At 62.3% G+C, this 56,775-nt stretch carries 51 protein-coding genes, 1 pseudogene and 1 riboswitch (1 of these 53 only partly in view); of the genes and pseudogenes, 34 read left to right on the top strand and 18 right to left on the bottom strand.

Annotated features, from left to right (window positions below; translation table 11 throughout):
• A protein-coding gene (locus BMW49_RS12300) for a class I SAM-dependent methyltransferase (RefSeq protein ID WP_069520066.1) crosses the window boundary here: on the top strand, window positions 1-3 show its final stretch. Its footprint begins 687 nt before the window's first position; the window shows 3 of its 690 coding nt (coding positions 688-690); its start codon lies off the left edge, out of view; it ends in the stop codon at window positions 1-3.
• Between the two features lie 2 nt (window positions 4-5).
• The gene (locus BMW49_RS12295) at window positions 6-692 is read left to right on the top strand and encodes a lipopolysaccharide kinase InaA family protein (RefSeq protein WP_083251793.1); all 687 of its coding nucleotides are present in this window, start codon (window positions 6-8) and stop codon (window positions 690-692) included.
• 4 nt (window positions 693-696) lie between these two features.
• Here the strand turns inward: BMW49_RS12295 and BMW49_RS12290 are convergent, their stop codons facing one another.
• The 4 genes from BMW49_RS12290 to BMW49_RS12275 form a co-directional block, all read right to left on the bottom strand.
• Window positions 697-3,435 carry a winged helix-turn-helix domain-containing protein gene (locus BMW49_RS12290; protein ID WP_069520068.1) on the bottom strand — a complete coding sequence of 913 codons (2,739 nt, stop codon included), beginning with the start codon at window positions 3,433-3,435 and terminating at the stop codon, window positions 697-699.
• A 652-nt stretch (window positions 3,436-4,087) separates the two neighbouring features.
• Window positions 4,088-5,455, bottom strand: a complete 1,368-nt coding sequence (locus BMW49_RS12285) for a DUF1329 domain-containing protein (RefSeq protein ID WP_069520069.1) — start codon at window positions 5,453-5,455, stop codon at window positions 4,088-4,090.
• Between the two features lie 31 nt (window positions 5,456-5,486).
• Window positions 5,487-7,433: a DUF1302 domain-containing protein gene (locus tag BMW49_RS12280; RefSeq protein ID WP_069520070.1), complete on the bottom strand. Its 1,947-nt coding sequence runs from the start codon at window positions 7,431-7,433 to the stop codon at window positions 5,487-5,489.
• Window positions 7,434-7,662: 229 nt separating this feature from the next.
• On the bottom strand, window positions 7,663-9,345 hold the full coding sequence (locus BMW49_RS12275; RefSeq protein WP_069520071.1) for a fatty acid--CoA ligase: 1,683 nt from the start codon (window positions 9,343-9,345) through the stop codon (window positions 7,663-7,665).
• A gap of 182 nt (window positions 9,346-9,527) precedes the next feature.
• Between BMW49_RS12275 and BMW49_RS12270 the strand changes: the two genes are divergently transcribed.
• The 5 genes from BMW49_RS12270 to BMW49_RS12250 all read left to right on the top strand — a co-directional run bounded on the left by BMW49_RS12270 (window position 9,528) and on the right by BMW49_RS12250 (window position 15,172).
• Entirely contained in the window at window positions 9,528-10,703 is a 1,176-nt protein-coding gene (locus BMW49_RS12270; protein WP_069520072.1) for an acetyl-CoA C-acyltransferase, read from the top strand.
• A 637-nt stretch (window positions 10,704-11,340) separates the two neighbouring features.
• Complete coding sequence (locus tag BMW49_RS12265) at window positions 11,341-12,084, top strand: hypothetical protein (RefSeq protein WP_069520073.1); 744 nt, start codon at window positions 11,341-11,343, stop codon at window positions 12,082-12,084.
• Window positions 12,081-12,506 (top strand): nuclear transport factor 2 family protein, encoded by a 426-nt coding sequence (locus BMW49_RS12260; RefSeq protein WP_069520074.1) that lies wholly within the window; start codon window positions 12,081-12,083, stop codon window positions 12,504-12,506. Before BMW49_RS12265 ends, BMW49_RS12260 begins: the two co-directional genes overlap by 4 nt.
• Window positions 12,507-12,567: 61 nt before the next feature.
• Complete coding sequence (locus BMW49_RS12255; protein ID WP_069520075.1) at window positions 12,568-13,227, top strand: iron-containing redox enzyme family protein; 660 nt, start codon at window positions 12,568-12,570, stop codon at window positions 13,225-13,227.
• Between the two features lie 106 nt (window positions 13,228-13,333).
• A complete protein-coding gene (locus BMW49_RS12250) occupies window positions 13,334-15,172 on the top strand; it encodes a long-chain-acyl-CoA synthetase (RefSeq protein WP_069520076.1) in 1,839 nt (612 codons plus the stop codon).
• Between the two features lie 39 nt (window positions 15,173-15,211).
• Here BMW49_RS12250 and BMW49_RS12245 read toward each other — a convergent pair whose 3' ends face one another.
• Window positions 15,212-15,841, bottom strand: coding sequence for a LysE family translocator (locus BMW49_RS12245; protein ID WP_069520077.1), 630 nt, complete (start codon window positions 15,839-15,841; stop codon window positions 15,212-15,214).
• Between the two features lie 108 nt (window positions 15,842-15,949).
• On the opposite strand from BMW49_RS12245, the gene BMW49_RS12240 reads away from it, so the two are divergent.
• The 4 genes from BMW49_RS12240 to BMW49_RS12225 all read left to right on the top strand — a co-directional run bounded on the left by BMW49_RS12240 (window position 15,950) and on the right by BMW49_RS12225 (window position 19,333).
• Window positions 15,950-16,915: a 2-hydroxyacid dehydrogenase gene (locus tag BMW49_RS12240; RefSeq protein ID WP_069520078.1), complete on the top strand. Its 966-nt coding sequence runs from the start codon at window positions 15,950-15,952 to the stop codon at window positions 16,913-16,915.
• 27 nt (window positions 16,916-16,942) lie between these two features.
• Window positions 16,943-17,941 (top strand): class I SAM-dependent methyltransferase, encoded by a 999-nt coding sequence (locus BMW49_RS12235; protein ID WP_069520079.1) that lies wholly within the window; start codon window positions 16,943-16,945, stop codon window positions 17,939-17,941.
• 43 nt (window positions 17,942-17,984) lie between these two features.
• Window positions 17,985-18,113, top strand: a riboswitch (yybP-ykoY riboswitch).
• A gap of 86 nt (window positions 18,114-18,199) precedes the next feature.
• Entirely contained in the window at window positions 18,200-18,784 is a 585-nt protein-coding gene (locus tag BMW49_RS12230) for a TMEM165/GDT1 family protein (protein ID WP_069520080.1), read from the top strand.
• Window positions 18,785-18,889: 105 nt separating this feature from the next.
• Window positions 18,890-19,333 (top strand): ketosteroid isomerase-related protein, encoded by a 444-nt coding sequence (locus BMW49_RS12225; protein WP_069520081.1) that lies wholly within the window; start codon window positions 18,890-18,892, stop codon window positions 19,331-19,333.
• A gap of 9 nt (window positions 19,334-19,342) precedes the next feature.
• Here the strand turns inward: BMW49_RS12225 and BMW49_RS12220 are convergent, their stop codons facing one another.
• Window positions 19,343-20,164 carry a M48 family metallopeptidase gene (locus BMW49_RS12220; RefSeq protein ID WP_069520082.1) on the bottom strand — a complete coding sequence of 274 codons (822 nt, stop codon included), beginning with the start codon at window positions 20,162-20,164 and terminating at the stop codon, window positions 19,343-19,345.
• Between the two features lie 188 nt (window positions 20,165-20,352).
• On the opposite strand from BMW49_RS12220, the pseudogene BMW49_RS25615 reads away from it, so the two are divergent.
• A pseudogene (locus BMW49_RS25615) lies at window positions 20,353-21,648 on the top strand (methyl-accepting chemotaxis protein); the annotation flags it as partial.
• 12 nt (window positions 21,649-21,660) lie between these two features.
• Entirely contained in the window at window positions 21,661-22,503 is an 843-nt protein-coding gene (locus BMW49_RS25610; protein WP_425272763.1) for a methyl-accepting chemotaxis protein, read from the top strand.
• Between the two features lie 18 nt (window positions 22,504-22,521).
• Here BMW49_RS25610 and BMW49_RS12210 read toward each other — a convergent pair whose 3' ends face one another.
• Genes BMW49_RS12210 through BMW49_RS12200 form a run of 3 tightly spaced genes read right to left on the bottom strand, consistent with a single transcriptional unit; the run spans window position 22,522 to window position 23,608 of the window.
• Entirely contained in the window at window positions 22,522-23,139 is a 618-nt protein-coding gene (locus tag BMW49_RS12210; RefSeq protein ID WP_069520084.1) for an SOS response-associated peptidase, read from the bottom strand.
• A 26-nt stretch (window positions 23,140-23,165) separates the two neighbouring features.
• Window positions 23,166-23,426 (bottom strand): putative signal transducing protein, encoded by a 261-nt coding sequence (locus BMW49_RS12205; protein WP_069520085.1) that lies wholly within the window; start codon window positions 23,424-23,426, stop codon window positions 23,166-23,168.
• On the bottom strand, window positions 23,426-23,608 hold the full coding sequence (locus tag BMW49_RS12200; protein WP_069520086.1) for a CPXCG motif-containing cysteine-rich protein: 183 nt from the start codon (window positions 23,606-23,608) through the stop codon (window positions 23,426-23,428). The genes BMW49_RS12205 and BMW49_RS12200 overlap by 1 nt, the downstream gene beginning before the upstream one ends.
• Before the next feature lie 131 nt (window positions 23,609-23,739).
• Between BMW49_RS12200 and BMW49_RS12195 the strand changes: the two genes are divergently transcribed.
• Window positions 23,740-24,903, top strand: a complete 1,164-nt coding sequence (locus tag BMW49_RS12195) for a 1-acyl-sn-glycerol-3-phosphate acyltransferase (protein WP_170829064.1) — start codon at window positions 23,740-23,742, stop codon at window positions 24,901-24,903.
• Between the two features lie 496 nt (window positions 24,904-25,399).
• Here BMW49_RS12195 and BMW49_RS12190 read toward each other — a convergent pair whose 3' ends face one another.
• A complete protein-coding gene (locus BMW49_RS12190; protein ID WP_069520088.1) occupies window positions 25,400-25,711 on the bottom strand; it encodes a hypothetical protein in 312 nt (103 codons plus the stop codon).
• A gap of 341 nt (window positions 25,712-26,052) precedes the next feature.
• Between BMW49_RS12190 and BMW49_RS12185 the strand changes: the two genes are divergently transcribed.
• A complete protein-coding gene (locus BMW49_RS12185) occupies window positions 26,053-26,259 on the top strand; it encodes a hypothetical protein (protein WP_069520089.1) in 207 nt (68 codons plus the stop codon).
• Window positions 26,260-26,362: 103 nt separating this feature from the next.
• On the opposite strand, the gene BMW49_RS12180 is transcribed toward BMW49_RS12185, so the two are convergent.
• On the bottom strand, window positions 26,363-26,947 hold the full coding sequence (locus BMW49_RS12180) for a YajG family lipoprotein (protein WP_069520090.1): 585 nt from the start codon (window positions 26,945-26,947) through the stop codon (window positions 26,363-26,365).
• 860 nt (window positions 26,948-27,807) lie between these two features.
• On the opposite strand from BMW49_RS12180, the gene mqo reads away from it, so the two are divergent.
• Complete coding sequence (mqo, locus tag BMW49_RS12170; protein ID WP_069520091.1) at window positions 27,808-29,298, top strand: malate dehydrogenase (quinone); 1,491 nt, start codon at window positions 27,808-27,810, stop codon at window positions 29,296-29,298.
• Between the two features lie 74 nt (window positions 29,299-29,372).
• Here mqo and BMW49_RS12165 read toward each other — a convergent pair whose 3' ends face one another.
• The 3 genes from BMW49_RS12165 to BMW49_RS12155 form a co-directional block, all read right to left on the bottom strand.
• Entirely contained in the window at window positions 29,373-29,729 is a 357-nt protein-coding gene (locus BMW49_RS12165) for a PilZ domain-containing protein (protein WP_069520092.1), read from the bottom strand.
• Between the two features lie 59 nt (window positions 29,730-29,788).
• Window positions 29,789-30,211, bottom strand: a complete 423-nt coding sequence (locus BMW49_RS12160) for a DUF4124 domain-containing protein (protein ID WP_069520093.1) — start codon at window positions 30,209-30,211, stop codon at window positions 29,789-29,791.
• A 212-nt stretch (window positions 30,212-30,423) separates the two neighbouring features.
• The gene (locus tag BMW49_RS12155) at window positions 30,424-30,798 is read right to left on the bottom strand and encodes a tetratricopeptide repeat protein (RefSeq protein ID WP_069520094.1); all 375 of its coding nucleotides are present in this window, start codon (window positions 30,796-30,798) and stop codon (window positions 30,424-30,426) included.
• 201 nt (window positions 30,799-30,999) lie between these two features.
• On the opposite strand from BMW49_RS12155, the gene pyk reads away from it, so the two are divergent.
• Window positions 31,000-32,451, top strand: a complete 1,452-nt coding sequence (pyk, locus tag BMW49_RS12150; RefSeq protein WP_069520095.1) for a pyruvate kinase — start codon at window positions 31,000-31,002, stop codon at window positions 32,449-32,451.
• A 117-nt stretch (window positions 32,452-32,568) separates the two neighbouring features.
• On the opposite strand, the gene BMW49_RS12145 is transcribed toward pyk, so the two are convergent.
• From BMW49_RS12145 to BMW49_RS12135, 3 genes are read right to left on the bottom strand one after another with little or no spacing between them, the layout of a single operon-like run.
• Complete coding sequence (locus BMW49_RS12145; protein WP_069520096.1) at window positions 32,569-33,339, bottom strand: enoyl-CoA hydratase; 771 nt, start codon at window positions 33,337-33,339, stop codon at window positions 32,569-32,571.
• Between the two features lie 30 nt (window positions 33,340-33,369).
• A complete protein-coding gene (locus BMW49_RS12140; RefSeq protein ID WP_069520097.1) occupies window positions 33,370-34,311 on the bottom strand; it encodes an iron-sulfur-binding ferredoxin reductase in 942 nt (313 codons plus the stop codon).
• Complete coding sequence (locus tag BMW49_RS12135; RefSeq protein ID WP_069520098.1) at window positions 34,304-35,431, bottom strand: GGDEF domain-containing protein; 1,128 nt, start codon at window positions 35,429-35,431, stop codon at window positions 34,304-34,306. Before BMW49_RS12135 ends, BMW49_RS12140 begins: the two co-directional genes overlap by 8 nt.
• A 545-nt stretch (window positions 35,432-35,976) precedes the next feature.
• On the opposite strand from BMW49_RS12135, the gene BMW49_RS12130 reads away from it, so the two are divergent.
• A complete protein-coding gene (locus tag BMW49_RS12130) occupies window positions 35,977-37,500 on the top strand; it encodes a fumarate hydratase (RefSeq protein ID WP_069520099.1) in 1,524 nt (507 codons plus the stop codon).
• A gap of 143 nt (window positions 37,501-37,643) precedes the next feature.
• Complete coding sequence (gspK, locus tag BMW49_RS12125; RefSeq protein WP_069520100.1) at window positions 37,644-38,642, top strand: type II secretion system minor pseudopilin GspK; 999 nt, start codon at window positions 37,644-37,646, stop codon at window positions 38,640-38,642.
• Window positions 38,643-38,769: 127 nt separating this feature from the next.
• Here the strand turns inward: gspK and BMW49_RS12120 are convergent, their stop codons facing one another.
• Window positions 38,770-40,815 carry a PhoX family protein gene (locus BMW49_RS12120; RefSeq protein ID WP_069520101.1) on the bottom strand — a complete coding sequence of 682 codons (2,046 nt, stop codon included), beginning with the start codon at window positions 40,813-40,815 and terminating at the stop codon, window positions 38,770-38,772.
• Window positions 40,816-41,049: 234 nt separating this feature from the next.
• Between BMW49_RS12120 and BMW49_RS12115 the strand changes: the two genes are divergently transcribed.
• The 15 genes from BMW49_RS12115 to BMW49_RS12045 all read left to right on the top strand — a co-directional run bounded on the left by BMW49_RS12115 (window position 41,050) and on the right by BMW49_RS12045 (window position 56,708).
• Entirely contained in the window at window positions 41,050-42,681 is a 1,632-nt protein-coding gene (locus BMW49_RS12115; protein ID WP_069520102.1) for a bifunctional UDP-sugar hydrolase/5'-nucleotidase, read from the top strand.
• The gene (locus tag BMW49_RS12110) at window positions 42,678-43,109 is read left to right on the top strand and encodes a hypothetical protein (RefSeq protein WP_069520103.1); all 432 of its coding nucleotides are present in this window, start codon (window positions 42,678-42,680) and stop codon (window positions 43,107-43,109) included. The genes BMW49_RS12115 and BMW49_RS12110 overlap by 4 nt, the downstream gene beginning before the upstream one ends.
• The gene (gspD, locus tag BMW49_RS12105; protein ID WP_083251795.1) at window positions 43,102-45,069 is read left to right on the top strand and encodes a type II secretion system secretin GspD; all 1,968 of its coding nucleotides are present in this window, start codon (window positions 43,102-43,104) and stop codon (window positions 45,067-45,069) included. The genes BMW49_RS12110 and gspD overlap by 8 nt, the downstream gene beginning before the upstream one ends.
• Complete coding sequence (locus BMW49_RS12100) at window positions 45,069-46,529, top strand: GspE/PulE family protein (protein WP_069520104.1); 1,461 nt, start codon at window positions 45,069-45,071, stop codon at window positions 46,527-46,529. The genes gspD and BMW49_RS12100 overlap by 1 nt, the downstream gene beginning before the upstream one ends.
• 7 nt (window positions 46,530-46,536) lie before the next feature.
• Window positions 46,537-47,736 (top strand): type II secretion system inner membrane protein GspF, encoded by a 1,200-nt coding sequence (gene gspF, locus BMW49_RS12095; RefSeq protein ID WP_069520105.1) that lies wholly within the window; start codon window positions 46,537-46,539, stop codon window positions 47,734-47,736.
• Window positions 47,737-47,748: 12 nt separating this feature from the next.
• On the top strand, window positions 47,749-48,189 hold the full coding sequence (gene gspG, locus BMW49_RS12090) for a type II secretion system major pseudopilin GspG (RefSeq protein WP_069520106.1): 441 nt from the start codon (window positions 47,749-47,751) through the stop codon (window positions 48,187-48,189).
• Window positions 48,189-48,626 (top strand): prepilin-type N-terminal cleavage/methylation domain-containing protein, encoded by a 438-nt coding sequence (locus tag BMW49_RS12085; RefSeq protein ID WP_069520107.1) that lies wholly within the window; start codon window positions 48,189-48,191, stop codon window positions 48,624-48,626. The genes gspG and BMW49_RS12085 overlap by 1 nt, the downstream gene beginning before the upstream one ends.
• Window positions 48,626-48,985 (top strand): type II secretion system protein, encoded by a 360-nt coding sequence (locus tag BMW49_RS12080; protein ID WP_371850885.1) that lies wholly within the window; start codon window positions 48,626-48,628, stop codon window positions 48,983-48,985. Before BMW49_RS12085 ends, BMW49_RS12080 begins: the two co-directional genes overlap by 1 nt.
• Window positions 48,982-49,569 (top strand): prepilin-type N-terminal cleavage/methylation domain-containing protein, encoded by a 588-nt coding sequence (locus tag BMW49_RS12075; RefSeq protein WP_069520109.1) that lies wholly within the window; start codon window positions 48,982-48,984, stop codon window positions 49,567-49,569. Before BMW49_RS12080 ends, BMW49_RS12075 begins: the two co-directional genes overlap by 4 nt.
• Window positions 49,566-50,672: a GspL/Epsl periplasmic domain-containing protein gene (locus tag BMW49_RS12070; RefSeq protein WP_069520110.1), complete on the top strand. Its 1,107-nt coding sequence runs from the start codon at window positions 49,566-49,568 to the stop codon at window positions 50,670-50,672. Before BMW49_RS12075 ends, BMW49_RS12070 begins: the two co-directional genes overlap by 4 nt.
• Window positions 50,669-51,106: a type II secretion system protein GspM gene (gene gspM, locus BMW49_RS12065; RefSeq protein WP_069520111.1), complete on the top strand. Its 438-nt coding sequence runs from the start codon at window positions 50,669-50,671 to the stop codon at window positions 51,104-51,106. Before BMW49_RS12070 ends, gspM begins: the two co-directional genes overlap by 4 nt.
• Complete coding sequence (locus tag BMW49_RS12060; protein WP_069520112.1) at window positions 51,103-51,774, top strand: hypothetical protein; 672 nt, start codon at window positions 51,103-51,105, stop codon at window positions 51,772-51,774. The genes gspM and BMW49_RS12060 overlap by 4 nt, the downstream gene beginning before the upstream one ends.
• A gap of 92 nt (window positions 51,775-51,866) precedes the next feature.
• Complete coding sequence (locus tag BMW49_RS12055) at window positions 51,867-52,880, top strand: DUF4917 family protein (RefSeq protein ID WP_069520113.1); 1,014 nt, start codon at window positions 51,867-51,869, stop codon at window positions 52,878-52,880.
• 254 nt (window positions 52,881-53,134) lie between these two features.
• Window positions 53,135-54,643: an ATPase domain-containing protein gene (locus BMW49_RS12050; RefSeq protein ID WP_090390943.1), complete on the top strand. Its 1,509-nt coding sequence runs from the start codon at window positions 53,135-53,137 to the stop codon at window positions 54,641-54,643.
• The gene (locus BMW49_RS12045) at window positions 54,633-56,708 is read left to right on the top strand and encodes a hybrid sensor histidine kinase/response regulator (protein WP_208600967.1); all 2,076 of its coding nucleotides are present in this window, start codon (window positions 54,633-54,635) and stop codon (window positions 56,706-56,708) included. The genes BMW49_RS12050 and BMW49_RS12045 overlap by 11 nt, the downstream gene beginning before the upstream one ends.
• The last annotated feature ends 67 nt before the right edge of the window (window positions 56,709-56,775 follow it).

Raw genomic sequence — 56,775 nt, 5'->3', positions numbered from 1 at the left:
TGAACATGGCCAGCCTGATTCAGCCAATCCTCCCCGCCCTGACCAGCGAGTTCGACCGCTGGTGGGCCTGTGCCGGCACCTGGGTCGAGCCCGCCAACCAGCGCCGTGGCGGCGAGAGCGGCGTGCAGCTCCTGGCGCCGCGTGACCCGACGCGCTCGGCGCTGTACTGCAAGCGCCAGACCGGCCATACCTATCGCAGCCTGATGCACCCCGTCGGCCGCCCTACCGCCCTGCGCGAGCGGGATGCCTACCTGGCCCTGAAGCGTCTCGGTATCAGCACCCCCAGGCTGGTCTATGCGGCGGCGCGGCACGCGGATGGCCACTGGCAAGCGCTGCTGGTCACCGAGGCCCTGGAAGGTTTTATCAGCCTTGAACAGTGGTACGCCCAAACCCAGCCCACCGCGCTCACCCAGGCCATGCTGCAGGCCCTCGGTGGGACATTGGCGCGCCTGCATGGGGCGCGCTGGCAGCATGGCTGTTGCTACGCCAAGCATCTATTTATCCGCGTGGTGGACGCTGAAAACCAGCATCTGGAAATCGCCCTGCTCGACCTGGAAAAAAGCCGCCGTCGCTGGCGCGTGCGCGATGCCTCACGCCACGACATGCGCCAACTCGGCCGCCATTGCGCGGGCATGCCGGCCAGCGATATGCAGGTGTTGCAGCAGGCCTATCAGCAAGCACTGCGGCCCTGAGTCCCTAACCCAGCAGTCCCAAGCCCTTGGCGCGGGCCACCGCCTGGGTACGGCGCTCAACCCCAAGCTTGCTGTTGATATGCCGCGCATGGGTCTTGACCGTGTGCAGGGAGATGAACAGCCGCTCGCTGATCTCCTGATTGGAGCAGCCCAGGGCGATCAGCCGCAACACGGCCAGTTCACGCGAGCTGAGTGCTTCGGCGGCGCTTTCCACAGCTGGCGCCTCCACATGCTCGGCGGTGGCAGGTAGCTCGTTGGTCAGTGCCTGACACAAGGGGCAGGCAGTGCGCGTGCGCAGTTGCTCGCGCGTCCAGTCCGGCTGGTGCGCCACCAGTTCGGCAAAGGGCAACAAGGCGCCCCCGGGCGTGGCCTGCAGGCACAGGTTGAAATGCTGCTGGGCCTCGCGCTCGCGCCCACTCAGGCGCAGCAACAGGGTCAGTTGCACCAGAGCAAGGGCGGCAAACAGTTGCGACCCCATGCTTTGCGCACGCAGGCAAAGTGCCCGCAGACGGCGCTCCGCTGCATCGGCCTGGCCAAGCCGGCGCTCCAGGGCTGCGCGTTGCAGTTCGATGTGCAGGGCCAGTTGCGGGTGAAACTCGGGGGCCGGCGCCGCCTGCTCACCGCCATAGGTTTCGGCCAAACGGCCCAGCCAGGCACCCGCCAGATCGAGCTGACCTTGGGCGAGCCACAGTTCGCACTTGGTCAAGGTGATCATCGCCAGGTAATAGACCGCTGGCACATCCCAGATATGCATCAGCCGCTCGGCCTCGCCCAGTAACGCGAACGCTTCAGGCAGTCGGCCGCTGCGCCCGTCCAGGCTGGCCAGCACGCAGTAGCCGACCAGCACACCGATATCCCGGCAAGCCCGCGCCTCGGTGATACCGGCTTGCAAGCGCTGACGAGCCTCCACAGGTTGCAGGCGCAGGGTATACAGATGCCCCAGGTAGATATTCAGGCGCGCCCGCGCCGCATAATGACGCTGCTCCGACAAGCTGCGCAGGCGCACCAGCCCCTGGTTCAGCTCATCCAGCCCACGCATGACTTCGCCACGGGCCTGCAATACGCGCGCACGGTCGTAATGGGTCAAGGCCTCGAACAAGGGGTTGCCGACCCGTTGCGCCAGTTCCAGGGACTCACGATTGAGGCCACGGGCACGCCACAGATCGCCGTCGACAATCGCCAGGTTGGCGAGCGTAGACAAACACAGCAGGCGCTGCCCGTAACGATCGCGGGGCAGCCCGGCCAAGGCTTCACCACAGTAAGTCTGCGCCAATTGGCGATGGCCACGGCCACGGGCAATCACGCCACTGATGGCTAGCCACTGGGCCAGCAAGCCTTGTTGCTGGGCCGCTGTAGGCGCCGGGAAGAACCGGCACAGCTGGTTGGCCAGCTCTTCTGCCGCATCAAGCTGACAAGCCAGCGCCAACGCCCAGCTGTACAACACCACCAGGCGCGGCGTGCTGCCCAGCAGGTTATCGGGCAAATCCATCTTCCAGCGCAGCAGCGTGACCACGTTCTGCTCGGCCAGCAGTTGCTCCTCGGACAGGTTTTGCACCAGGTTGGCCGCTACATCCGGCTGCCCGGCGCGCAACGCCTGCTCAATAGCCTCGTCCAAAAGACCTTGGGCACTGAACCAGCGGCAGGCACGCAAATGCAGACTGGCCGACGAACGCGGCAGATCCTGCGTCGGCCGTGCGCGCAGCAGATCAGAAAACAGGTGGTGGTAACGAAACCACTGCCCCTGCTCGTCCAGCGGCACCAGAAATACCTGGTGCGCCTGCAAATGCCGCAAAATCGCCGCACTGTCGCTGGTATCGCGCAGCGCATCACAGAGCTCTGCGCAGAAACGCTCCTGGCTTGCGGTCTCGTAGAGAAACATCTGGACGTCGGCCGGCTGGCGCTCTATGACCTCTTCCAGCAGGTAATCGCGGATCAGTCCTTCGGCCCCATGGGGCACTGGCGGCGGTTCATCGGCAGCACTTTCGGCTGCAGCCAGCAGCCACAGACGCAGGCCGGCGACCCAACCTTCGCTGCGCTGCAGCAACGTGGCGAATGCATCGCCCGCCAGCACTGTGCCCTGGCTGGCCATCAACGCAGTGGTCTCATCGGCAGTCAGGCGCAGGTCCTGTTCGTGCAACTCAAGCAACTGGCGCGACAGGCGCAGACGAGCCAGATGCCAGTCCGGGCGCTGGCGGCTTGTCACCAGCAAGAGCAAACCGGCCGGCAGGTGATTGAGCAGAAACTGCAAACAGCGATCGAGCACTGCCCCTTGCGCCAGGTGATAGTCATCCAGCACGACCAGTACAGGCCGCTGCGGGTCCAGGCGCAGGCTCAGCTCGTCGAGCAAGCCATCCAGCCATTGCTCGAAGGCAAATGGCTGGTGCCGCTGGCGCAACTTGAGCAGGCCCAGAGCTTCCTCACCCAAACCGGGGAACACCACCTGCAGCCCACTCAACAGCCGCTCGAGAAAGCGCCCAGGATCGCCATCACGATGACTCAGCCCCAACCAGAGGCTCTGCCATTGCAGCGGTAACTGTTCGCAGAATTCGATGGCCAGAGAACTCTTGCCGAAGCCTGCCGGCGCACTGATCAACAACAGGCGACCATCCAGGCCCGCCCGCAGACGCTCGCACAGACGGGGCCGCGGCACATACCCACTGGGCAGTGGCGGACGGAAAAACGGCGTCTGCGCACGACCGCCGGGGGAAGAGTGCATGTGCATCAGGTGGGGCAGATCAGTCATCGACCGGGTTCTTGGACGGCGTGCCCTACTGGACACGAATGCCCAGCAGCCTAGGGTCTGTTACCACTTCAGCGCAAGCCGCGTTGCTGCGAGAAATCTCGCCAGGCTAGGCCGCGCCCGCTCCCGGCGGGCTTGCGGCATTCACCCCATCCATGGGGATTGCGGAGGACGCCGGTAATGGCTGTTCCCTTGCCAAGTCCTCCAACAACGCATGGCGAGATTTCTCGCGCAACCCGTAGGGCCGGGCCTGTTTTGTCGCGATGCTGCGTTTCTCGCCGTCTCATTTGGCCCGCCAAACTTCGCGGCTCGCGCCTTGCCTCGCGGCAAAACGGGCTCCGGCGCGGTCGTGCTGAAATGGCAACAGACCCTAGCCCCTTGGCCGGTGCTTTTGAAGCCCTGAAAAGCTGACAGGTAATTCAGGTTGCATCGACCCACCTAACGTAGGCGGGATGACGCTTCATCCGTGGGAGGGGCTTTAGCCGCGACAACAGCTCTTTCGGTGGGCGAGCAGAGCGTGCTGCGCAGACTGCCTCCCAGGTCACGCCTTCGGCTAGGGTCTGCGACACGTTCCACGGATACAAGGTGCTAAATAGCACCCACGAAAAAGCCGGCACAGAGGCCGGCTTCGTCGAACAACAGTTACGCTAAGCGGTTAACGAACACCCGCCTGACGCAGGGCAGCGGGGGTGTAGTCGCTTTCCTTGGCCGGGTAATCGAACTCGTAGGCGCTCTTTTCTTCGTTCTTCATGCCCAGAGCCAGGTAGCGGCCAGAGAGCAGGTCATACAGGGTTTCCACGCTGTACCACGGTACTTGCTTGTCGTAGTAGTACTGCGCATGAGCCTCGGCAACACGCCACAGGGTGCCACGGCCATCGTAATGGTCGATGGTTGCAGCTTGCCAGGTGTCTTCGTCGATATAGAAGTCACGCTTAGCGTAGATGTGACGCTCGCCCTGTTTCAGGGTGGCGGTCACATGCCACACACGGTGCAACTCGTAGCGGGTCAGGTCCTGGTTGATGTGGCCGGCCTTGATGATGTCGCTGTACTTGAGCTTCGGCGAGTCCAGGCGGTAGCTGTTGTAAGGAATGTAGATTTCCTTCTTGCCATTCAGGACCCAGTCGTAGCGATCCGGTGCACCGTTGTACATGTCGAAGTTGTCCGAGGTACGCAGGCCATCGGCTGCGGTACCTGGGCCGTCATACGACACCTGCGGTGCACGGCGCACGCGACGCTGACCGGCGTTGTACAGCCACGCCAGACGCGGCTCTTTCACCTGGTTGAGGGTCTCGTGCACCAGCAGTACGTTACCTGCCAGACGCGACGGAGCCGTTACCCGCTGCTTGAAGTAGAAGAGTACGTTGCTCGGCTTGCTGGTGTCGGCATCCTTGAGTGCACCACGGAAGGTGAACTCGTCCTGGAAATAAACCAGGCTGTAGGAACCGTTCGCCTGCGGAGTGGCCTGGGTGACCAGACGCTTGACGCTGCCACCACGGTAGCGGGTGATGTGGTTCCAGATCGCTTCCAGACCGTCCTTGGGAATTGGGAACGGGTTGGCCTCGGCGAAGTTCTCCAGACCGTTACCGCCCTCGACCAGCTTGGTATTCACCGCGTTGGCCTTGGTGCCGGCGATGATGCGCTCCGGCACAGTGGCGGTACGGTGAGTGGTGAACACCGGCATGCGGTAGGTTTCCGGATAGCGCTTGAACATGGCTTGCTGGCCAGGGGTCAGCTTGTCCTTGTACTGCTCCATGTTCTGCGCAGTGATGGTGAACAGCGGCTGCTCATTCGGGAACGGATCAGACAGGAAACCCGCCGCATCCGCAGTACCCGCATTAGCTGGCAGACCGCCGGTCCAGGCCGGGATGGTGCCGTCGGCATTGCCGGCCATCTCTGCGCCCAGCGGCGTCAGGGTGGTACCCAGCTTGGCAGCTTCTTCAGAGGACACCGCAGCCATCACGCTGCAGGCAAGCAGCGAGAGAGCCAGAGCACCAGTTTGAAATAAACGTTTTGTTGTTTTCATAGTCATCGTTTTCCTCAAAATTCCCGACCGCTTAGAAGTTCATACCGAAGCTGAGCGATACGAAGTCACGATCGATGGAGGTGTTGTATTTGCCGCCGAAGAAGTCGGTGTAAGCCAGGCTGGCAGAGTAGGTGTTCTGGTATTCAGCATCCAGGCCCAGGCTGACAGCTTTACGGCCTTCTTCAAAGTTGGCACCAGGACCTGGCGAATAACCGTCAACGTCATGCGACCAGGCGACGTTCGGGCGCAGGTTTACGCCGGCGAACACATCTGGGTAATCCCAGATTGCGCGGACGCGGTAGCCCCAAGAGTTGGCAGTCGTAAAGCCATCATCCTCGCAATACTTACTGACGTTTTCAGCTGTTGGGCTACCAAGAGTGCCCGCATTCAACGTCTCACACGTACCCGCTGGCAATGGACCTGGACCATAAATTGGATCACGACCATAACGCGCCTCCGAAGTACGCTCCAATCCACCAACATGGGTAAAGCCGACCTCGCCCACCAGAGTCAATCGACTAGCGCCCATTACCTGGTCGAAGAAATGTGTGAAGGTTGTTTGCAGCTGAGTGATTTCCTTGCGGTTATAACCGTTCAAATCAGCCCCAGGTGTGCCCTGCAAAACCGAAACATTGGGGTTAAGGGGCGTGATACCGGCGAACAAGATATCAGTCGTGTTCAACTGAACAGGAGCGTTAGGACGATAGCTAATCTCGCCACTCCAAGCGGTGCCGGTAGGCAAGGTTGTAGAAAAGCTCAGACCATAGAGGCGAATATCTTCCGGATACTCAATGAAGTAGCTTGAATTACCAGCCACCACCAAGGGTGCCAACTGACCGACCAACCCAGGAATAGCAGCGCCTGGAACGCCGACGCCACCCAACTGAGGACCAAGACCACCGGGGTTCAACGGACTGAAGAGAGCGTAGACGCTCGGGTCGGCAGAGCTACCGCTGAAAATCGGCGAGCGGCTGTGGTAGTTCATGAAATAGGCGCCGAACTCGGTATCGAGTGCCGGAGCAAAATAACGAAATGCCAGACCCCATTGACCATCGTCGCGGGCATCACGATCCGGTCCACGAGCTACTCGGACGCCTTCATCAGGGTTACCCCAGCTCACGCCATTGTTCCCGAGAACATCCAACACAGCAGGCGCCAAAGGACCTAGGCCGGCAAGGGAGCTGGAAAGCGCAGCGTTGGTTCGCAGAACGGCCAAATTATCGTCACAACCATCTGCAACTACGTCCGCTTGGGCAAAGAAGGTGCCACAGTTGTCGACAACAGTCTGGTCCCACTCAAGCTGATAGAACGTCTCCATGGAGAGATTTTCGGTCAGGCTCTGCGAGATATAGAACATGTTGACCGGAATCAAACCCTCTTTGACTTCCGCGCCAGGACGCCGGAAGGCAGCCACGTCAACCGGGTTGACCGCGTTTATGCCGTTCTGGATGAACGTACTTTCACCCCAGCTGATTACTTGCTTGCCAAGGCGTACCGAGCCCGGCTGATCAGCAATGGCATAGTTGTGATAAACAAAAGCGTCGAGAATCTGGGCACCAGCAGACTTGGCACCCTCTTTACGATTGCTGTCGGAAATATCCTTGAATTCGCGACCTTCATCTTTCAGTTCAAAGTCATACCAGTACTTGCCGCGAACAAATACACCGGTGTCACCGTACTTCAACTCAAGGTCATGGATACCCTTGAAAATTTTCGAGAAGGTTTCACCTTTCTTGAAGTTGAGGTGACCATCGTCAGAGGTCTGCGAAAGACCATCTCCGCCATTATTTGAACCAATCAAATCAGGATCCGCACCCCGCACAGACCAGCTAGCACCAACAGACAGCGACGAGTCGAACTGGCCTTCGATTTCACCGATATTGAAAGTAACGCCGAATGCAGGTGCGGCGAGAGTGGATGCGAGGCTGACAGCCAGTGGCAGTTTTGCCAGACGCCAGGTTTGTTTTGTTTTTGTCATCGACGCTACTCCATGTGCTTTTTGTTATGGATGGTGCGGACTATAGCCACCGGTGAGTACTGCTTGATCCCTCGAAAGTGTGATTTGCAGGCCTCAGGCACTCTGGCTCGCACGTTTCAGGGCGGTGGTCCCGTCCGGTACAAGCCAAGAATGGCTGTAAAACAGCAATTAGCAAGCCAAACGCTTGTTTGACTGAGTAGTCATTTCGCTACCCTAGGCGCTGCTTGGTCTAGAGGGTGGAGAGAAACTCGCTACCAGCCGCTTGCCACTGGACGATGTCAACGCGGATACGTTTCTTGTCCAACTTGCCAACACTGGTCTTGGGAATTTCGGTAACAAGGCCGATCTGGGTGGGTATCGCCCACTTGTTGATGTGGCCCTGCTCGACGAAGGGTTTGAGGTGTTCCTTGAGCCCCTTGGCATCCAGGCTCTGACCATCGCGTAACACCAGCAAAGCAAATGGGCGCTCGCCCCACTGCGGATCGGCAACCCCGACCACTGCGACTTCACGCACGGCAGCATGGCGGCTGATCAGGTCTTCGAGATCCAGAGAGGAAATCCACTCACCGCCGGTCTTGATCACATCCTTGATACGGTCGCGGATATCGACAAAGCCCATGCCATCGAGCGTGGCCACGTCACCGGTGTGCAGCCAACCATGGGTCCACAGCTCCTCGCCCTTCTCCGGCTCACGGAAGTAGCCCTGGGTAAGCCAGGGCGCACGCAGTACCAGCTCGCCCTGGGACTCGCCATCGGCCGGCAGCAACGTGCCGTCGGCATCCATGATCGCCGCCTCGACCAGCGGCACGGGCACGCCGGCCTTGATCCGGTAGGTGGTGCGTTCATCGTCGCTGCCAGCCATCAACTCATCATTGATATGCGCGCAGGCAATCAGCGGGCAGGTTTCCGACATACCGTAGGCGGCCGTCAGTTGAATGCCGCGCGACTTGGCCGAGTCGTACAGCGCACGGTTGAGGGCGCTACCGCCAATGATCATTTTCAAACCCGCGAAGTCGTGCCCCTGAGCGCTGGGCGCGGCCATCAGCATCTGCAGAATGGTCGGTACGCAATGAGAGAACGTGACCTTCTCCTCGCGGATCAGGCGGCACAACATGTCCGGCTCGTAACGACCGGGATACACCTGCTTGATCCCGAGCATGGTAGCCACGTAGGGAATGCCCCAGGCATGCACGTGGAACATTGGGGTGATCGGCATGTACACATCGTTGGTGCCGAGCAGGCGGACGCTGTCCAGGCTACCCAACACACTGGCTTCGGCCATGGTGTGCAGAACCAGTTGGCGGTGGGTGAAGTACACACCCTTGGGGTTACCGGTGGTGCCGGTGGTGTAGAAGGTGGTGGCCACCGAATTCTCGTCGAAATCGGCGAACGCATAGCGTGGCTCGGCCGCAGCGAGCAACTGCTCGTACTCCCCTGCCAGGGCCGGCAGGTCTGCGGTTTTTTCGGCGGCATCGGTCAGCAGAATGGTCTTTTCCACCGTCGTCAGTTGCTCGGCGATGCCGTTGTAGAGCCCGACAAATTCGCTGTTGACCAGCACGAACTTATCCTCGGCATGGTTCATGGTGTAGAGAATCTGCTCCGGCGACAGGCGGATGTTGATGGTGTGCAGTACTGCCCCCAGCATGGGGATGGCGAACATGCATTCCAGGTAGCGGTGGCTGTCCCAATCCATCACGGCCACGGTATCGCCTGCCTTGACGCCAATGCTGGTAAGCACGTTCGCCAGGCGCGCTACGCGCTCATTGAAGGTGGCGTAGCTGTAGCGGACCTGGTCGCGGTAGACAATTTCCCGGGTTTTCTCGTAGCGGCTACCAGACAGCAGCAGGCTCTTGATCAGCAACGGGTAGGGATGGGCATTGGCAGCGGGCGGGATGATGCGGGTCTTCAGCATGGGAATGTACCTCTAGCCTATTGAATCGTGGTGCCACTTTAGAGCGCCACGCACACCATCAAATCAGTCAAAAGAATGATTTAAAACGTGACTCTTTGGCCATTTTTGGTCACGCGCTAGAATCCTGTCACCGTGACCACCACTGGCTGGCACGACTTTCCACCGTTTTGGAGGTAACTGTTATGTCCGATATTGTCATCGTCAGCGCCGCGCGCACACCGATGGGTGGCTTTCAGGGGGCTCTGGCCAGCGTACCGGCGGTCGAGCTGGGCGCTGCCGCCATTCGTGAAGCCGTGGCTCGTGCCGGCATTGCCCCGGCTGACGTGCAGGAAGTGATCATGGGCTGTGTCTTGCCTGCTGGCCTCAAACAGGGTCCGGCGCGCCAGGCGGCACTCAACGCCGGCCTGCCGAGTGCCACAGGCTGCACCACGATCAACAAGCTCTGCGGTTCGGGCATGAAAGCCGTGATGCTCGCCCACGACCTGCTCAAGGCAGGCACCAATCAGGTGATGGTCGCCGGCGGCATGGAAAGCATGTCCAACGCCCCCTACCTGCTGGAGAAGGCGCGCAGCGGGCTGCGCATGGGCCATGGTGAAGTCAAGGACCATATGTTTCTCGATGGCCTGGAAGACGCGCGCAGCGGTCGCTTGATGGGCTCCTTCGCCCAGGAAACCGCAGACAGCCACGGCATCACCCGCGAGGCGATGGATGCCTATGCCATCGAGTCGCTCAAGCGAGCCCAGGCGGCGATGGCTGCAGGCTCTCTGGCGGCTGAGATCGTGCCGATCACGGTCAGCAGTCGTAAAGGCGACGTCGTGGTCAAGGATGACGAGCAACCGCTGACCGCCAACCTGGAAAAAATCCCCACACTCAAGCCGGCCTTCAGCAAGACCGGCAGCATCACCGCCGCCAATGCCAGCTCGATCTCCGACGGTGCCTCGGCGCTGCTGCTGATGAGCGCTGAAGAGGCGGCCAAGCGCGGCCTGACCCCGCTGGCGAAAATCGTCGGTCACGCGACCCAGAGCCAGGACCCGAGCGAGTTCACCCTGGCGCCGGTCGGCGCTCTGCACAACCTGTTTCGCAAGACTGGCTGGAGCAAGGATGAGGTCGACCTGTTCGAGATCAACGAAGCCTTCGCCATGGTCACCATGCTGGCCATGCGTGAACACGGCCTGGACCACGCCAAGGTGAACATCTACGGCGGCGCCTGTGCCCAGGGTCACCCGGTAGGTTCGACCGGCTCGCGGATCATCGTCACCCTGATCAACGCCTTGCGTAACACCGGCGGCAAGCGCGGCGTCGCTTCGCTGTGCATCGGTGGCGGTGAAGCCACCGCAGTCGCAATCGAACTGCTGTGATCAGTCCTTAGCGCTCCCATCCGGGCGCGGTTTTATACACATAGCACCTGAACGGAAGTCGCCGCGCGCAGGCGCTTTTCCTAAAGCGCCTGCTGAGCTCTCAGCACTGCCGAGGATAAGCGCTCGCTACGGTCTCGGCAGGTCGGCTTTTTTCTCGACCTGCCATATGAGGCCGAGGAGCAATACGCCAACGCCCTTTGTACTGCCACGGCAAGTCGGAAACGGCATCCATCAAGAAGTACGAGTCCTACGTAACAGGGAAACATTGCGCCCCAATAAAAATTATCAAAGAAAAACAGCTACTTGTATGTTTCGAGAACCACCCTGCTCAGCGAGCAAGCAATCTGTTTGCGCCACCCCAAGCAAAGACGTTTACAAAAAATTACACAACTTTCCATTTTAGGATCTAGATTATCAACCAGCTCAATTGATACGAGCTTCATGCGCAACGACAGACAGCGCAACGTGCATAACAATAATGGAAGCACACCGCCATGGACTGCATACCCCTTCTGACATCGTATCGCCCCCATTCCAGCCAGAAGTGCCCTCCCTACTGCGATTATTTCGTCATCAAACGACCGTAAATAAACACGCCCTCAATATCTATACAAACACAAACAAAAGGATTTTGTTTATGGAAAACCATGGCGCGCCATTTAAAACCCTGCCTCACCTGATACAAGATCGCGAACAACGCGAACATGCCTATGCGTTTCTCGACAGTCTCTTTCAGCAGCGTTATGGCTGTGATCAATTACGCGTTCGCCAAATTGTCAGCCATGATGAACTCGTCGAGCTTTCGGATGCCCGAAAACATCTCTATTCGCAGCGCAAGAAGTACTACGAAACCCTGTTTGGCAACACCCTCGCACTCGATCACATAGATAGCTATTCCTATATCTTTGCCATCTACTACGGCGAACAAATTATTGGCACGCAGCGTGTCACTCCTTACCCACATGAAGCCGCGCGCTATATTCCTGACGAACAACTGCACGCCTTCGTCGATCACGGCTACCCACACAACTGCGTCGAGTTCTCGCGCTTGATCATCGATAAAAACACGCCGGTCAAAAACGCGGTAGGTGCACTGGCCAGCACGGCGGGAGCCATGGTGGCACTGAATACCAGCTATTCGCATTACATCACCTACGTCAAACCCCGACTACAAGGGCGCCTCACCCAGTTCTCCTTCGATCAAGAAGCTGTTCCTTTTCGCATACCAGAGCGCGGTGAACATCTGTATGCGCTGTTCAAGGGAAACTTACTAAGTGCCATCATCGACTTCTTCAATATCGACTGTCGCCCTGAACAACTAACCAGCTTCGATGTACTCATGGACCGTATTGCTTACCCACAAATTGCCGAGGCCTTATGAATACTCAGACGTCATTCCCAACATCAGTAGAGCACAACAAGAAGGTTGTCATGGAGTTTTACGAGCGCATGTTCATCGCGCGCGACCTGAATGTCGCCGATACGCTGATTAGCGAAAACTATATACAACACAACAACGTATTCATTCCGCCCCTGCGCACAGGCTTCAAGAAATACTTCACACAGTACTTCAAGACATTCCCTGACACGGGGGCAACTATCAAGCGCATATGCGGGGAAGGCGAATACGTATTCCTCTACGCCGATCACTGGGCTGCCAACAGGCTCTATCGCGTCCAGTATAAAGTCATCGACATCTATCGCGTACAGAACGGCGTTCTCACCGAGCACTGGGACACCATTGAAGGCATTGGTTTCTTCTCCAAGCTTCTCTACTTGCTCAAGTCTCTCCTACGCCTGTGAGGGCAGCCGACTAACAGACAATTGCCACACACCATCAACAAACAAGCGAAAGGAACTCAGCATGAACAGTTTTCTTGATGAACTTAAAGAACTGTGCGACTTGGAGTGGAGCAAGATAAAGGCAGGGCGCTTTTATCGCATGGTGCAAACATCCGAACCAGAACTGCAACGCGAACTTTATATCCGAGCCATGATCGAGGTGTATCACTACACCAAGAACAATGCCATTAACCAGGCCGCTGCCACCTTCAACGAAGACCATAAAAGAGTCGGGCTGCTACGCTTCGCCATGAAGCACGCACTGGAGGAGTTGGGTCACGAAAACATGGTCGTCAGTGATCTGGCTTCCATCGGGGTCGACGCCTCCGTCTTCGAAAATCCTCCCCTTCCGGCCACCGAGGCGCTCAACGGCTACCTTTACAATCTGGCCATCAGGGGCGGGGTAATTCCGCGTTTAGGCTACAGCTTTTGGGCAGAGGACTCCTATGAGCATCTGGCTCCCCTCCTGGATGTCTGCCAGAACCAGTTGAAGCTGACCGACAAGCAACTCACCTTCTTCATCGCCCACTCCGTCATCGATGCCAAGCACGCCGACGAGGTCAACAACGCCATTCAGCGCTGGGTGATCAGCGAGCAGGACAAGCAAGCGGTGAAGCAGGTCGCCCGTACGACGCTTTACCTGACCGGCCAGATCCTTGAATCCGTTGCCAACGAATTCTGAGTCCACGGCGCCTCTTGCCTAGGCGAGGGGCGTTCTGCCCGCACCCACAGTTCGCTGACGTAAGCCCAAGGGAAGTGCGTCCAGCCAGCAGTTGCAGGAATATCTCATGAGCCAGAACAACAACGAGTTAATCACCTGGGGCCAGGTACTACGCAAGACACCCCTCGTCCTCAAAAGCCTGCCACGCATCATCAAAGGCCTCAAGGTCTCGAACATCTCCGCAGCAGACGAGCCCTGTGGGCTCGGCTGGACATTCGAAGTGGCGACCCAACGCAACCCTGACGGTATCGCCGTGCTCTACGAAGACCGCCGCTACAGCTACCAGTACTTCAACCAGCGTGCCAATCAGATCGTCCATTACTTGGCGGCACGTGGCATTGGCAAAGGCGATGTAGTCGGGGTCTTTTTGGAAAACCGCCCGGAGTTGCTGGTAACGGTACTGGCGCTGAGCAAGTTAGGCGCTGTCAGTGCCATGCTCAATACCTCGCAGACGCAGAACGTACTGATACACAGCATCAACCTGGTCAAGCCCTGCGCCATAGTGATTGGTGAAGAACTGCTGGCAGCCTTCGCAGAAGTGCGCGACAGCATCGATGCACTGAGCAGAGGGCTCTACTACATTGCCGATCAGGATACCTTCCGCGATCCGGGCGAAGCGCCATCGGGCTATCTGAACCTGATGCGTGAATCGCTTGACGCTCCCCAGGACGCCCCCGCCACCACGCAACAAATTCATAAAGACGACGCCTGTTTCTATATCTACACCTCGGGCACCACAGGCTTGCCCAAGGCCGGTATTTTCAAGCACGGTCGCTGGATGAAGACCTACGGCGGCTTCGGCATCATCGCCATGGACATGCAAGCCAGTGACGTCGTGTACTCCACCTTGCCGCTCTACCATGGCACAGGGCTCTGCGTCTGTTGGGGCTCAGCCATTGCCGGGGCCGGCGGTTTCGCCCTCCGTCGCAAGTTCAGCGCAAGTAGTTTCTGGGATGACACCCGCACCTTCAATGCCACCGTGATCGGCTATGTCGGTGAACTCTGCCGCTACCTGCTGGATCAACCGACGTGCCCGGATGACCTCGACAACCCTGTGCGCAAGATGCTCGGCAACGGTTTGCGCCCTGGTGTGTGGGGGCCGTTCAAGCAACGTTTCGGCCTGGAGCATGTGTGCGAATTCTATGGCTCCAGCGAAGGCAATATTGGCTTCAGCAATATCCTCAACTTCGATAACACCATCGGCTTTTCCTTGATGCCATGGGCCTTGGTCGAATATGACCGGGATAAAGAGAGCCCCGTGCGCGACAACAATGGCTTCCTGAAGAAGGTCGAACGCGGCCAGCCGGGCTTGCTGCTGGCGAAAATCGATGAAAAAACGCCCCTGGATGGCTATACCGACCCGGAAAAGACCCGCCAGGTCGTGCTGGAAAATGTCTTCGAGTCAGGTGATCGCTACTTCAACACGGGAGACATGCTGCGTTACATCGGCTTCGGTCACGCGCAGTTCGTCGACCGTCTGGGCGATACCTTCCGCTGGAAAGGTGAAAACGTATCGACCACCGAGGTTGAGAACCTGCTAATCCAGCATCCGCGAATTGCCGAGGTGGTGGTTTACGGCGTAGGCATCCCCAACACCAACGGCTGCGCAGGGATGGCGGCCATCACACTGCATGACCCGGAAGCCCCAATGGACATGCGCGAGCTCCTCAACTATGCCAAGCGCCAACTGCCGCCCTATGCAGTGCCGCTGTTTCTGCGCATCAAGCGTGATATGGAAACCACTGGCACCTTCAAATACCAGAAAAAATCGCTAAAGCAGGAGGCCTTCGATCCGACAAAAACGGGAGACGAACCTGTCTACGCCTGGCTACCGGGCAGCGACCGTTACGTACCGGTCAACGATGAACTGTTCACCAACATCATCGGCGGACTGCATCGCTACTGACGCCGCCCAGCCTTACATCCTCGCCGAACAGGCTGGCGTTCAGCGCATTTCGGTCAGCGCCAGCTTCACACCGATCCCGACCAGCACCGCCCCCATCAGCCGATCAAACCAATGGCCCATGCGGGCGAAACCGGCGCGCACCCGTGCCTGGCTGAACAGCAGTGCGACCAGGCAAAACCAGGCCGCGGTGGCCAGCGACAGGTACAGCCCATAACCGGCCTGAATGGCCAGCGGGGTATGCGGGTTGATCACCACGGTAAACAGCGACAGGAAGAACAACGTGGCCTTGGGGTTCAGCCCGTTAGTCACAAAGCCGGTCACGAAGGCGGCCCTTGGCGAGCGCTGCACATGAGGCGTATCTGCCAATGGCGCCTGTTCGGCAGCCGGTCGAGCACGCAGGGCCTTGATGCCGATATACAGCAGGTAAGCCGCCGCCAGCCATTTCAGGGCGTTGAACAGGACGATCGACTGCGACACGATCAGGCCGATACCGAGCAGCGAATACGCCACATGCACGAGGATACCAACACCCACGCCCAAGGCGGTGAACAGCCCGGTACGCCGGCCGAAGGCCACACTCTCGCGCACTACGATGGCAAAGTCCGGCCCTGGGCTGGCTACCGCCAACAGGTGAATCAGGGCAACTGTAAAAAACTCGGTCCAGTACATAAGGGCTCCGCACGGGCAAAGAGGGTCTGGTAGGCTCGGTATTTATACAGGTCGCTGCCCCTGCCTGCGAGTAGCGCGTCCACCCACGCTCAGACACAGGATTTACCGATGTCCCTTGCCCACCACGCGGTTTTTCTCGACCACAGTTCACTCGACCTGGGTGATCTGGACATGACGCCTCTGCAGCAGGCATTCGCCGAGCTGACCCTGCATGCCGGCACCCAGCCGAGCGAAGTCATCGAACGCCTGCGCGACGCCCAGGTCGCCATCACCAACAAAGTCCCACTCGATGCCGCCACCTTCGCCGCCTGCCCCGAGCTGCGCCTGGTATTGGTCTCGGCCACCGGTACCAACAACATCGATCTCGCCGCCGCCCGCGCCCACGGCGTGGTGGTCAGCAACTGCCACGGTTACGGCACGCCGTCAGTGGCGCAGCACACCCTGATGCTGCTGCTGGCCCTGGCCACCCGCCTACCGGATTACCAGCGCGATATTCGCGCCGGCCGCTGGCAGCAGGCCAAGCAGTTCTGCCTGCTCGACCATCCCATCGTCGAGCTTGAAGGCAAGACCCTCGGCCTGCTCGGCCACGGCGAGCTCGGCGGCGCCGTGGCGCGTCTGGCCGAAGCCTTCGGCATGCGCGTGCTGCTCGGCCAGCTGCCTGGCCGCCCGCCGCGGGCTGACCGCCTGAGCCTGGATGAACTGCTGCCTCAGGTCGATGCCCTGACCCTGCACTGCCCGCTGACAGACGACACCCGCAACCTGATCGACGCCCGCGAACTGGCCCTGATGAAGCCGGGTGCCTTCCTGATCAACACCGCCCGTGGTGGTCTGGTCAACGAGCAGGCCCTGGCCGATGCGTTGCGCGCTGGTCACCTCGGCGGTGCCGCCAGCGACGTGCTGACCCAGGAGCCGCCGCGCGATGGCAACCCGCTGCTGGCCGAGGATATTCCGCGCCTGATCATCACCCCGCACAGCGCCTGGGGCAGCCGCGAAGCGCGCCAGCGGATCGTCGGCCAGCTGCTGGAGAATGCTGTCGGATTCGCCAGCGGTGCGCCCTGTCGCGTTGTCAGCTAAGCTGCGCGGCTTTTTCAAGGAGCATCCATGGACCCGCGAAGTGAAGTGCTGCTGCGTCAGGCCGGCCTGTTCGGCGGTGAGCTGTTGCTCGCCGGCCTACCGGCTGATGACTTGCTCGGTCACCTGCCCCAGGCTCACGGCTGGAGCTGGCATGCGGGTGAACAGGCACAACTGGCAGCACGCTTCGCCGGGCGCTGCTATTTCGGTGTAGAGCCGGGCGCCCGCGCCTGCGAAGCGGCCGTACTGTTCCTACCCAAGTCGCGTGAGCTCACCGATTACCTGCTCGCCAGCCTGGCCGCACGCTTGCCAGGCGCGCTGCTCTATCTGGTCGGGGAAAAACGTGCGGGTATCGAGCGCGCCGCCAAGCAACTGACCGCCTTCGGCAGCCCACGCAAACTCGACAGCGCCCGCCACTGCCAGCTTTGGCAAGTACGGGTCGATACCCCGCCAACGGCACCGGTACTGGAAAGCCTGGCCAGGCACTACAGCCTGCCGCTGAGCGATGGTGAGTTGCAGGTCGTCAGCCTGCCTGGGGTGTTCAGCCATGGCCGCCTGGACGTCGGCAGCGCCCTGCTGTTGCAGCATCTCGACGACCTGCCCAGCGGCCATCTGCTGGACTTCGGCTGTGGCGCCGGCGTCCTCGGCGCCACGCTGAAACGCCGCTACCCATCCAGCCAGGTGACCCTGCTGGATGTCGATGCCTTCGCCGTGGCCAGCAGCCGCCTGACCCTGGCGGCCAATGGCCTGGAAGCCAACGTGATCGCCGGTGACGGCATCGACGCGGCACCGTCCGGGCTCAGTGCGATACTCAGCAACCCGCCGTTCCACCAGGGCGTACACACCCACTACCAGGCCACTGAACACTTGCTGCGCCAGGCACGTGTACACCTGCTACCCCAGGGTGAGTTGCGCCTGGTGGCCAACAGCTTTCTCAAATACCCACCGCTGATCGAAACCCACCTGGGCCCGTGCCAGACCCTGACGGAGGCCAATGGCTTTCGCATCTACCGCGCTCGCGCTCGCTGAGCAGAAAATGCTGCTTGCCCACTCAGACGGCTTTGGGCAAAATGCGCCCGTCCTAGGGGAGTAGTCTCCCGCGAGCAGCCTCAAGCGCTGACTCGCCCGGTACGCGTCAACATACTTGGTCAGCAGACCATGGCGCGTACGACCCGAGGTCCTGCAAAAGGACCCGAGGTTTGACAAGACCTATGACACGCACACCTTACCCGGGGCGGGGAGGCTGTACGTGTCATAGCCGTGTCGACCCGCCCCCCAGGAAGCCTGATGCTTGAATCCCTGTTCGTCCCCACCCTGATCGTTGCCCTGGCCGAAATCGGCGACAAGACGCAATTGCTCGCCTTGCTGCTGGCGGCACGCTTTCGTCGCCCCTGGCCGATCATCTGGGGCATTGTGGTCGCCACCCTGGCCAACCACTTCGCCGCAGGTGCCATTGGCAACTGGGTTGCCAGTTTTTTCTCACCTGCGACCCTGAGCTGGATCCTCGCGGCCTCGTTCGTCGCGGTGGCCCTCTGGACCCTGGTGCCCGACAAACTTGATGACGATGAAAGCTCGAAACTCAAGCGCTTCGGCCCGTTCCTGACCACATTGATTGCGTTCTTCCTGGCCGAGATGGGCGACAAGACCCAGGTCGCTACGGTCATGCTCGCGGCGCAGTATCCGCACTTTGTCCTGGTGGTCATCGGCACCACGCTGGGCATGCTGATCGCCAATGTGCCCGTGGTACTGGCAGGTAACTTCGCTGCTGAAAAACTGCCGCTGACCCTGATCCGTCGCCTCGCCGCCTGCGCCTTCGCCGCCCTGGCGATCTACGCCAGCTACCAGGCACTGCATTTCAGCGGAATAATCTGACAGCTAATTGACGCCGATTGATTGTCACTTCGGCCAATGATTTTGAGGCAAGCCCGAACGATAAAATGAGCAAAAACTTGCTCACTTTCGTTACGGATACTTGTTATGTCATTGGATGACCATAAGAAGCTGGTATGCCAGCACATCGATCTGACCTGGAACAAGGGCCGCATGGCCCTGGCTGATCAGTTGCACACCCGTGATTTTCTCTACAAAAGCTCGTTTGTCGGCCACCCACTCAACAACGATGGCTTCGCTCGCCTGGTGCAGAATATTCGCCTGGCCATGCCGGACCTCGAAGTGATCGTTGAGGACTGCGTGGCCGAGGGCTACAAGGTCGTGACCTGGTGCACGCTGATTGGCACCATTCAGACCCCTGCCCTCGGCTACCCACCTAGCGACAAAGTCCTCAGTATCTCCGCCATGGCGTTCTGGAGGCTCACTCCGGCAAAAGAAATTCAGGAAATCTGCACCATGTTCGACATGGAAAGCTTCCGCGCCCAGCTCGGCCTGAAAACCCGACCTCTCGCCGAGAAAGCCTTGCCCTGAGGCTGTGGTTCAGCGGCTGCTGCGCGCCTGCTCGTAGAATGGCATGACCTTGGGAATGGCCGCCTGCAACGACGCAATACGGCTGGTCGACGACGGGTGAGTGCTCATGAACTCGGGCGGTGCGCCCTCGCTGGCCGAGGCCATTTTCTGCCACAGCGTAACGGCGGCATTGGGGTTGTAACCCGCCCGCGCCGCCAGCTCCAGACCAATCAGATCTGCCTCGTTCTCGTTACCGCGGCTATTGGGCAGGGTCAGGCTGTATTGCACCACGGTGTCGGCCATCGCCATACCACTCTCGCCCAATCCCAACAGTGCCCCGGCCCCTTGCTTGGCCATTGCCACACCATAGGCCTTGGACATCGCCTCGCGGCCGTGCTCGCGCAAGGCATGGGCCATTTCATGACCCACAATCGCGGCGATTTCGTCATCGGTGAGTTTGAGCTTGGTCATCAGACCGCTGTAAAAAATGATCTTGCCGCCTGGGCCACAGTTGGCATTGAGCTCAGGGCTGTCGATCAGATTGACCTCCCATTGCCACTGCGCTGCGTCGGGACGAAATACTGGCGCCTGCTTGATCAGGCGATCGGTAATTGTCTTGAGGCGCTTTGCATTGGCACTGCTGGCATCGAGCACACCCTTGCTCGACGCCTCACTCAGGGTCTGCTGGTACGACTGGGCATACATCTGGTTGACCTCAGCGGTCGACAACATGCCGAACATGTACTGCTTACGTTCCACCCCAACTGCGCCGCCGCTGGTGGTGTTTACGGCCTGACAGGCGCTTAGCAGCACTGCTGCCGCCAGGGTGCTCAAGGTCAACACGGATTTCATGTTCTATCTCCATATAAATGAACGCCGCCATTCTAGGGCCTGTTGACGTTTCGTTGCGAGACGCGTTGCAGAGTTGTAGAAAACTTGCGCTATAGCTATTGGCCAGCTTGTATCAGCACAGGGTCATTCAGGATTTCCCACCCCCCTGCCGATACAACGATGCACCCCACCGTTTGCTGGAGCTTGCCATGAAGCTTAAGTCCATCCAGTTTTCCGTCGCGGCCCTGGCCGGTGTCAGTGTGCTGGCAGTCGTCGCGGCGCTGGTGCTGTACGCCATGTTTACCAGCGGGCGAAACGAGGCACTGGTGCAAGCGCGCACCCAGGCATTGCTGGAGCAGGTTATCCAGCAGCGCCTGGTCAGCCTGGTGCAAACTCAGGTGCTGCAGATCCAGCGTGAACTCGACCTCCCCCTGCGAGTAACGGCCGACCTGGCGCATGCCAATGAGCTGCTGGGGTTGCAGGATGCCAACGGCAGCCCGCAACTCAATGCCAGCCGCGAAGAGCTGTCCAACCTGGTGCGCCAGACCACCGAACGCAACCCCAAGCTTCTCGGCAGCTACATCGGCTGGGAGCCAAACGCCTTCGATGGCAACGACGACCTCTACGCCGGCCCCAAGGAGAATGGCTACGACGGTACCGGCCGCTTTATCCCCTGGTGGTTTCGCAATAGCGACGGCAGCCTGGGTATCGACTCCCTCGGCACGCTGGAGAGTGAAACCCGCCTGCCCACCGGCGTGCGCGAAGGCGAGTATTACCTGTGCCCAAAAGAGCGCAAGCGCGCCTGCGTGATCGACCCAGCACCCTACGACGTGGGCGGCAAGACCATCATGCTTGCCTCTTTCACCACCCCCATCCTGGTCAACGGGGAGTTCCGCGGGATTGCCGGTGCGGATCTGGCGGTGAACTTCATTCAGGAGCTACTGCTCAACGCCGACCGTCAACTCTACGACGGCGCTGGCGAACTGGCTCTGATAGCCTCCAATGGCAGTATCGTCGCCTCGACCAAAGCGCCGGACAAACTCGGCTCCCCCGCCACGGCCCTGCTCGATGCCAACGAATTGGCCAACCTGGCAAACCTGCAGAGTGGCGAAGTGCAGTACGACATCGACGAGCAACCCGACCCCAGCCTGAACCACATCGAACTGTTCGCCAGCTTCACTATCGGCGAGACCGACCATCGCTGGGTGCTGATGCTGGTCATGCCACTGAATAAGGTCATGGCCGACCTGCACACCATGCAAAGCGATCTCACCACCCAGGCCCGCGCCAATACCTTCGGCATGACGATCGTCGGCCTGCTGGTGGCGGCCATAGGGCTGCTGGGCGTCTGGCTGGTGGGCCGTGGAATTGCCCGCCCGCTCAAGCAGATGGTTGCCATGCTCCAGGACATCGCCCAGGGCGAAGGTGACCTGACGCGTCGTCTGACGTCCGATCGAGCCGATGAACTCGGCGCGATCGCCAGCGGCTTCAACACCTTCCTCGGCAAGCTACAGGCGATGATCACCCAGGTGGTCAGTTCGGTGCAGAAGGTCAGCGACTCATCCGAGCACACAGCCGATATCGCCATTCGCACCAACCAGGGCGTGCAGAAACAGCTGGCCGAGATCGAACTGGTGGCCACCGCAGTGCACCAGATGACCGCCACCGCCCAGGATGTGGCACGCAACGCCACCCACGCTGCCGAAGCGGCCAACCACGCTGACCAGGCCGCGCAACACGGCATGCAGATCGTGCAGAACACCCGCCACGCGATTACTGAACTGGCGAGTGAAATTGGTCGGGCAGTCGGTGTGGTGCAGACCCTGGCCAAGGACAGCGAGAACATCAACGCCATCCTGGTGGCCATCCGCAGCATTGCCGAGCAGACCAACCTGCTGGCGCTCAACGCCGCCATCGAGGCAGCCCGTGCTGGCGAACAGGGCCGCGGTTTCGCCGTGGTCGCCGATGAGGTGCGCAACCTGGCGCAAAAGACCCAGCAGGCGACCCAGGAAATCCAGAGCATGATCCAGAACCTGCAAAGCGGTACCCGCGATGTGGTCAAGGTCATGGAGGACAGCCAGGGCAAGACTGCGATCAGCGTGCAGCAGGCCGGCGAAGCTGCTCAGGCCCTGGCGTCGATTACCCAGGCGGTTTCGGTGATCAACGACATGAACACGCAGATCGCCAGCGCAGCGGAACAACAGAGCGCAGTGGCCGAAGACATCAATCGCAACGTCACCAACATCGGCCAGGTCGCCAACGAGGTGGCCAGTGGCGCCGATGAAGCAAGCCAGGCGAGTGCCGAGCTCACCCGTCTGGCCGAGCAGCAACGACGCCTGATCAATCAGTTCAAGGTCTGAGCCGCGCGCGCCCGGCTATCAACCGGGCGTCAGGCACTCGGGCGCATCCAAGGTCGGGTCATTGACCAGATTGGCCAGTACCCGCTCACGCAGTGCTGGTTGCGGGCTGGCCAGCAGTGCGTGCAGCACCTCGACCGGGGTGTCTGGATCGAGCCAGGCGGCCTGCCCTGCCTCGTCCAGAATCAATGGCCGGCGCTGATTGGCCGCCGCCACGGTGATCACCGCCGCGCTCAGGTACACCGTGCCCGGTACCGGGTAGGCCTCCCATAACGCAGCAAAATACAGCGGGCTGGCATCTGCGCTCAGCCAATAAGGCCGCTTGCGCACCGCACCGCGCCACTCATAGAAGCCGTTGGCCGGTAACAGGCCGCGGCGCAAACGCAGGGCATCGCGAAACATCGGCTGTTCGGCCAGGGTTTCAGCCCGCGCATGGGCGGGTGTTTTCGACAGATCCTTGAGCCAGGCCGGGGTCAGCCCCCAACGTACCCGCGCCAGCTCGTTACGCCCCTCGACCTGACGCAGCAGCAGCACCTGAGCATGGGGCGACAGGCTCCAGTGCGGCTGTTGATCAGCGGGAAATCCTGGCAACGCAGCAAAGGCCGGCGTCCAGCGAAACAGGGCGTAGCGTCCACACATGGGCAAGCTCAACAGGCAAAGGCGACTCAGCAGAGCAGCACGCCCTGCACCTCGTCGGGCTCGTCACCCGGCAATGGCTGGGCGGCATTGTACGCATCGATCAACTGCCGCGCCCGCCCCACATCGGCATCGGCGACCGTCAAGGCGAGTAACCCACAGGCCGGCAACTCGCCCATGGCACCCACCAGATGGCGTCCAGTCAGGTGCGCACTGATGCCCTCACTGGCGAGCATGCCTTGCAGCAACTCGCCCTCCATCACGTCCTGGGGTTCGTAGATTCGCTGCATCAATCGTTCTCTCCACGCACATCCAGCGACCAGTCTTCGCCGTCGGTCTGCAAGTCGAAGACAATCGGACGGCAACACACCGGGCAGTCTTCGATGTATTGCTGGTCGCCTGCCGACAGGTCGAGCACTGCCTCGACCGGCTCGCCGCAGTACGGGCAGTCATAACCATGGGTTTCCAACATCGCGGCCTCCGTGTGACTTGTAGGTATAATTGCTGGTCTACTGCTGGCCCCTAACAGGCCGTTGAAAAACCACCTGTTAACCGGGACACCCCAACCTTCTGTCAACCGCAGCGAAAGAACAAGAGAGCATGATGGGCGCATTTGATGCCATCCGACCCTACGACGACGCCGAGGTGCCTGCGGTATTGGCGCGCCTGCTGGCCGACCCTGCGTTTCTCGACACCCTGACGCATTTTCGCTTCCCGCGCCTGGCCGGCGCACTGGGCTGGCTGCTCAAGCCGCTGATCGCCTATCGCCTGCGCCGCGAATTCGCCGACGTACACACCGTTGCGCTGCTGCAGGACAAACTCGAAAACTACGTCGATCACAGTATCGAGCAAGCCACCGACGGGGTGACTTACGCCGGCCTCGAGCACCTGCGGCATGGCAGTGCCCACCTGTTTCTGGCCAACCACCGTGACATCGTCATGGACCCGGCCTTCGTCAACTACGCGGTCTATCATGCAGGCTTACCCACACCCCGCGTAGCCATTGGCGATAACCTGCTGCAGAAGCCCTTCGTCAGTGATTTGATGCGCCTGAACAAGAGCTTCATCGTGCACCGCTCGATCAGCGGACGCCGAGAAAAGCTGGCGGCCTACCAACTGCTCTCTGCGTATATCAACCACTCGATTCGCGACGACGCACAATCGATCTGGATCGCCCAGGCCGAAGGCCGGGCCAAGGACGGCGACGACCGCACCGACTCGGCCATCCTCAAAATGTTCCATATGAGCCGCAAGCAGGAGCCTTTCGCTGAGGTGATTCAGGCCCTGCGTCTGACACCAGTATCGATCAGCTACGAATACGACCCGTGCGACCTGGCCAAGGCCCGCGAACTCTATATCCGCGCCAGTACCGGGAGTTACACCAAGACACCAGGAGAAGATGACCAGAGCATCGCCCTAGGCATCACCGGCTACAAGGGTCGCGTACACGTACAATTTGGTACGCCCATCCAGCAGGTACCGGAAGACGCCCGTCAATTGGCGCTGGCTGTCGATCAGCAGATCCTGGGCAACTACCGCCTGTTCCCGGTGCATTACCTGGCCTACGCAGCCTGGGCCGAGCGCGAACCAGCCCTGCCGGTCCCCGAGGCCGAGCAGCTGTTTAGCACTGAGGAGCTGGCCAAGGCCAAAGCACAATGGCAGAAACGCTTGGACAACTGCCCAGCGCCGCATCGCCCCTATCTGATTGGCCAGTACGCCATGCCAGTGCGCAACCAGTACCGGGTCAAGGCCGGGCTGCCTCTGTAACCCTCCGCACTCCAGACCTGGGGTCGTGACACAAATCAAATGTCGGTCAACGCCAGGCTCCGTGGGAGGAGCCGGGCGGCGTTCCGCTCTAGCCGCGACGCTTCCAGCGCTTTCGAGGATTATCGCGAGTAAAGGCTAGGCGCCCCCTTCGCTCCTACAGATAGCGACCAATTATGTGTGTCGTGACACTAGGATCTGTTGACGTTTCGTTCGCGGCCGCGCCGGAGCCAGTTTTAGCGCGAGGCAAGGCACGAGATGCGAAGTTTAGCCGGCTAAATGAGCCATCGAGAAACGCAGCATCGCGCTAAAACGGGCCCGGCCCTGCGGGTTGCGCGAAAAATCTCGCCATGCGGTGTTGGAGGACTTGGCAAGGGAACAACCATTCCCTGCGTCCTCCGCCTAGCGGAACGCCGCCCGGCCTGGCGAGATTTTTCGCAGCAACGCGGCTTGCGACGAAACGTCAACAGACCCTAGGCTGCCGCTCGACTGCCTGGTGTCACGAAGCAAGCCTTGTCCAAAACCAGCTCTGCGTGCTCAACCAGGACAACAGCAGCGCGCCAGACAGGCAGATGCTGGCGAATCGGTAAAAGAATCGATTTATACGCAACGTAGCGACATCGGCAGCCGCCACATCTGACCAGGACAGCTGAGGGTTTGCCAGAACAGGCACACGCTCGCGCAGACGTTGCTCGCGGATACGCGTAGCTAGCAGTAACCAACTGCCTGACAGGGCGAAAAACAATGCCAGGCCATTCAACGAACGAGCAGGACTGGCTAACACCACGGTCCACAACAGCTGTAACGTCATCACAAGCTCCAGGTGCGAACAGGCGCGCACCAAAACGGTAACCGAGTGCCCACATAGGGCCGCTGCGAATGCACCAAAGGCTCTGGGTCGGGCCTCAGCACAGGCCGCCGCAACAGCCATTCACACCTACGCGCCCCATAGCTGGGCACAAGACTGTGGCGGCCGCGCCGCAAAAACGCGCGCAGTGTACTGAAAGTGCTTTTTTAGACCTTCCCTTTCCGACGAGCGTAATGCGCTATCTCGAAACTGTCTTAAAACCGCAACCGGTCTGGCGCAGGACTTGATTGAACAAGCATGACTGCACGGTCAATACGTGCACACTGCTTTCTGGAGGAAATGCCATGCTCAATCCGCAACCGCTTGACCAGGATTACCTGATCGACTCGCTCGACGAAATCGACAGCCCCCTCGACGCGCTTTCGTTCAATGTGCAGGACCACCACTGGCTTGGCTATTGCGCCCTGGGCGGCCACGAGCATTACGACCTGCCCGATATCGACATGCACACCGGCTATGCACTGCCGGAGTTTTTCGCCCAGGCTGCCTAAGCATTCCCACAAAAAAGGCTGGAGGGTAGCAATACCGTCCAGCCTTTTCTTTATGCGACCTAAACCGCCCGCCTCACTCAGGCCAGTTCACCTGGCCCAAGGCTCACTGGCCGAGCATCTGGCCGATGGTCGGGTCCTTGAACGTGCGGGTCAACGCATCGCTGAGTACATCGCTGATCAGCTTGGTGTTGGCTTCCTGGTTTGGCGCCATACCAAAACGCTGGTTGAGCGACGCACCATAACGGCCACTGTAACGACGCGAGCTGTTCTGCACGTCGGCGCGGAAGGTGGCGGTGATGTCAGACTCGGTGACGTACAGACCTTCCTTCGGCGACTGATACTTGAGTTCAGCCAGGGTCAGGGTCAGTTGCGGCGCGTTATAGGCATTCGGCGACGGCGTAAAGCCCAGCAGGCGAACCGCAGCTTCTGCCTGAGCTTGCAGCTTTGGCAGGATGTCCTGGCCAGTTACGCTGATGGCGCTGGTTTCCGGGTAAAGGCCACCACGGGTGCCAAGCACCGGCGAAGGGCGACCGTCCGCCACACGCACCACCACCGGCTGACCCTGACCCACAGGTGTCAGAGTACCGATGAGGCGCGGTTGCGGGCTCAGTTGTTGCGGGCTGAGGGCACAACCGACCAGAGTCAGGCTGGCCACAGCAAGAAGACCAAACATCAGGCGATGCAGCATGCTCATTCTCCAAGGTGGGGGCGCAAAAAGTGGTCCGCAGTATACCCAGCGGCACCGGGACCTAACAGCGTCGCATACTAAGACTCAACAGCTACTGCGTGGGTTCCTGTCACGCCGCTGTCACAGCCGCCAGGCATAAGACTTTAGTCGTTGCCCGAAGCGGTTATTACGGATGACCTTACTGCGTTCATTGTTCGGCTCTCGCCCTCGCCAGCGCACCTTCGCCTATACCGACAGCACTGGTCGGTGCCCGGCTTTTCAGTGCTCAGCCCAGGCGCCACTAGGCCTTGGCTGGACTGAAGACGGTGAACAGCAACTCGCCTGGCTCAATCCTCCGCTGCCTACTCAAGCAAAAATCTCCTGATATGACGCCGGAGCTGATCCGTTACGCGGCGTTGCCTGCCTGACCGCAGCCAGAAGAAAAGTCACTTCGCGCAATCAATTTGCCTGCTTTGGCCTTATAATCGCGCCCCGATTATAAGGTCGTCTCCTGATCGGGCCTCGTCGTACCGCAGATGCCTCGGCATCCGCTCCCGCCCCAGAGAGTCGCCCACCTCGTGTTGCCCACTCCGGCAGCCGCTTGAGCCCCGCATTCCTCCTGAGCATCCATGCACGCAGGGGACATGTGCGGGCCATAAGCCGCCTGGCACACGAACTTTTTGAGGTTCACGGCTCCAAAAGAGCGTGAGAAAACGGGTTTAACAACTTCACAAGAGTGTGGCGAAAACATGAACGATCAGGTGGCTGGCAAACGCGGCATCCACTCCTCTCAACCCAGACAACACGGCGACAGCTGACCGCGCCAACTTCGCGTGGTCTTCGATCCTCGACGGTTACTGCTTTTTTCTGGAGACGTGGGAATGGCGCATAACGATTACCAAACTGTAGATGTGGTGCTGGTCGGCGCCGGCATCATGAGCGCGACCCTGGCTGTACTGCTCAAGGAAATCGACCCGAGCATCCAGCTCGAGGTGCTTGAGCAGATGGAAGCTGGCGCGGTAGAGAGCTCCAACCCCTGGAACAACGCAGGCACGGGCCATGCCGGCCTCTGCGAGCTGAACTACACGCCCGAAGCAGCGGACGGTTCGATCGATATCAAAAAGTCGGTGACCATCAACACCCAGTTCGAAGAGTCCAAGCAGTTCTGGGCTTATCTGGTGGAAAAAGGCACCTTCGGCTCGCCGAAAGCCTTTATCAACCCGATCCCGCACCTGAGCTTCGTGCGCGGGCAAAAAGGCATCGACTACCTGAAGAAGCGTTTTGCGGCGCTGAGCGTGCACCACGCCTTCAGCGACATGGAATACACCGAAGACCGCGCCACCATGGCCGAGTGGATGCCCCTGATGATGCCAGGGCGCGACCCGAACGAGCCGATCGCGGCGACCCGCGTGATGGCAGGTACCGACGTCAACTTCGGCAACCTGACCACGCGCATGCTTGAGCACCTCGGCCAACTGCCTGACGCGACCGTTCGCTGCCAGCAGAAGGTCACCGGCCTGCAACGCAACGCCGACGGCTGGCGCGTCAGCGTGAGCGACCTGCAGACAGGCGCCAAGCGGGAAATCCAGGCCAAGTTCGTCTTCCTCGGCGCCGGCGGCGCAGCGCTGTCGCTGCTGCAACAATCCGGCATTCCGGAAGGCAAAGGCTTCGGCGGCTTCCCGGTCAGCGGCCAGTGGCTGCGCTGCGACAACCCCGAAGTGGTCAAGCAGCACCAGTCCAAGGTTTACAGCCAGGCGGCGGTTGGTTCGCCGCCGATGTCGGTGCCACACCTGGACACCCGCGTGGTAGACGGCAAGACCTCGCTGTTGTTCGGCCCCTATGCCGGCTTCACCACCAAGTTCCTCAAGCGCGGCTCCTACCTCGATCTGCCGATGTCGATTCGCCTGAATAACATCGGGCCGATGCTCGCCGTGGCGCGGGACAACTTCGACCTGACCCGCTACCTGGTCAAGGAAGTGCTGCAGTCCGACGAGAAACGCCTGGAGACCTTGCGCGGTTTCTACCCGCAAGCCAAAGCCGAGGACTGGCGCCTGGAAATCGCTGGCCAGCGCGTGCAGATCATCAAGAAAGACCCGAAAAAAGGCGGCATCCTGCAATTCGGCACCGAACTGGTGGCCTCTCAGGACGGTACTCTGGCCGCCCTGCTCGGCGCCTCCCCTGGCGCCTCGGTGACGGTGTCGATCATGCTCGACCTGCTGCAACGCTGCTTCCCCGAGCAATTGCGCAGCGAACAGTGGCAAGCCAAGCTGGCCGAGATCTTCCCGGCAATGGGCACGGTGCTAGCCGCCGATGCCGAGCGCTACCGGGAAGTCCAGGCACGCTCCAACGCCCTGCTGCAGCTCGACGCCTGATCAGCGCCTGACGCGCACGACGAACGCCCTGCCAGGTTCTGCCTGGCAGGGCGTTCGCGCTTCAGGAGCTGAGGTCAGGCCGAGGTCGAGAGCGGGTAGAAGCTGAAGTAGCGATGCAGCGCATCGACCATGTCCACGTAATCCTGTGGCGCACTGAGCAACGCGAAGCCGGAGTCGTAGGTGCCCGGCGTGACATCCTCACGGCTCCACTGGCACGTTGCGCTGAAGTCGATGTAATGCGGCGCGTCCTTACCGGGAATTTTCAGGCGCATATCGAAGCGCGCACCCAGCAGCAGCGGCAACGAGCTGATCAACATCAAGCCGTCACGCGACACATTGCCGAGCGAGCCCATGGGCTTGTCGGTAATTCGGTTGAACACCTTGAGGAAATACGGCAATTGATGCCGTTCGATATGACGCTGGGCTGGCATGATGGCAAATCGCTAGACAAGTGCGGAGAGTATGGCCCGCAGGACGCCAACCGACCAGCTCAGGAGCAGTGTAGAGCCAGCTGATTGCGCAATTCGCGACGAGCGGCGTCGAGTTCGGCGTCACTGTAATAGCTGCGCTGACCATCGGCTTCGGCCTTGAAATAGCGCCGCCCCTCAGGCATTTGCGCCAGCCTGCTGCGCCACTCACTGCATTCGCGGGCCTTGCTCGCCTTGCGTTCAAAGGCTTGGGCCGCAGCCCTGGATTGCTCCTCGCGGCGCGCATCGTAGAAACGCTGGGTACGGACCTCGCGTTCGCGAGTAGCGGCATCGCGCTCGACCACCTGCGGTTCGACCGTCACGGCCTCGGCCGCCGCACTGCCTGGACGTTGGCCAAAATGCACCTGGCCGTTGGCGTCCACCCAACGATAGATCTCCGCGCTCGCCAACGCGGGCAGCAACAGCACACACCACAGTAACCGCATACCCCGTTCTCCCTGACCTGGCGTCCCAGTGTAGCCGCACGGGCTGGAGATAGGAGCCTGTCAGACTTAACACTGTCCTACTGCGGAAAAGCCGGATATGGCCATTTTTGCCGCTCTTTCTCGTTAAATAGCTCGCTATTCGCCTCGAAAGAGCAACAAAACTGACTCAAACCGACTTCCCCTCGCTACGGACGGTTAAGCCCGACAGGCTCCTAGGGTTTTGCCGGGCTTGGCCGTGCTGGCTCGGCGCTGCTGTAATGCCCCAACTGCTGCAAGGTGTCCAGCCGCGCGTGGGCACGGTAGGCGTACTCGCTGCCCGGAAAGCGAGTGACGATAAACCGGTAGGTCTGCGCCGCATCGACGTACAGGTTCTGGCGCTCCAGGCACTGCCCGCGCAACAACGAGATTTCCGGTTGCAGGTAGCTGCGCGAGCGACTCTTGCGCTCGGCCTGGGACAACTCCAGCATGACCTGCTCGCACTCACCTTCGTTATAGGCCCGGTAGGCATTATTAAGGTGATGATCGAGCGACATCCGGGTACAGCCTGCGGTACTCAGTACCGCGATCACAAACAGCACAGTGCGCATAACGTCTCTCCTTCACTGGGCAGTGTATCGACTGGTGCGCGAAAAACTGCAGCCCATATCAGGCCGACGGGGCATATTCGTCCACAGGCTATGCGCACCATTTAATGTGCACAAAGCAGGCGCAAGGTAGTGCAGACGAACAATGACTACAGCGCGGTGGCGTAGTAGCCTCGCTACGAGCTTCAACTCAGGAGTCTGCGCATGACCTTTCGCCGTACCAAAATCGTCGCCACCCTTGGCCCGTCCAGCAACTCGCCCGAAGTACTCGAACAACTGATCCTCGCCGGCCTCGATGTGGCCCGCCTGAACTTCTCTCACGGCTCGCCCGACGAGCACAAGGCGCGCGCCAAGCTGGTCCGCGACCTGGCCGCCAAGCATGGCCGGCACGTTGCCCTGCTCGGTGACCTGCAAGGGCCGAAGATCCGTATCGCCAAGTTCGCTGACAAACGCATCGAACTGAAAGTGGGTGATCACTTCACGTTCTCCACCAGCCATTCGCGTACCGCCGGTACCCAGGAAATCGTCGGTATCGACTACCCGGACCTGGTCAAGGACTGCGGCGTAGGTGACGAGCTGCTGCTCGACGACGGCCGTGTCGTGGTACGGGTCGAGTCGACCTCGGCCGATGCATTGCATTGCGTGGTGGTGATCGGTGGTCCGCTGTCCGACCACAAGGGCATCAACCGCCGTGGCGGTGGCCTGACGGCGCCGGCATTGACCGAGAAAGACAAGGCCGACATCAAGCTCGCCGCGGAAATGGACCTCGACTACCTGGCCGTGTCCTTCCCGCGCGACGCTGCGGATATGGAATACGCGCGCAAGCTGCGTGACGAATCCGGTGGTACCGCCTGGCTGGTGGCGAAAATCGAACGCGCCGAAGCCGTGGCCGACGACGAAACCCTCGACGGTCTGATCCGCGCCAGCGACGCGGTCATGGTGGCCCGTGGCGACCTCGGCGTAGAGATCGGCGATGCCGAGCTGTGCGGCATCCAGAAGAAAATCATTCTGCACGCCCGCCGCCACAACAAGGCGGTGATCACGGCTACGCAGATGATGGAGTCGATGATCCAGAACCCGATGCCGACCCGCGCGGAAGTCTCCGACGTGGCCAACGCCGTGCTCGACTACACCGACGCGGTGATGCTCTCGGCCGAAAGCGCCGCCGGCGCCTACCCGCTCGAAGCGGTACAGGCCATGGCACGCATCTGCCTGGGCGCGGAAAAGCACCCAACCAGCAAGAAATCCAGCCACCGCATTGGCACCGAGTTCGAGCGCTGCGACGAAAGCATCGCCCTGGCGGCCATGTACACGGCCAACCATTTCCCTGGGGTGAAAGCGATCATCGCGCTGACCGAAAGCGGTTATACACCGCTGATCATGTCGCGCATCCGCTCCTCGGTGCCGATCTTCTCGTTCTCACCACACCGCGCCACCCAGGCCCGTGCGGCGATGTTCCGCGGCGTCTACACCATTCCCTTCGATCCCGCAGCGCTGCAACCTGGCGAAGTCAGCCAGGCAGCCGTAGACGAGCTGCTCAAGCGTGGTCTGGTGGAGCCGGGCGACTGGGTGATCCTGACCAAGGGCGACAGCTACCACACCATCGGCGGCACCAACGGCATGAAGATTCTGCATGTCGGTGAAGCCCTGGTGTAAGCAGCTGGGTGACACGCAGGTCGTGCTTTACGTGCGACACCTGTAGTCAGCAAAACGCCGCGACTCCACTGGAGATCGCGGCGTTTTTTTGCCTGAATCTTTTGCCGCCCCACCCCCTCAGGCCGCAAAGTTCGGCGTGCGCCGCTGCATAAAAGCCATTAGCGCCTCGCGGGCCTCCGGTGAGTGCAGGCGTTTGGTAAAGAGTGCGCCCTCCTCCTCGATAACCTGGCGCAGCCGCTCGCGCTCGGGCGCGCGCAGCAGTCGCTTGCTGTCTGCTACCGCCGCCGGGGGCAGACGGGTAAAAGCCAGCGCCACCTCACGGGCTTTGTTCAAGGTCGCGGCGCCATCTTCCAGCACGGCATTGACAATCCCCCAGGCGGCCGCCTGCTCGCCGCTAAACCCCTCACCAAGAAGCAGCAACTCGGCGGCACGGACCTGGCCGAGCAGGCGCGGCAGGATCAGGCTGGAACCGAACTCGGGGCACAGGCCAAGGTTGACGAAAGGCATGCGCAGCGCGGCGCAACGGCTGACATAGACCAGATCACAATGCAGCAACAGCGTGGTGCCGATGCCCACGGCCGGCCCGCTGACTGCAGCCACAATCGGTTTGGGGAACTCGAACAACGCGCGCATAAATAGAAAGACTTCGCTGTCCTGCCCGGTGGGCGGCGCCTGAAGAAAGTCAGCGACGTCGTTGCCACTGGTAAAGCACTGCTCACCGCCAGTAAGCAGCACCGCACGTACACTGCTGTCCTCGGCTGCCTGCTGCAACGCTTCGGCGAGGCGCGCATACAGATCGCGCGTGAGGGCGTTTTTCTTCTCGGCCCGGTTCAGGCGCAGGGTCAACAGGCCGGGCTCGCGCTCGACCAGCAGGTGGGATTCGGCCATGGAGCATGCCTCATACAGACCAACGAGGGCTCAGCAGGCGGGCGGCAGGAACAGGTCGGCAAGCACCTGATTACGCGGCACGCCAGCGAGGTAGAGCCGGCGCGCAATATCCTCTACGCGTTCGGGCTGGCCGCAGAGTAAGGCCTGACTTCGCCGGGCGACAAGCCGCAGTTCGGCCAAAGCCTCTGGCAGCTCGGCCGCAGTGATAAGCTCGACACGCAGCTGGGCATGCTGCTCGGCGAGCTGCATCAAGGGCTCAGCCAGGTAGTGCGCCGCCTTGTCGTGCGCCAGGTGAATCAAGCGGATCGGCCCTTGGTGCTCCTGGCGTAGCGCCTCACGCAGTACGCCATACAGCGGCGCCAGTCCCGTACCGCTGCCGATCAGCCAGAGCGTGCGGGCCTGCCAGTCAGCATCGTAGTGCAGCGCGCCGGCGCTCAACTGCCCCAGACGCAGCACATCACCAGGCTGCAGGCGCCGGGCAGTCGAGCAGAAGGCGCCAGCGTGACGACAATCAAGATGAAACTCCAGCCAAGGGTCTTCACCGGGCAGGCTGGCCAGCGAATAAGGCCGCGCAATCCCCTCGGCACTCCATAGCAGCAGATGCTGACCGGCGCGATAGCGCAACGGCTGCAATGGTTCGAGGCGCAGGCGCAACACGTCGTCAGTCAGCCAGTCACAGGCGAGTACCCGCGCCTCGCGGCCATCGCGCTTAGGGTCGAAGGGGACAACCTCAAGATCTTCTACCACCTGACACTGGCAGGCCAGGCGCCAGCCCTGCTCTCGTACGGCCGGCGTCAGTGCGTCAGGCCTGGCATCCTGCGGCGTCCCCGCCAGGCAGCGGACCTGGCAGGCATGGCAGCTACCGGCGCGGCAGCTGTGGGGCAGCTCGATCCCCGCCTGCAGCAATGCATCGAGCAGGTTACGCCCCACGGTCACGCTGAAACACTGGGTACCGACCCGCAACTCAGGCACCGCTGTCCTCCCAGGCGGCCGCGCAACGATTACGGCCGCCCCGCTTGGCCTGATAGAGGGCTTGGTCGGCACGCTGCAAGGCGTCGTCGAGGTTGTCGTTCGAGGTCATCAGGGTCATGCCAATGGATAGGCTGAGATTGTCCACTTTAATGCCAATCGGTTCAGCCTGGGCGAAGGCTTCGCGCAAACGCTCGCAGCAACTGGCGACCTGGTCACTGTCAGCATTGGGCAGTAGCAGCACGAATTCCTCACCGCCATAACGGGCGATGGTGTCGCCATCACGCAAACAGGCCCGGGCCACGCCCGCGAACATCTGCAACACCCGGTCGCCAGCAGCGTGACCGTGAACATCGTTGATGCGCTTGAAATGGTCCAGGTCGATCAGTGCCAGACCTAGGCGGCTTTCAGGCTGTAGCTCCTCAAGCGCGCGCGTAGCCAGGTGCAGAAAATGTCGGCGGTTGCACAGGCCTGTCAGTTCGTCGGTCGCCACCAGGTCTTCGAGCTGGCGCATCATGCCGCGCAAGGTGTCCTGATGCGCTTGCAGCGCGAAACGGCGCTGGCGCATACGCTGACGCATGGTTTGCATGTAATTGGCAAACAGGCACAGCCAGAGCAGCAGCACAGCCAGGGTGAATACCTGCATCGCTGCCAGGCCTGGGCTGCCGAGCGTATAGGTGTAGGCCTCATACAGATTGATCGCGCTGAACGAGCAAAAGGCAAAGAGCGCGCAACGAGCGAAGACCCGGGATCGCAACTGGAACACGCCGAACAGCATCACCAGAACATAGAGCGCCAACAGCGTACCGCGCCCTTCATCGAGCAAGCTGAGCAAAGCGCCGAGCCAGGTCAGCGCTACCAGCACCTGTGCTTCGGTCAGACTGGGGTCGCGAAAACGCAGGTTGCGCGCACTCACGAACAACCAGAAAAACAGCGCCTGGCTCAGCACGATGACGCCAATCAGCAGCAGATAAAGCACGGGGGTGCCAGTGAGTAGCCCGTTGTAGCCGCCAACCAGGCACACCACAAAAACCAGGACATAGCTTGCCACTGCCATGCCGAAGCGCTTCAGCAAAAGGCTTTGTAGGGTACGCTGACTGGTGCGCTGACTGCTTCGAGTCATGGGCTCCGTCCCATAATGGCATCCGGCCAACTCTACGCCTGAGCTCACAAAAAACCTAGGCTATTGTATGGCGTCTGCGTGGTCGCTATTGCCGCGGCAAGTGTCCGCAAGGCTTAGGGTCTGTTGACGTTTCGTCGCAAGCCGCGTTGCCGCGAAAAATCTCGCCAGGCTAGGCCGCGCCCGCTCCCGGCGGGCTTGCGGCATTCACCCCATCCATGGGGATTGCGGAGGACGCAGGGAATGGTTATTCCCTTGCCAAGTCCTCCAACAACGCATGGCGAGATTTTGCGCGCAACCTAGGCGGCCCCACCCGAAGGGCCGGGCCCGTTTTAGCGCGATGCTGCGTTTCTCGATGGCTCATTTAGCCAGCTAAACTTCGCATCTCGTGCCTTGCCTCGCGCTAAAACGGGCTCCGGCGCGGCCGCGAACGAAACGTCAACAGACCCTAAGGGTACGTTATACTGCCGCGCCTTTTTTACGCAGTTGCGCCGACGCTCAGTGCGGCGCTTCCTTATAGATGTTCCCTGAATAGAGGAGCGCCCAGCATGACCGTGATCAAGCAAGACGATCTTATCCAGAGCGTCGCCGATGCCCTGCAGTTCATCTCTTATTACCACCCCACCGATTTCATCCAGGCGATGCACGAGGCCTACCTGCGCGAAGAGTCGCCGGCCGCCCGTGACTCCATGGCGCAGATCCTGATCAACTCGCGCATGTGCGCCACCGGCCACCGGCCGATCTGCCAGGACACCGGCATCGTCACCGTGTTTATCCGTGTGGGCATGGATGTGCAGTGGACCGGCGCGACCATGAGCGTCGACGACATGATCAACGAAGGCGTACGCCGCGCCTACAACCTGCCGGAAAACGTCCTGCGCGCCTCGATCCTCGCCGATCCGGCCGGCGCGCGTAAGAACACCAAGGACAACACCCCGGCCGTCATCCACTACTCCATAGTCCCTGGCGACAAGGTGGAAGTGGACGTCGCAGCCAAAGGCGGCGGCTCCGAGAACAAATCAAAGATGGCCATGCTCAACCCGTCCGACTCGATCGTCGACTGGGTCCTGAAAACCGTGCCAACCATGGGCGCCGGCTGGTGCCCGCCAGGCATGCTCGGCATCGGCATCGGCGGTACCGCCGAGAAGGCCGCAGTGATGGCCAAGGAAGTGCTCATGGAGCACATCGACATCCATGAACTGCAGGCCCGTGGTCCGCAGAACCGCATCGAAGAACTGCGCCTGGAGCTGTTCGAGAAGGTCAACCAACTGGGCATCGGCGCCCAGGGCCTGGGCGGCCTGACCACCGTGCTCGACGTGAAGATCATGGATTACCCGACCCACGCCGCCAGCCTGCCGGTGTGCATGATCCCCAACTGCGCCGCCACCCGCCACGCCCACTTCGTGCTCGATGGCAGCGGCCCGGCCGAGCTGGAAGCGCCGAACCTGTCCGCCTACCCGGAAATCGTCTGGGAAGCCGGTCCAAGCGCCCGCCGCGTCGACCTCGACACCCTGACCCCGGAAGACGTGCAGAGCTGGAAGCCGGGCGAAACCGTGCTGCTCAACGGCAAGATGCTCACCGGCCGCGACGCTGCGCACAAGCGCATGGTCGACATGCTGAACAAAGGCGAAGCGCTGCCGGTGGACCTCAAGGGCCGCTTCATCTACTACGTTGGTCCGGTCGATCCGGTGCGCGAAGAAGTGGTCGGCCCAGCCGGCCCGACCACCGCCACGCGCATGGACAAGTTCACCCGGCAGATCCTCGAAAGCACCGGCCTGCTCGGCATGATCGGTAAATCCGAGCGCGGCCCGATTGCCATCGAAGCGATCAAGGACAACAAGGCCGTGTACCTGATGGCCGTCGGCGGCGCTGCGTACCTGGTCGCCCAGGCGATCAAGAAATCGCGCGTGGTGGCCTTCGCCGAACTGGGTATGGAAGCCATCTACGAGTTCGACGTAAAAGACATGCCCGTCACCGTGGCGGTCGACACCAATGGCGAGTCGGTGCACATCACCGGCCCGGCCATCTGGAACAAGAAGATCGCCGACAGTCTGGCGGTCGAGATCAAGTAAACGCTCCACTGCTACCCCACAAACCCGGCCCCGTGCCGGGTTTGTGTTTTTACCGATCAAGCAAAGGCCCTCTGCGCTTTGCCACGTTGTTGCAACCTTTACCCGGTTTACTGCCCCGTTAAACAAATGACGGATCAGGCTGAATGAAAAAAACGCAGCGCGGTGTAGCCCTGTTGATGGTGCTGATGGCGCTCGCGCTGTTGACCGGTGGCTTGAGTTGGCTGGCCGTACAGGGGCGGGAGGAGATCGAGCGCACGCGCCTGCTCCAGCAGCGAGTGCAGGCGCGCGCCGTGGATAGCGCTGTACGGGCGTTTGCCGTGCAGGCCATGCGCGACCCGCGCTGGCGCGAGAGTCCCTTGTATTGGCAGGCTATTCGCGGCTTGCCGCTGCCATATCGCTTCGAAGGTGGCGAAGCACGCCTGCTGCTGCGCGACCAACGCACCTGCTTCAACCTCAATGCGCTCGCGGGCGGGGACAGCCAACGGGCCAGGCGCCAGCTCAACCTGGTGCTGGGTGGCGACATGGCCAGTGACCGGTTGACGCAGCAGGTGGCCGACTGGGTCGATAACGATCAGCAAACCAACCTGCTCGGTGCCGAGAGCGCAGAATACCTGCGCCACGGCAGTGCCTGGCTCGCGGCCAACCAGTTACTGCATGAAACCAGCGAGCTGAATCTGCTGCCGCCCACTGACCCACAGCGCTACCTGCGTCATCCGCAACTCTGCGCACTGCCGGATACCGGCGCCTGGCAACTGAATGCCAATGCCGTGACGCTCAACGATCTGCCGTTGCTGGAGGCACTGTATGAAGGCGAACTGCCCAGCTCGCTGCTCACACGCTTAATCAGCGCACGCCCAGCAGAGGGTTATCGCGATTCCGCCCAGCTGCGCCAGTCTCTGGGCGCGCTGGATGACGCCACGTACAACCGCTTGACCGAAGGTCTGGTGCTCAGCAGCGATCACTTTCTGCTCGGCATAGAGGTGCGTCTGGACGACACCCTGTACCGCACGACCCACCAGGTAGAAGTGCGCGGGGTGTCCAAATGGTACAGCCGCGTGCCGGCCCAGCAGGTGCTGTTCCGGGGTCGCCAGCCGGCGCCTTGGTGGAGCGCAGAGTCGAGCGCATCTGAGCTGATGCCCTGAGGTTTACGGCTGTTGACTCTGGCAGCCATAACAAGGCATCGGCACACGCGCCGCAAAGGGACAAAGCAGAAACAAAAAAGCCGGTAGCGTTTGCGCTACCGGCTGTTCTGCTTGCTGCCGTCAGTCGTTAGACGCCGATTTCGCCGCCGTCGACCTTCTGGATCACCACAGTCGAAGCGCGTGGCCGTACGCTCGTCCCGGCAGGCGCGGCCTCGGTCGCATCTTCGCTAAAAGGCCAGTTAGCTGGGTGCTGGATGTTGACGAACATTGAGGTGTTATCGGGTGAAAACGCGATACCGGTCACCTCAGAACCATTGGGGCCAACAAAGAAGCGCCGCAGTTCATTCTGGTTATCCGCACGCAGAGGCAACTGGTTACCTTGTGCGTCTACCAGGTTGCTCGGGATCACCGCCAGCATCTGGTCGTTGGTGACACTGGCCACCGCATTGCCGCTGTTGTCGGTCTGGATCCAGAGCACGCCACGGCTGTCGAAGCCCATGCCGTCAGGGCTGGCGAACTGGTTGAGATCGGTCAGGCCTGAGAGGTTGGTTTGCGGGCCAGCGTTGGCATCCGAGCCAAAGACGAAGATGTCCCACGTGAAGCTGAGCTGATCATCGGAGTCATGCCAACGAATCACATGGCCGTTGACGTTGTTCACTCGCGGGTTGGCAGCGTCTGCCACGGTACGGCTGGAGTTGTTGGTCAGGGTCAGGTAGATGTCGCCATTGACCGGGTTGACCGAGGTCCACTCCGGGCGGTCCATCGGGGTTGCGCCGACGGCATCGGCCGCGCCGCGGGTATTGAGGATGATCTGCGCCAGGCTGCCGAAAATAGTGCCCAGGGTTTGCCCGTTTTGCGCCACTGTATCGACCGCCAGCGGCAGCCAGACACCGGTGCCGTCCGCGTCAAAGCGGGCGACGTACAGGGTGCCGTTGTTCATGTACTTGGCGCCGGTGGCCAGACGGTCGCTGGGGTTGGCGTCGGCGGCCTCCCACAGGGCGGTGGAGACGAACTTGTACAGGTATTCGTTGCGCGCGTCGTCGCCACTGTAGAACACCACCGGCTTGCCCACTTCGGTCAGGCCAGGCCAGCAGCCTTCGTGACGGAAGCGGCCCAGCGCGGTGCGCTTGACGGCGCGGCTGGTCGAATCGTAAGGGTCGATTTCGACAATGTAGCCGAAGGTGCTCGCCTCATTGCGATAGTCGTCCGTGGCGCTGGCGCCGGTCGGGGTCACATCAAAACGGGCAAACTCACCGTTCTGCTCGGAGGCATCACCTGCGGCTGTATCCCAACCATAGCGGCTGGAGCTGGTGGGCATGCCCAGGCGAACCTGATCTGCCGGGACGCTGCCGCTGCGGTTGACGAAGACCTCCGGCCAGTTCTCTTCACAGGTCAGGTAGGTACCCCAAGGGGTGTAGCCGTTGCCGCAGTTGTTGTTGGTGCCGCGCGTCATACTGCCGTCGGTGGAGAAGACCGTGCGCATATCGGCCGTGCCACGCAGCGGGCCGGTGATATCCATCACGCTGGCACTGGTGAAACGGCGGTTCAGCGGATCGTTTTCGACTACTTGCCAGCGCCCACTGACCTTGCGGATGCGCACCACGCCAACGCCGTGGGCATTGATTTCCTTGCGCACTTCTTCAGCGGGTCGGTTGCCACTGCCATCGGTAGTAGCGCCGCTGGGGTGCAGTGCGTTCTGGTCGATGTACTCGTGGTTGACCACCAACAGGCCGTCTTCGGAGCTGCCGTTGATCGGGAAGAAGTGCATGCCGTCATGGTGCATGCCCATGGAATTGGCTTGGTCGGTGGAGGTGTTGCTGCCATCGTCCCTCCAGGGGTTGGCGAGGCTGCTCAACGGCGTTCCCCACGGGGCAAGCACAAATGCGGTGTAGCCTGCCGGCACTACACAGGCATCGGTGCGCGACACGGCGACAGACTCAAAAGCCAGCGCCAGGGGTGTTGGCGTGGGCTGGGTCGGGCTGTCAGAGCCATTATCGGAACTGCCGCCGCCATCAAAACAGCCGACCAGTCCGCCACCGGCAATCATGGCGATAGCAGCACCCAGACCGCCGCGCAGTACGTGGCGGCGACTCAGATAGGTTTCGAGAACCGAGTCCATGGGCGTGTTGTTGCTGGGGTTCAGACTACGGTTAGTGCCGGTTTCGCGACTCATTATAGTTAACTCCTTGAGTTGAGTTTGCTTATGACCCGGCGGACTTTACGGAGCAATTGTTATAGTTATTCGATACTTAGTTGATGGTTAGTTGATGGTTTTGTGAATCTCAGTAAATCTGTCCTCTTGCCTGAAACCGCTGTTCTTGATGGCCAGTGACATAAATTTGTCACATCACGGTCGCACTATCCCCCCCGCACCCAAACGGTGGACGACGGACAGTGGAACAGCTCTATGACAAGCATTAGACGTCGGGAGACGTTGGCGTGGTTAATGGCGGGAGCGGCACTACCGCTTCTGGGAGGGTGCGCCAGTGGCAGCACCCGCCCTGCGGCGAGCACCTCACGCCTGGACCTGCTGTATTACGCCGACACCCTGGATGCCCGGGCGCCTGGTCTGGCTGTGGTACCGCAAACCCGCCTGGGCTCGGCGACCCGTACGGGCCAAGCGCCCTGGCTGACCGGCCCTGACGCCCGTGCTGCGTTCCCTGCACACGCCGGCTATGCGCCGTTGCTTGACGCCGCCCTGGGGCCGGTAGAGACAGGCGGTTACGCGGTTCTGGGCGCATTGCTGGAACGGCTGCGCAACGACTCTGGACCGCACAACTGCCTGACCCTGGAAAACGGCCAATGCTGGAACGGCAGTGGCCTGGCCTACCTGACTAATGGCGGCGCGGGCGTACAGGGCAGCGAACTGCTGGGCGCCGAGGTACGAGTCAGCAGTGACGAACGCGTCCTGTGGCCCCAACAGGCGATGGGACTCTATCGACAGTGGGGCCGCCCGGTAGTGGGCGCCGGGCTTAAAACTCCAGGAGTACAGTCCATCGCGCGCTTCGAGCGGGCGGGAGTGCAGATCGCCGTGGTCGGTATTGCTGATCCCTATGCCCTTGATCAGTCTGCCACGCTCAGCCAATGGTTCGACGCCCTGCGCCCATCGCTTGACGAGGCGCGCAAGCAAGCTGACCTGGTCATTGCCCTGGCCGACGTCGGCACTGGCCCCGGCATGTGGCTGGCGGAACGACTGGAACAGGTCGATCTGCTGCTCTGCGCCCGTGGCCAGGACCTGTGGCCACGGCAGATAGACGTGCGCCAGGCGTCCGGGCGCCAAGTGCCGCTGATTCTCGCGGGCAACCGCGCCTGCGGGGCCTTTCGCATTCGTTGCCATTCGACCGCCCAGGGTTGGCAGTTCGACTCGCTATTCCACCCGGCGTTCGCCAGCACCCTGGACGCTCAGGGCTTACAGGCCGCCGCAGGCCTACAGGCCACACTGACCGCCCAGCGCGTAAGCCATGCAGGCTGGCTCGACCAGCCGCTGGCCAAGGCATCAGAACCCTTGTGGCGTCGTGATGTGCGCGCCGGCAGCTGGGATCGGTTGATCCACCAGGCCCTGGCCGACAACTATGCCGACGGTGGTGTACTGCTACCCGGCCTACGCTATGACGTGCCGTTGCGCCAAGGCCAGACGATCACCCGCGAGCACCTGCTGTGCCTGACCGGCAGTCATCCGGCTGCTGTCCGCGAAGCCCCGGCCGGCCAGCTTCAGCGGGTGCTGGAGAATGCCGCCGAGCAGTTGTTTGGCAACCTGTCGATGCTCGATAACAGCCAGGATTTGCCACGCCTGCTCGGTCAGCCATGGCACGTTGCCTACAGCCCGGCGGGGCATCGTGTGTCGGGGCTGGAGCCGCTCCAGCAAGTGCGCACCTTCACCCTTGGCCCGATGGCCGAAGGCGAGCCGCTGTGGCAGCGCCTCGAAGCTTATCTGCGCAACCAGCCGGCTGACTGGCAATTGGCTGAATGGTCCTTGCCACGCATGAGCTTCGTGCAGGGCCACCCTGGCTGGCATCCGACGCATGGAAAGCTGGCATGAACGACGTCCGCCCTCTGATCACAGTTGGCCTGGTCACCCTGGCCGCCTGGCTGGCCGCGCAGTGTCTGCTTACGCTCTGGCACGGCCCAGCGCTAGCGCCGCTGCCGCTCGCCCAGGCGCCGCAGAGCCTGGACCTGCTGAGCGCACATTGGCAGCGCAGCCCACCGCCCGCCACTGGACAGATCCCCCTGACCCGCCTGGAGCTGACCTGGGTCGGCGGCATGCGCGCCGAGCCCCTGGCGGCTACCGTGGTGGTCCTCAGCTATCAACAGCGCCAGCAAACCCTGACCCAGGGTCAGCGACTGGCGCCGGGCATCGTCCTGCAGCGCATCGACGAGCAGGGACTCATCTTCGATAACAACGGTCGGCTGGAGCGCTTGCCCTGGCCCGCAGACCGACCTTTGCAAGGACTCAAGCACCATGGCTGAGCGCCCCCTGACATCACCGGCTCGCGTGCTGCGTAGCCTGCTGCTCGGCCTGCTGCTGCCCGCCCTGGCCGTGGCCACGGAAGACGGCCATACACCGGCAGAACCGCAACACTACGAAGTCAATTTCGTTGATACGAACATCAGCGAGTTCATCGACAGCGTCTCGCGCATCACCGGCACCACCTTCATCGTCGACCCCCGCGTCCAGGGCAAAGTCACGGTACGGACCATGACCCGCCACACGCCGGAGGAAATTTACGACATCTTTCTCGCCCAACTGCGTGCTCAGGGTTTTGCCGCCGTAGACCTGCCAGACGGCAGCGTGAAGATTCTCCCGGACCAAGTGGCCCGCCTGGAACCGGTGCCAGTCGAAACCGGACAGCGTCTTGAGTCGGCGGCCAACGGCATGGCCACCCGGGTGTTCAGCGTGCGCAATGCCGCAAGCGAACAGATGCTGGAAATCATCAAGCCGCTGGTCGATCCACGGGTGGGGGTGATCACGCCGTACCCCTCGGCCAACCTGCTGGTGGTCACCGACTGGCGCAGCAACCTCAGCCGTATCGAGAGCTTGCTACGCCAGCTCGACCAGGTTATCGATGAGCCGGTCGAAACCTTGCCCCTGCAGCACGCCAGCGCGCGTGACACAGCGCGCCTGGTCAACGAGCTGCTGGGCAAGGACAACGCGCGCAGCGCCAAGGTGGTGGCAGACGTACGCGGCAATGCGCTGCTGGTACGCGGTAGCACGGCGGATCGCGAACGGGTGCGGCAACTGCTCAAGCAGTTGGACATGGCCCGCGAGCATGTCGGCAACACCGAGGTGGTCTACCTGCGTCACGCCAACGCAGCCGACGTGCTGAAAGTGCTGCGCGGCCTCAGCCAGGGCGGTGTCGCCGAAGCAGCGGTAAGCGCCGACGGCGCCGCCGCGCCTGCAGCCGTATCGGTTGACGGCGTGCGCCTGGAGGCCGAAGAAGGCGCCAACGCCATCGTCATGCTCGGGCCGGACAGCGAGCTGATGTCCTATCGGCAGATCATCGAACGGCTCGACATTCGCCGCGCCCAGGTGGTGGTTGAGGCGATCATTGTCGAGGTCTCGGATACCCGTGCCCAGGAGCTGGGCGTGCAATGGCTGTTTCTTGACCCCGACAGCAACCTGCCTGCCGGTGGCGTCAACTTCAATGGTAACGGCGCCGGCATCAACGCCATCGCCGCTGCCGCCGCCACCGGCAACAACACCCAGCTCGGTTCGTTGCTCTCCAGCGTGGAGGGCGTAACCGCCGGTGTTGGCCATATTGGCGGCGGTATCAACTTCATTGCGCTGCTCAACGCGCTGCGTAACGAGAGCGGCTTCAACCTGCTGTCCACGCCCACCCTGGTCACCCTGGACAACGCCGAGGCGTCGATTCTGGTGGGCCAGGAAGTCCCCTTCGTGACCGGCTCCATTACCCAGAACAACGCCAACCCGTACCAGACCATCGAGCGCCGAGAGGTGGGGGTGAAGCTGCGCCTGCGGCCGCAGATCAACATCGACAATACCGTACGCCTGGACATCATTCAGGAGGTGTCATCGATTGCCGATAGCGCCCGTGCCAGCGATGTAATCACCAACAAGCGCGAGATCAAAACCACCGTGATGGTCGAGGACAACGGCATGGTGGTGCTCGGCGGACTGATCAGCGACGAGGTGGCCGAGAGTGACCAGCGCGTGCCCCTGCTCGGCGACCTGCCCTTGCTGGGACGGCTGTTTCGCTCCAACGCACGCAGCCATGCCAAGCAAAACCTGATGGTGTTTATCCGCCCACGGATCGTGCGCGATGCCCTCACCCTGGGCCAGCTCAGCGACGAAAAATACCGCAACATCAAAGCCACCAGCCCGCTGGCCCTGCCTGATCGCGAAACAGGCAGCGACCTGCTCGGGTTGTTCCCATCCAGCCGGGCGCGCCTCGGTGGGCTGATCCCCTGATGGCCGAGAAACTCCTGCCCTACCGGATGGCGCGCCAGGCGGGTATCGCCTTACGCCCTCATGCCGACGGCGTGCATGTGTTACTGCGTGAAGCGCCTGACCTGGCTCAACTGCAGGAAGTGCTGCGCGTACACGGTGCCCCGGTGGCCTGCTCGCACCTCGACGCCGCCGCCTTTGAGCGCGAGCTGGCGCTGTTGTATCAAGCCGGTGAACCGGCTACCGCGACCTTGATGGAGGGCATCGCCGAACAGGTCGATCTGGCCGGGCTGATGAGCGAGCTGCCGCGCATCGAAGATTTGCTGGAGAGCGAAAACGAGGCGCCGGTGATTCGTCTGATCAACGGGCTGCTTACCGAAGCCCTGCGCCTCAAGGCATCGGACATTCATATTGAAACCTTCGAGCAGAGCCTGGTGGTGCGCCTGCGCGTCGACGGCCAACTGCGCGAAGTGTTGCTGCCGCCACGGGCGCTCTCGGCCATGCTGGTGTCGCGGATCAAGGTGATGGCGCGCCTGGATATCGCCGAAAAACGCCAACCCCAGGATGGCCGCATCAGCCTGCGCATGGGCGCGCGCGATGTCGATGTGCGCGTCTCGACCCTACCCGGCATCCATGGCGAACGGGTGGTGATGCGGGTGCTCGACAAACAGGCCAGCCTGCTTGAGCTGAGTAATCTGGGCATGCCCGCCGAGGTCGAAACGCGTCTGCGGCGCTGCCTGGAGCAGCCCAACGGCATCATCCTCAGCACCGGCCCCACCGGCTCAGGCAAGACCACCACGCTGTATGCCAGCCTCAACGGGCTGAATGACGGCACGCGCAATATCCTCACTGTCGAAGACCCGGTCGAATACGCGATCACCGGCATCGGCCAAACGGCCATCAACCCGCGGGCCGGGCTGACCTTCGCCAGCGGCCTGCGCGCCATCCTGCGGCAAGACCCGGATGTGATCATGGTCGGGGAAATCCGCGATGTGGAAACCGCGCAGATTGCCGTGCAAGCCAGCCTCACCGGCCACCTGGTGCTCTCCACGCTGCACACCAACAGCGCGGTCGGCGCCGTCACCCGGCTGCGCGACATGGGTATCGAAGCCTTTCTGATCGCCTCCAGCCTCAAAGGCGTACTCGCCCAGCGGCTGGTGCGCCAGCTCTGCGAATGCGCCAGACCGCGGCCGCTGCTGGCGGCCGAACGGACACTGATGGATGGCCTCGACAGCCTTGAGCAGTTGCACGAGCCGGTGGGCTGTGATGCCTGCGGGCATACCGGCTATCGAGGCCGCCTGGGCCTCTACGAGTTCATCGAACTGGACGCGGGGCTGGTCGGCCTGCTCTACAGCGGAGCCAGCGAGGTGGCGATGGAAGCCTACCTGGCCGAGCGTCGGCAGAGCCTGGCGCAGGCCGCCCTTGAGCCGTTGCGCCAAGGCCGTACCAGCCTGGCCGACGTGCTGCGCGCCGTGCAGCGTTGAGGTCGGCATGCCGAGTTTTCGCTACCTAGCACTCGATCCCCAAGGCCGCCGTCGGCGCGACCTGATTCAGGCCGACAGCGAACGCCACGCGCGCCAGTTACTGCGTGAGCAGGGCCTGTTCGCCCGCGAGCTGACGGCGCAGACCAGCACCACGCGCCGCATGTCTGGCCAGCGGCTGAGCCACGCCCAGCTCTGCGAGCTGACGCGGCAACTGGCGACCCTGCTTGGCGCGGGGATTCCCCTGAGCGAGGCGCTGACCACCCTTGAGCGGCAACTCGAGCCCAGCTCCCGCCAGGTGCTGGCCAGCCTGGGCGCGGCCGTGGCCGAGGGCCACGGCCTCGCCGAAAGCCTGCGCCGCCATGGCGCGCCCTTCGACACCCTGTACTGCGCCCTGGTCGAGGCCGGCGAACGCTCGGGGCGCCTGGCCCCGGTACTGGAGCGCCTGGCGGATTACCTCGAACAGGTCCAGCGCCAGCGCCACAAAGCGCGCACGGCGCTGATCTACCCGGCTGTGCTGATGCTGGTATCGCTGATCGTGGTGATCGGCCTGATGACCTTTGTCGTGCCGCGCCTCACCGAACAGTTCGAGCATGCCGGGCGCAGCCTGCCGCTGGTCACCCAGATTCTGATCGGTCTCAGCGATGCCCTGGTAGTTACCGGCCCCTGGCTGCTGGGCCTGCTGCTGCTCGCCGGCGTCGGCCTCTCGCTGCTGCTGCGCCAGGCGCACTGGCGTTACCGGCGCGACCACCTGCTGCTGCGCCTGCCACGTATCGGCACGCTGTTCGCCGTGCTCGACAGCGCGCGGCTGTCACGCAGCCTGGCGATCCTCTGCGGCAGCGGCGTACCGCTGCTTGAGGCGCTGCAGGTGGGCACAGCGACGGTGGGCAACCTGTGTATCCGCGCAGCCCTGCAGCGCGCACGCGAGCAGGTCAAGGCGGGCATCAGCCTGCACCGCTCCCTGGCAGACAGCGGCCACTTCCCGCCCATGCTGATCAACATGGTCGCCAGCGGCGAAGCCAGCGGCACCCTGCCGGATATGCTCGAACGCGTCGCCGACAACCAGGAGCGAGGCTTCGCCCGCCAGGTCGACATGGCGCTGGCCCTATTTGAACCGGCGATGATCCTGATGATGGGCGCCATCGTCATGTTCATCGTGCTCGCGGTGCTACTGCCAATCATGCAACTCAACCAGGGCCTGAACTTCTAGGAGACCCATCCCATGCACGCATATTCCGCCCAGCCGCGGCAACGCGGCTTTACCCTGATGGAAATCATGGTGGTGATTTTCATCATCGGCCTGCTGGTGGCCATAGTCGCGCCCAACGTCCTGGGCAATCAGGACCAGGCGATGCAGCAAAAGGTGCGCGCCGACCTGTCGACCCTGGAGCAGGCGCTCGACCTCTATCGCCTGGAAAACCTGCGCTACCCAACCGCCGAGCAGGGCCTCAAGGCGTTGATCGAGCGCCCGACCAGCGAACCGCTGCCGCGCGCCTGGCGCACCGACGGCTACATTCGCCGCCTGCCCACAGACCCCTGGGGCGCGGCTTATCAGTACCGCGCGCCGGGCCAACACGGTCGCTTCGACGTCTACTCGCTGGGCGCCGATGGCGTGGAAGGCGGCACGGACACCGACGCCGACATCGGTAACTGGGACCTCTGATGCCAAGAGCTGCCGGCTTCACCCTGCTGGAGCTGCTGCTGGTGCTGCTGATTGTCGGGCTGCTTACGGCTATCAGTGTGGCCTGGCTGGCGCGGGGCGAAACCCTGGCCGCCGACGCCTTGCAGCGCCTGGCTGAACAGGCAAGCGCCCTCGATGCCCGTGCCCGCGACAGCGGCCAGATCATCGGCCTGGGCTGGACTCAACAAGGCCCGGCACGTTTCGAGCCTGCCCGCCAGGAGGGTGCGCAGCGCTGGCGCACGCAACCACTCGCCGGCTCCTGGCCGCAGCACGTGCGGCCAACCCCAGAGCAGTCTACAGAGCCCTGGGTGATCTTCACCCCAACCGGCATCGCCCGCCCGGCCAGCCTGCACTGGCAGTGGCCGGATGGGCAGGCGCACTGGCGCTGGAGCGGCGATGGCGCGCTGCAGGTCGAGTGATGAAGGACAACCGCGGCTTCACCCTGCTGGAAGTTATGGTGGCCCTGATGATCGCCGCGACCCTGGCGATCATGGTGAGTACCGTGCTGCGCCAGCGCATCGACGGTCACCTGGCAGTGCGCGACCGGCAATTGGGCACGCTCTGTGCGCGCGAGCTGATCGCCCGCTTCGAGGTCGAAGACTACTGGCCGCAGATCGACCAGGTACAGGGCGAGCTGCGCCAAGGGCCGCAAAGCTGCCACTGGCGCATGAGCCTGAGCTACACCGGCATTGCCAACCTGCGCCGTGGCGAGCTGACCCTGGAGGACGCCGCCGCGCGCCCCCTGGGACACTTCAGCGTATTTTTGCAACGCCCATGAACAGCCGGCAGCGGGGCCTGACCCTGATCGAGCTGATGGTTGCCATGGCCTTGACCGTGGTCCTCGGCCTGCTCCTGGCAGCGCTGGTCAATAGCTGGCTGCAGGTGCGCGAGCGCCTGGTGACGGCCGAGCGCCCCAGTGTGCTGTCGTTCTGCCTGGCGCTGGAGTCGCGCTTCGATGGCATCAGCCTGCGCCAATTGTATGAACAGCGCCTGCCCCTGCCGCTGGCCTGGCTCGACTGGCAAGCGAGCCTGCACCAATTGCAGTGGACCGCCCTCAGCGCCTGGCCGCCGAGCGCCGGTACAACCCGCCTGCAACGCCAACGCCTGCGCTACCAGCCCGATACGCAGCAGTTGGCGCTGTACAGCAGCGATGACCTGTACGCCACGGGTACGCCACGTTGGGTGCTGCGCGAGGCCCTCGCCCCAGTCGCGCAGGTGCAACTGAGTTTTCGTCAGGGCCAGCGCTGGCTGGCCTACCCCTCACAGATCGCCGCCCAACCGAACCTAGGCGTACGCATCGACTTCCAGTATCAGGGAGAACCCTATGTCTGCACCTTTGCCTTGCCGGATCTGCGCCCATGATTAAGCGATTTTTCCGCGCCAGGCAGCGCCCCCGCCCTGATACCTGGTTGCTGCTACGCCCGGATGAAGCACGGTCCTGGCAGTGGCTGCACTGGCACAACGGCGCCGTGATTGAGCAGGCCGACTGGCCCCCGCCAGCGGGTTGGCAAGCGCTGCGTTGCGCGTTGCTGATCCCTGCCGATGCCGTCAGTTACTTTGAAATCAGCGCGCCGCCGGGTATACGCCCAGCCGAATGGCCACTGTTGCTGGAAGATCGCCTGTTACAAGCGCCCGAGGCCGTGCTGATCGGCTGCGTTGGCCGGCGTGACACGCGGCTGCAACTGGTGGCGCTGGAGCGTGCCCGGTTGGCGCGCTGGCAACAGCAAGCCGACACGCTGGGCATCACCCTGGAGCGCTACTGGAGCGAGTTCCAGCTGTGCCCACCGCAGCAGCCCGGCCAGACCCTAGCCTGGTCTGTAGCGGACTATGTCTGCCAGGTACAGGCCGATGAGCAAGGCGCGCAGCACTGGCTGGCACTGCCCAGGGTGCTGGCGGCGGGCCTCGCCGCGACGGGCGCCGCCCCGCGAGCGGTCGCGCCCGGCCCGGACGGCCCGCTGGATAAACTGCCCAGCCTGGTGCCGGTTACGCGGCCAAGGCGGGCAACAGGTGGCCACGACTGGCGAACCGCGCGCCGCCTGGCGGGCACTTGCCTGGGGCTGGCGCTACTCTGGGCGGTGCTCATGGCTGGCACCACCTGGCAGCAAGGCAGCCAGGCGCGCGCCGCGCTGGCCCAGCAGTTTGGCGCATCCAGCACCCTGCAACAGGCGCAGAGTCGCCTGCGCCGCGCGCAACGCGAGGAGCAGCATTGGCAGGTGCGTCAACAACAAGTGGCGGCCTGGAGCCAAACGCTCAACGGCTGGTTAAGCGAGCATCCTGACTGGGCGCTGCAGGCACTCGGCTTTGACGGCAGGCACTGGTATGTGACGCTCTCCGGTCACGACGATGCCCTGGCCGACACGGCCCGCTGGCAAACCCTGGGGCGAGAAATCGGCGGTAGCGTAACCCTCACACGGGAGGGCGAAAGCCTGACCGTGCGCGTGGACCTTGAAGGGAGTGAGGCATGAAGTTCGCAGCGCTGCACAACCACTGGCAGGCGCTCCCAGCCGCGCGCAAACGGCTGCTGGCCATCGGCTGGTTAGTGGTCGCCCTGATGGCGATGTATGTCGCGGCGCGCCCGCTGTACACCGCCTGGCACACCGCGCGGCATTGGCAGACACTGGCCAGCCAGGCCCGCGCACTGCCGACCACCCAGGCCATGGTCGCCGACGACTGGGGACGCCTGGCGAGCGCGTCCGCCCTGGTGCTCACCGAAGTGCGCGGCGACGGCGCCACCTGGCAGCTCGCAGGGCGTATGGAACGCACCGATGCACTTGCCGGCTTTATCACCCGCGCCAGTACCCGTGGCTGGCGGGCTGACGACTGGAATCTGAGCAAAGACGCCGAAGGCTTGCGCTTCGACCTCCACCTGCGCCCGCGCCTGGGAGCGGCGCAGCCATGAAGCGCTGGGCCATCCTCTGGGCCGTTGCGGTTTTCTCTGGGGCCTTGCTGCTGGGCGCTCCTGTGTCGTTCTGGGCGCGCTGGGTCAACTGGCCAGACGGCTGGCAGCCCCAGGCGCTGAGCGGCAGCCTATGGCAAGGCCAGGCCGCGCAGCTCGGGCCACTGGGGCCGGTGAGCTGGCAACTGGCGTTGGTCGGCCCACGTGCCGAGGTGCGTGCCGGCGCACTGCAACGGCAATGGCACCTGCAGATAGAGGGCTGGCCCTGGCAGTGGCAAGCGCGCCTCAAAGACGCTGGCAGCCTGGTAACCCCCGAACAGCCCTTTAGCCTGGAAGGCGACTGGCAAGGTCATATCGAAGTCAGCGGACGCGGCCGGCGCTGCCTGTCCAGCACGGGCAGCCTGCGCGCCACCCAACTCGACCTGCTGGCCCCCTGGACCATGCCATTGGGCCAGGCTGAGTTGACGCTGGACTGCCAGGACCACACTCATCTGCTGGCGCGCCTCGAACGCGCCGGCCAACACCAGATTGCCGTGGATGTACAGCTTGCAGCGCGCACAACCGAGATCGACGGGCGAGTGGCGAGCAACAGCCAACTGAGCGGCCTGTTACGCCAGATTGGCGTGCTCGAGCAAGGCCAGCAGGCGTTTCAGACGCGCTTCACGTGGTAGCCACAGCCGTACAGCGTTAGCGCCGAGCCGCTCCCCGCCCATGTTAAAGTCGCGCCCTGCACTCCTCTGGCCCAAGGCGACAACGAGCAATTATGGAACTCCCGGCACTGACGGCGGAACTGGAAGACTGGACCGCCCTGAACGACAGCATCGGTTTTAGCGAACTGCTGATCGGTAACGGCGCAAGCCTGGCGGTGTGGCGCAAGTTCGCCTACTTTTCGCTGTTCGACGAGGCCCAGACCACCCGTAATCGCCCGCTCAGCCCGACCGAACTCAGCGTATTCCGGGCGCTGGATAGCAGTATTTTCGAGCAGGTACTCAGTGCGCTGAAAAGCAGTATCCGGGTCAATGCGGCACTGACCATCAATGCCTCGTCGCCGCGCCATCGCTACTTCGCCATCAAGGAAGCGCTGATCCATGCCGTGCGCTCGCTGCACATTCCCTGGAGCCTGATGCAGACCGACAGCCTGACGCGGATCAGCCAGGCGCTGGCGCAGTACCAGACTGTCTACTCGGGCAATTACGACCTGCTCACTTACTGGGCGGCCCAGCAGACGCCGGAGGCCTTCGACGACCTGTTCCGCGGCCCGGACTCGACCTTCGACCCCACTAACTGCCAGCGCCAGGGCAAGGCCACGCGCCTGCTCTACCTGCACGGCGGCATGCAGTTGGTGAAGAATGTCGATGGCAGCACGCGCATGCTCAAGTCCTCGGAAAGTACCCTGCTGGCCAGTTTTGCCATCAACCAGTTGGGCGATATTCCGCTGCTGGTCAACGAAGGCAGCAGCGCGGACAAGCTCAGAAGCATCCGCAGCTGCGACTACCTGACGTTCTGCTACAGCCAATTGGCGCAACCCAAGGCCACGCTGTGCCTGTTCGGCCATAGCCTGGCGGCGCAAGACCAGCACCTGGTTCGCGCCCTGCAACAGGCGCAACTGCAGACCCTGGCCATCTCCATCTACCCGCACAACCCGGCGTTTATCCTGCAGCAGAAGCAGCATTACAGTGCGCTGTTTGCCGAACAGAACCTCGAGTTGCGCTTCTACGATGCCCTCAGTCATCCCCTGGGCCACCCCGATCTGCGCGTACCGGTGCCCAAGCCGTAACCCCAGGTTTGCGCCCTCTCAGGCCCCTGTCAACGCGCTGAAAACAGCCCCTCTGCGGCAATGCGATCCGATCCGCCTGTCAAAAATAATGAACAAGAAAAACCGCTAGCGGTCGGATTTTCAGCAGGGTTGTCGGCGTCATCTCAAGAGCGCGCCTGGCACTGCCCCTGCCGTCGGCACTGATTGTGGACCATCGGCTGCCGAGTACTTCAAGGTGCCACGTGCACCTTTACCTCACGCAGAGAGGTCAATGAATGATGCACCCCCTCACACGGGTACCGTCGGGCAGTAACGGACTCGACAGCATTCTCGGCGGCGGTCTGCCGCCGGAACGTCTGTACCTGCTCGAAGGCTCGCCCGGCGCCGGCAAGACCACCCTGGCTCTGCAGTTTCTGCTGGAGGGCGTGGCTCGCGGCGAGCGCTGCCTGTACATCACCTTGTCGGAAACCAGTGAAGAGTTGCACGCCGTAGCGGCGTCCCATGACTGGTCTCTGGACGGCATCGACCTGTTCGAGCTGGCCTCGGCCGAAGCGGTGCTGGGCGATGGCCGCGAGCAATCGATCCTGCACCCCTGGGAGCTGGAGCTCGGCGGCACCATCCGCCTGATCCAGGACCAGGTCGAACGTATCCGCCCGCTGCGCGTGGTGTTCGACAGCCTGTCGGAGCTGCGCCTGTTGGCCCAGGATCCACTGCGCTACCGTCGCCAGGTGCTGGCGCTCAAGCAATTCTTCGCCCCGCGTAAAGCCACGGTGTTTCTGGTCGACGACCTTACCGGCAACCATGGCGAGCGGGATGCGCACTTGCACAGTCTGTGTCACGGGGTTATCACCCTGGAGCGCCTGACCCTGGAATTCGGTGCAGCACGCCGCCGCCTGCAGGTGCAGAAGCTGCGCGGTGTGGACTTCTGTGCCGGCCTGCACGACTTCGCCATTCGCCGCGGCGGCCTGCAGGTTTACCCGCGGCTGGTGGCCAACCAGCACCACGTGGCCTTCAGCGGTGACCCGGTACCCAGCGGCGTCAAAGGCCTGGACGCGTTGCTTGGCGGCGGCCCGCTGCGCGGCACCAGCACCCTGGTCACCGGGCCGGCGGGTTCGGGCAAGACCAGCCTGGCCCTGCAATACATCGATGCGGCCTGCCGCCGCGGCGAGCGCTGCACCGTCTATGAGTTCGACGAACGCATCGGCACCATGCTGATCCGCTCGGACAGCATGGGCCTGCAGTTGCAGCAACACATCGACAATGGGCTGTTGGACATCCGCCAGATCGACCCGGCCGAACTGTCGCCTGGCGAATTCGCCTGGCTGGTGCGCAACGCGGTGGAGCAGCACCAGTGCCGGATGATCGTGATCGACAGCCTGAGCGGCTACCTGGCGGCCATGCCCCAGGAGCAGCAGCTGATCCTGCAGATGCATGAACTGCTCTCCTATCTCAGCCAGCGCGGGGTCAGCACCTTTCTGATCAACCCGCAGCACGGCCTGGTAGGTAACATGACCGCTGATAACCTGAATATTTCCTATGTCGCCGATGCCGTGGTGCTGCTGCGCTTCTTCGAGGCCCAGGGACGCATCCGCAAGGCCGTGTCGGTGATCAAGAACCGTGGCGGCCAGCATGAGGACAGCATCCGCGAGCTACGCGTCGACCAGCACGGCGTGCGCGTTGGCGAGACGCTGATGCGCTTCAGGGGCGTGCTCACCGGCACCCCGGAATACAACGGCGACCAGGCACCGTTGATGGAAAACCGGAGCCACGACTTTGCCCGTTAACCGCACCGAGCCCATGCAGGTGTTGATCAGTGCGCCCTTCGGTCGGGATGCCGAGAGCCTGGCCAGCCTGCTCGGGGAGAAAGGCTACCGCACCCTGAACTGCCCAACGCTGCAGACCCTGGCGGACCACATCGACACTGATACAGGCGCTGTGCTGGTCACCGAAGAGGCACTGGTGGGCGATATGCACGCCCTGCGTCAGGTACTCGACGCCCAGCCGGCCTGGTCGGACCTGCCGTTCATCCTTCTGGCCACCCGCCAATCCGGGCGTCTGGGCGACACCGAGCGGGTGCGCAAGCGTCTGCCGGAGAGCGCCAGCAACGTGATCCTGATCGAGCGGCCGCTGAGTGCCGTATCGCTCTTGAGCGCCGTAGCCTCGGCGATTCGTTCACGGGTCAAGCAACTGTTGATCCGCGATCAGCTCGCCGAGTTGGCCGAAAGCCGCCGTGCCCTGCAGACCAGTGAGCGCGAATTACGCCTGGTCGCCGACTCCCTGCCGGTACTGATCGCCTTTATCGACACGGACCTGCGCTACCGCTTCGTCAACCGTGCTTATGAATACTGGTTCTACCGCTCACCCGAGGAGATTGTCGGGCGCCACGTCAACGAGCTGTTCAGCCCCCAGGACCTGGCAGCGCGCCTGCCGGTGATGCAAGCCGCTCTGGCCGGCGAACCGGCGCGCCTGCAACGGCAATGGCCGCACCAGGATGGTAGCCGTCGCGATGCCGACATCCGTTACCTGCCACGACGCACACCGACTGGCGAAGTGGATGGCTTCCATGTGTTCGTGCTCGACATCACCGACAGCAAGAAAGTCGAGGAAGGCCTGCGCGACACCGCCGACACGTTGGAGGCGAAAGTCGCCGAGCGCACCGCCGAGCTGAGCAGCGAAATGCACAACCGTGCCCAGGCCGAAGCGGCCCTGCGGCAAAGCCAGAAAATGGAAGCGGTGGGCCAACTGACCGGAGGCATCGCCCACGACTTCAACAACATGTTGACCGGCATCATCGGCGCCATGGACATCATGAAACGGCGCCTGGCCGCCGGCCGGGTCGACGACCTGCCGCGCTTTATGGAGGTCGCCGCCACCTCGGCCAACCGCGCCGCCGGGTTGACCCAGCGCCTGCTGGCGTTTTCCCGGCGGCAGTCACTGGATGCCAAGGCGCTCGATGTGCGCGAACTGCTGCACTCGCTGGAAGAGCTGATCCGCCGCACCTTGCATGAGCGCATCAGCCTGCACACGGCTTACGGGGTCAACCTGCCGCCGGTGATCGCCGACGCCAACCAGCTCGAAAGTGCCGTCCTCAACCTGGCGATCAACGCCCGCGACGCCATGCCCTTTGGCGGCCAACTGACCCTGGAAACCACCCAGGAGGTACACGTCGCCGACGCGCCCACGGCGCGGCCTAACCTGGCCAGCGGTACCTATATCGTTATCAGCCTGTCCGACAGCGGCGCGGGTATGACCCCGCAGGTGCTGGAGAAAGTCTTCGACCCCTTCTTCACCACCAAACCCGTGGGCCAGGGCACCGGGCTGGGTTTGTCGATGGTGTACGGCTTTGCCCGGCAGAGCCACGGCGATGTGGTGATACTCAGCCAGCCGGGTGTCGGCACCACCGTGCGCCTGTACCTGCCCACCGCCAACGGCCCTGCCGAGCCCCTCGCCCGCGAGCAACCGGCTTCTCCGAGCGGGCGAGGACAACGCATTCTGTTGGTAGAAGATGACGCCACGGTACGTCTGCTGGTGCGCGACGTGCTCACCGAGCTGGGCTACGACACCCTGGACGCGGCCGAGCCGGGGGTAGCGATCGAACACCTGGTCTCGAACGTGGCAATCGACCTGCTGATTTCCGATGTCGGCCTGCCGGGCATGAATGGTCGCCAACTGGCAGAAATCGCCCGCCAGCATCGCCCGCATTTGCCGGTGCTGTTTATCACCGGCTACGCCGAGAACGCCGCCATCCGCGCCAGCTTTCTCGGCGCCAATATGGACATGATCACCAAACCCTTCTCCATGGCCGACCTGGCCAGCAAGGTCGGCGAAATGCTGCCGGCGCCGCCATAACCCCCGATCACACCGGCCAGCCAGCGCCGTAGCCTGGGTCGAGCGTAGCGACACCCGGGACACCCTC

Origin of the sequence: Pseudomonas cuatrocienegasensis, from assembly GCF_900110925.1 — a bacterium.
GTDB lineage: Bacteria > Pseudomonadota > Gammaproteobacteria > Pseudomonadales > Pseudomonadaceae > Aquipseudomonas > Aquipseudomonas cuatrocienegasensis.
Note: the sequence above shows the minus strand (reverse complement) of the source record. Positions and strands in the feature narration are given on the sequence as shown.

Bases quoted from the DNA above. Each gene is read 5' to 3' on its own strand.
- BMW49_RS12295 (WP_083251793.1), top strand. From the start codon at position 6: ATGGCCAGCCTGATTCAGCCAATCCTCCCCGCCCTGACCAGCGAGTTC.
- BMW49_RS12290 (WP_069520068.1), bottom strand. From the start codon at position 3,435: ATGACTGATCTGCCCCACCTGATGCACATGCACTCTTCCCCCGGCGGT.
- BMW49_RS12285 (WP_069520069.1), bottom strand. From the start codon at position 5,455: ATGAAAACAACAAAACGTTTATTTCAAACTGGTGCTCTGGCTCTCTCG.
- BMW49_RS12280 (WP_069520070.1), bottom strand. From the start codon at position 7,433: ATGACAAAAACAAAACAAACCTGGCGTCTGGCAAAACTGCCACTGGCT.
- BMW49_RS12275 (WP_069520071.1), bottom strand. From the start codon at position 9,345: ATGCTGAAGACCCGCATCATCCCGCCCGCTGCCAATGCCCATCCCTAC.
- BMW49_RS12270 (WP_069520072.1), top strand. From the start codon at position 9,528: ATGTCCGATATTGTCATCGTCAGCGCCGCGCGCACACCGATGGGTGGC.
- BMW49_RS12265 (WP_069520073.1), top strand. From the start codon at position 11,341: ATGGAAAACCATGGCGCGCCATTTAAAACCCTGCCTCACCTGATACAA.
- BMW49_RS12260 (WP_069520074.1), top strand. From the start codon at position 12,081: ATGAATACTCAGACGTCATTCCCAACATCAGTAGAGCACAACAAGAAG.
- BMW49_RS12255 (WP_069520075.1), top strand. From the start codon at position 12,568: ATGAACAGTTTTCTTGATGAACTTAAAGAACTGTGCGACTTGGAGTGG.
- BMW49_RS12250 (WP_069520076.1), top strand. From the start codon at position 13,334: ATGAGCCAGAACAACAACGAGTTAATCACCTGGGGCCAGGTACTACGC.
- BMW49_RS12245 (WP_069520077.1), bottom strand. From the start codon at position 15,841: ATGTACTGGACCGAGTTTTTTACAGTTGCCCTGATTCACCTGTTGGCG.
- BMW49_RS12240 (WP_069520078.1), top strand. From the start codon at position 15,950: ATGTCCCTTGCCCACCACGCGGTTTTTCTCGACCACAGTTCACTCGAC.
- BMW49_RS12235 (WP_069520079.1), top strand. From the start codon at position 16,943: ATGGACCCGCGAAGTGAAGTGCTGCTGCGTCAGGCCGGCCTGTTCGGC.
- BMW49_RS12230 (WP_069520080.1), top strand. From the start codon at position 18,200: ATGCTTGAATCCCTGTTCGTCCCCACCCTGATCGTTGCCCTGGCCGAA.
- BMW49_RS12225 (WP_069520081.1), top strand. From the start codon at position 18,890: ATGTCATTGGATGACCATAAGAAGCTGGTATGCCAGCACATCGATCTG.
- BMW49_RS12220 (WP_069520082.1), bottom strand. From the start codon at position 20,164: ATGAAATCCGTGTTGACCTTGAGCACCCTGGCGGCAGCAGTGCTGCTA.
- BMW49_RS25610 (WP_425272763.1), top strand. From the start codon at position 21,661: ATGATCACCCAGGTGGTCAGTTCGGTGCAGAAGGTCAGCGACTCATCC.
- BMW49_RS12210 (WP_069520084.1), bottom strand. From the start codon at position 23,139: ATGTGTGGACGCTACGCCCTGTTTCGCTGGACGCCGGCCTTTGCTGCG.
- BMW49_RS12205 (WP_069520085.1), bottom strand. From the start codon at position 23,426: ATGCAGCGAATCTACGAACCCCAGGACGTGATGGAGGGCGAGTTGCTG.
- BMW49_RS12200 (WP_069520086.1), bottom strand. From the start codon at position 23,608: ATGTTGGAAACCCATGGTTATGACTGCCCGTACTGCGGCGAGCCGGTC.
- BMW49_RS12195 (WP_170829064.1), top strand. From the start codon at position 23,740: ATGGGCGCATTTGATGCCATCCGACCCTACGACGACGCCGAGGTGCCT.
- BMW49_RS12190 (WP_069520088.1), bottom strand. From the start codon at position 25,711: ATGACGTTACAGCTGTTGTGGACCGTGGTGTTAGCCAGTCCTGCTCGT.
- BMW49_RS12185 (WP_069520089.1), top strand. From the start codon at position 26,053: ATGCTCAATCCGCAACCGCTTGACCAGGATTACCTGATCGACTCGCTC.
- BMW49_RS12180 (WP_069520090.1), bottom strand. From the start codon at position 26,947: ATGCTGCATCGCCTGATGTTTGGTCTTCTTGCTGTGGCCAGCCTGACT.
- mqo (WP_069520091.1), top strand. From the start codon at position 27,808: ATGGCGCATAACGATTACCAAACTGTAGATGTGGTGCTGGTCGGCGCC.
- BMW49_RS12165 (WP_069520092.1), bottom strand. From the start codon at position 29,729: ATGCCAGCCCAGCGTCATATCGAACGGCATCAATTGCCGTATTTCCTC.
- BMW49_RS12160 (WP_069520093.1), bottom strand. From the start codon at position 30,211: ATGCGGTTACTGTGGTGTGTGCTGTTGCTGCCCGCGTTGGCGAGCGCG.
- BMW49_RS12155 (WP_069520094.1), bottom strand. From the start codon at position 30,798: ATGCGCACTGTGCTGTTTGTGATCGCGGTACTGAGTACCGCAGGCTGT.
- pyk (WP_069520095.1), top strand. From the start codon at position 31,000: ATGACCTTTCGCCGTACCAAAATCGTCGCCACCCTTGGCCCGTCCAGC.
- BMW49_RS12145 (WP_069520096.1), bottom strand. From the start codon at position 33,339: ATGGCCGAATCCCACCTGCTGGTCGAGCGCGAGCCCGGCCTGTTGACC.
- BMW49_RS12135 (WP_069520098.1), bottom strand. From the start codon at position 35,431: ATGACTCGAAGCAGTCAGCGCACCAGTCAGCGTACCCTACAAAGCCTT.
- BMW49_RS12130 (WP_069520099.1), top strand. From the start codon at position 35,977: ATGACCGTGATCAAGCAAGACGATCTTATCCAGAGCGTCGCCGATGCC.
- gspK (WP_069520100.1), top strand. From the start codon at position 37,644: ATGAAAAAAACGCAGCGCGGTGTAGCCCTGTTGATGGTGCTGATGGCG.
- BMW49_RS12120 (WP_069520101.1), bottom strand. From the start codon at position 40,815: ATGAGTCGCGAAACCGGCACTAACCGTAGTCTGAACCCCAGCAACAAC.
- BMW49_RS12115 (WP_069520102.1), top strand. From the start codon at position 41,050: ATGACAAGCATTAGACGTCGGGAGACGTTGGCGTGGTTAATGGCGGGA.
- BMW49_RS12110 (WP_069520103.1), top strand. From the start codon at position 42,678: ATGAACGACGTCCGCCCTCTGATCACAGTTGGCCTGGTCACCCTGGCC.
- gspD (WP_083251795.1), top strand. From the start codon at position 43,102: ATGGCTGAGCGCCCCCTGACATCACCGGCTCGCGTGCTGCGTAGCCTG.
- BMW49_RS12100 (WP_069520104.1), top strand. From the start codon at position 45,069: ATGGCCGAGAAACTCCTGCCCTACCGGATGGCGCGCCAGGCGGGTATC.
- gspF (WP_069520105.1), top strand. From the start codon at position 46,537: ATGCCGAGTTTTCGCTACCTAGCACTCGATCCCCAAGGCCGCCGTCGG.
- gspG (WP_069520106.1), top strand. From the start codon at position 47,749: ATGCACGCATATTCCGCCCAGCCGCGGCAACGCGGCTTTACCCTGATG.
- BMW49_RS12085 (WP_069520107.1), top strand. From the start codon at position 48,189: ATGCCAAGAGCTGCCGGCTTCACCCTGCTGGAGCTGCTGCTGGTGCTG.
- BMW49_RS12080 (WP_371850885.1), top strand. From the start codon at position 48,626: ATGAAGGACAACCGCGGCTTCACCCTGCTGGAAGTTATGGTGGCCCTG.
- BMW49_RS12075 (WP_069520109.1), top strand. From the start codon at position 48,982: ATGAACAGCCGGCAGCGGGGCCTGACCCTGATCGAGCTGATGGTTGCC.
- BMW49_RS12070 (WP_069520110.1), top strand. From the start codon at position 49,566: ATGATTAAGCGATTTTTCCGCGCCAGGCAGCGCCCCCGCCCTGATACC.
- gspM (WP_069520111.1), top strand. From the start codon at position 50,669: ATGAAGTTCGCAGCGCTGCACAACCACTGGCAGGCGCTCCCAGCCGCG.
- BMW49_RS12060 (WP_069520112.1), top strand. From the start codon at position 51,103: ATGAAGCGCTGGGCCATCCTCTGGGCCGTTGCGGTTTTCTCTGGGGCC.
- BMW49_RS12055 (WP_069520113.1), top strand. From the start codon at position 51,867: ATGGAACTCCCGGCACTGACGGCGGAACTGGAAGACTGGACCGCCCTG.
- BMW49_RS12050 (WP_090390943.1), top strand. From the start codon at position 53,135: ATGATGCACCCCCTCACACGGGTACCGTCGGGCAGTAACGGACTCGAC.